We start from the raw sequence: 50,422 nt of genomic DNA on the forward strand, positions 1-50,422 counted from the left end.
CATGAACATCCAATCCTGCGCAGCGAGGATAGATGACATCCATGATGAAAATCCTCCTTTTCGATGATCGAGTGCGCAAACAGCGAATCCACGGGAGAAATGCGGCAGTTTTCCGTTCGTCGTCACCTTTCCTCCGCATCGGGAAAGGGCGGACAATGGGTGGTGCACCCAGTGGATTCGAACGCTTTTCTGTACAGGGTCCAAGCCACCATTAAGTATAACGTCCTATTGAGCTGTTTGCGCCTACTCTTCATTATGGGAAGAAAAGGGGGATTTTCATGCCCGGGTGGAGAGCAAAAATTGCTCATGGAACTTTTCTATGCTTGATGAAGAACTATGGAAAACGGAGAAAAAACGAGGAAGGGATGCCGAGATGGAAAAGGCGCGAAAACATTATTTGGACCCTCCGAAAGTGTTAGTGGCTGGATTTGCCGCGATTATTTTCGTCGGCGCAGCGCTGTTAATGCTTCCGATCGCGACAAACGACGGAAAAGGTCTTCCTTTTTTAGACGCGCTGTTTACGGCAACGTCAGCAACATGCGTAACGGGGCTCGTGGTTGTTGATACGGGAACGACGTTTACGCTGTTTGGACAGCTTGTCATTTTGACGCTTATTCAAGTTGGCGGACTTGGATTTATGACGTTTGCGACGCTTTTTGCGTTCCTGCTTGGAAAACGGATTTCCTTGAAAGAACGGTTATTGCTTCAAGAAGCGATGAATAATTTGTCGATAGAGGGAATTGTCCGTTTAGTAAAGCGAGTATTAATTTTTACTGTCGTGATTGAACTGATCGGCGGTTTATTATTAGCGATTCGTTTCTCGTTTGACATGCCGTTGTTAAAGGCGTTTTATTTTGGCATGTTTCATGCGATCTCCAATTTTAATAACGCAGGCTTTGATTTGATGGGAGATTTTCGCAGCCTAACAGGATATGTGGAAGATCCAGTAGTCACGCTTGTCGTATGCGCTCTTATTATTTTAGGCGGCATTGGTTTTATCGTCATGAATGAGGTGTATGAATATCGGCAGACGCGCCGCTTTTCTTTGCATACGAAAGTGGCTGTAGCAACAAGCGGTCTATTGTTATCGTTCAGCACGTTGCTTATTTTTTTGCTAGAACTTCACAACCCGAAGACGCTTGAACCATTGTCGCCGCTTGGCAAGTTTTTGGCATCTTTTTATCAGGCGGTCACACCGAGAACGGCTGGATCGAACACGTTGAATATTCCTGATTTGACGCAGCCGACATTGTTTTTGATTATATTTCTCATGTTTGTTGGCGCCTCCCCCGGTTCGACTGGCGGCGGCATCAAGACGACCACTTTTGCGACATTATTGGGAGCGGTTTGGTCGCAAATAAGGGGAAAAGAGGATGTCGTCTTTTTTAAAAAACGGATTATGTATGATACAATTTATAAATCGTTGACCGTAACGATTAGCGGATTGTTCATCGTCATATTTGTGACGATGTTGCTCACAATTACGGAACAGGGAAAAGATTTTTTAATGATTTTGTTTGAAGCGACATCGGCATTTGCCACGGTAGGATTATCGATGGGGTTGACGCCGGAGTTGTCTCCGCTTGGAAAAGTGATCATTATATGCACGATGTTTGCTGGAAGAGTCGGTCCATTAACGATCGCTTACGCTGTAACATTGCATCGCAAGCCGGATCCGTTCCGTTATCCGGAAGGGAAAATTATGATTGGCTAAACGGAAAGCGGAAAATAAGCAAAAACGTGAGAAAAAAAGAAAAAGAAAGAATAAAAAGCAGTAAAATAAGCAAAATTCCCTTGAATCCCTTCTTATTGCTCCTTTACAGGGAAGAAAAAGAAGAGTAACATAGCAGCTATGGTTGAACAATCATATAGAAAAATCGCTGAATCCTTAATGGAGCGGGGGAACCAATGTTCGTAACGTACACGTACGTTACTTGGGGTGAATCCGATGAGGAAGGGCTATCTCTCCATGCCCTAACCCGACAGCTAACCTCGCAAGCGTTTTGGGGGGATGTAAAGTAAAGGAAAACGTTTGTCTAATGTAGCCGTTGAGTACATCCTCAACGGTTTTTTCTTTTTGTAATGATCATGGATGAACAAGGAAAACTAATTAGTGATGACATAAGAGGGGGTAGAGCGGATGGCTTCTTTGAAGCGCTTGCTCATTGGTTCGCCAATGGAAACAAAACGGCTAAAACACGAAAAGCTGCCAAAATGGAAGGCATTAGCCGTGTTTTCATCCGATGCGCTTTCATCGGTTGCGTACGCGACGGAAGAGATTTTATTAGTATTAATGTTGTTAGGAACGAGCGTGTTTTTTTATTCACTGCCGATTGCGGTTGCCATTTTAGTGTTGTTGCTGCTTGTTACGTTGTCTTATCGGCAAATTATTTACGCTTTTCCGTCTGGCGGCGGGGCGTATGTGGTCGCGAGAGAGCATTTGAACCCGACAGTTAGCCTTGTTGCCGGCGCGGCATTAATGATTGACTACGTTCTTACCGTGGCGGTCAGCATTAGCTCTGGCGTAGCGGCATTGACCTCCGCTTTTCCGGGATTGCTGCCGTGGAAGGTAGAAATCGCGGTTGCGCTTGTATTGCTACTCATGATTTTAAACTTGCGTGGAATTACCGAATCGGCAACGGTGTTTGCCTATCCAACGTACTTGTTTATTATTTCGGTATTGACGCTGATTGTGGTGGGCGGTTGGCAGTTATGGCATGAAGGATGGCATGGATTTAATTACAGAGAACATGCTTCTGCGGCACATTTTTTTGCCTCAGGGTATAGCATGTTTATTTTATTGAGGGCGTTTGCGTCCGGATGTTCGGCGATGACAGGAGTGGAAGCGATTAGCAACGGAGTTCCGGCATTCAAGCCGGACAGTTCGAAAAACGCGGCGATTACGATGGGATGGATGTCTCTTTTATTAGGCACGATGTTTTTAGGAATTACCGTTTTGGCAGCGGGATTCGGCGTGACGCCATTGGAGCATAAGACGGTCATTTCGCAAATTGGCCATCATGTGTTCGGAAATAGCATCTTCTTTTACCTGTTCCAAATGATTACGATGTTCATTTTAGTATTGGCCGCAAATACGAGTTTTGCCGGGTTTCCGCAGCTCGTTTCCATTATCGCCAATGACCGATTTTTGCCAAGAAGCTTATCGGCGCGCGGCGACCGTCTTGTATTTTCCAACGGGATCATTCTTTTAAGCATATTGGCGATCGTGCTGATCGTCGCATTTCATGGTGAAACGCATTCCCTTATCCCGCTGTATGCGGTAGGCGTGTTTCTTTCGTTTACGATCGGGCAAAGCGGATTGTTAAAGAAAATATGGAAAGAGAAAGAAAAGCGAAATATAACGACGTTAGTGACCGTCATGGCGGGAACGATTGTGACGGGGCTAGTCACGATGATTACGGTCGTTGCAAAATTTACGCAAGGCGCATGGCTAGTCATTGTTGCCATTCCATTGTTAGTATGGATGTTTTACCGCATTCACGATCATTATGAAAAATTAGGGGAGCAGCTGAAACTGGACGAGCAGGAGTGGACGCGGCGTAAAAAAATGTTAAAGCCGAAAGTGATTATTCCGATTTCCGGGGTAAGTAAAGTAGTCGCGCAATCGGTGCAGTACGCGCGCAGTATTTCTAACGATATTACGGCAATCTCTGTCATTTTCTACGAGGAGGAGGAACAAAAGTTAAGGGAAAAATGGGAAAAATTTTATCCTGATATTCCATTGCATGTGATTTATTCTCCTTATCGCACCATTCTTTCGCCAATATTAGACTATATTAACGAGATGGAAAAACAAGCAAACGGTTCGCCGATTACAATCTTAATGCCGCAGTTCATCGTAAAAAAATGGTGGCATGCGCTCTTGCATAACCAAACGGCGATTATTTTGCGCTTTTTCTTGATTATGAAAAAGGATATTGTTATCGCGACGTTACCGTATCATTTGAAAGAATAATGTGTCGATGAAAGGGGAAATATTTCCCCGGAAATCGATGCATGTCGAATGGAAAGAGCGGCTTCCATCCCCGAAACGATTTTGCTTTTTTCTTGGCATCGCAGAAATCTTTTTTTAGAATATCTTTAAAGGTACTGTTAAAGTCCAGTATAATGAATCTTTTTTGTTGGTTGGTTCGTAACCTATTGTTGAAATAAACATTATTGTCTAAGGAGAGATCGGTGCGATGTTGAAAAAGCTTTTGTCCAAGCTTGGGGTCGGAGCTGCGAAAGTGGACCTTGTGCTTCATCATCCTCACGTACGCCTTGGAGAGAAATTGGAAGGCGAGTTTTTCATTGAAGGAGGAACGGTGGAACAGCACATTCGCAAATTAGAGGTGGAATTGCAGCTCATCGTGCACGCGGATGGCAAAGCATATCGGCGAACGGCTGCCGTCATTCCGGTTTCTTCTTCATTTACGATTCAGCCGGGAGAAAGAAAAGCATTGCCGTTTTCGTATGTGCTTCCGCTCCATTTACCAATTACTCGTCCTCACGTACGTTACGCATTTGTCACACGTTTAGATATTGCGGACGGAGTCGATGCTTTTGACCAAGACGCGATCGATATTCTTCCTCCGCTGTCGCTGGAAAAACTGTTTCACGCACTAGAAAATATTGGATTTCGCGAAAAACCTTCTTCAGGGAAAATAACTCCATATGGCCAAGAATTTGCGTTTTTCCCGACGGGAGCATGGATGGGAATGATTGAAGAAGTAGAATTTTCTGCGTTAATTGAAGAAAATGGAGTTCGGTTGTATCTCGAAGTGGATGTACGAAGCGGTTTTGGCGGCTTCCATGAAACTGAACGGAAGCGGGAAATATTCTTGAGCAATGAGGAAATAGATGATGTCGAAGAAACGGCGGGGAAATTGCGCACGGTGATAGAAGAAATGATCCAACAGCCTCACTCTTACATTGGTACATCGTATGTTCCATTTTCTTCTTATCCTCCGCAGCACGTATCCCATCATCATGGCGGACACGGCATGATGGGAGCAATCGGAGGGTTTGCGGCAGGAATGCTTGCAGGCATGGCGGCGGAGGAATTGCTCGAGGATGTCGTTGAGGACGCATTGGATCATGACATGGAAGATGTGATGGACGATATAGGCGATTGGTTCGATGGCGGGGATGATGATATTTTATAAACAGGTTGTTTGGCCACATACGAAATATCTATTAGGTTTCCTCTTATTGTTCGATGAGTATATATGGTACACAGAAGGGTGTCCCCTAACTTTTGGGACACCCTCTTTTTTGTTAACTATTTTACCTTAAAACATTTACTTTAAGTCGCAATTTCTATCTAAATGATTAGAAATAGAAGAAAGTTTTTATTTTTACGGATGCGGTTTGCCGCCTTTTTGATAGAATAAAAGCATAGAAAAAAAGGAGTGATATAGAATGAAACGAGAAAGAAGCGCCCTGTGTTCTTGTGGAAGCGGGAAAAAATATAAAGATTGCTGTGGAAAAGATAACATTGTTTCGCTTCAGGCGGTGATGGACGAACAATTAACAGAATGTATGCATGATCTATTATGGTATGCGACTGGGGAATACGCAAATGAATTGTTGAATGCAGTCGGCGACCCAAAACAGTGGGAGAGACATGGGGAAATTGGTGAGGCGATTAACTTTTTTATGATAAATTGGGCGATTTTCTGCGTTCCGGTGACGCCGAAAGGGGAAACGATTATAGAACGATATGTGAAGCGAAGAAGCTCATTGTGGCGGCCTTCCGTTCGTTCCATTCTTTCGTCGTGGATCGGCGCGGTTCCGTCTTTTGATATAGTGGCAGAGGTTCAAGAAGAGCGGAAATTCATCGTTCAAGATGTGTTGACATCGGAAAGGCGAGCCGTGCGCATTTTTGACAGTGAACCGTCGCCGCATGTGAAAAAAGGCGATGTACTGATGGGAATTATCGTGCCGGCAGGGGAAGCATACACGTACTTTACGACGTTTTTTTCGTTTCCTAATATAAGCGCCCGTGAAATTGTCGATTCGCTAAAGGAAGTGTGGAAAGAGCACGGGATGACGGATGCGCGGGAGTTTTTGCGGACGTCCTTTCCAAGCGCATGGATGGCGGTAGTTCGGTCAATCATATCGTTCGTCGATCCGTTCGAATGGGAACACCCAAATTACGCAGCGGTCGTTCAAGAATTGGAAAAGAAAATGCCGCACGGCGCGGAATTGGATATCGCGAAAATGATTTGGCGCGAATATTGTGACACGCATCAGCCTGTTATTCGCAGTGTTCCTTTGCACGCGGCTGCTTTGCATTATATCGTTTGCCGGGTTTTGCGCGGGGAGGTGGTGACGCAAACGAATTTGGCGCGTCTTTACGGCGTTTCGGCAAGCAGCATTTCCAAAAAAGTGAACGATATGATGGATCATATAATGCATCATTTCCTTATAGAAATGGAAAATGGGAAAGATTTTGATGAAAAATGGGATGATGATTTCGATGGGAAATGACATGTGGCGTTTTCGGATGAAGATGAGTTGGATCCTGTGAGCGAACTAGTAGAGGCGATGTTCGATAAACTTGTAAAAACTAGGTATATATTTGGAAAAGAACGGAATCAACAAGAGTTAGATCATCTCGTCGATGAAGTGGTGCGTGAGTTTTTTGAAGTCGAGGAAAACAAAACATACGATCGTCAAGAAATCGCGCCATCGCTGAAAAAATTATTGCTGATTTGCTCGATTGAATATTTTCATATGCCGTCGCTGCGCTGGCAGCAAAAAAGTTTTGCGGCCTTGAAAAAGGAGGGACGAGCGATTCGCATACGGCTAGGAATATTAGGGGCAGACGACTCGTTAGCCATTATTCAAAATGTTGTAAATGAATATAAAGAGTTGCATTGCATGCCTATTGTATATTGGGACGAAGAGGAAATCATCGATTTAATTCATCCGTATATGCATCAAGTGGATATGTGGCTTTTTTCAGGACAAGTTCCTTATTCCATAGTGAAAGAATGGGGAGAAATCGATTGTCCAATGTTTTATGTTCCACACACGGGAGCAAGTTTGTACCGGACGATGTTGCATATTTATTATAAGCAGCAAATTCCTATTGAGCAATTAAGTTTTGATACGTATCATCCGTCGGAAATCGAGCGGCTGCTGGATGAGGTGGGGATTTGCGAACAAGTTCCGTATGTGAAACATTACCAAGGCGGAATTTCCGCGACAGCGCTTGCACAGTATCATTATGAGTTATGGAAGCAAGGATTAACGAAAGCGGCGGTGACATGTTTGCGGACGGCGCATCTTGAATTAGAGAAACTCGGCGTCCCGGTGTATCGGGTGCTGCCTGCCCGTTCTGCGGTGGAGTCGATTGTTCAAATGATTATTCGCACGGGTGAAATGCTGCGTTTTCAAGACGCGCAAATCGCCGTCCAGATGATTGAAGTTGATTCATTATTTGCGATATCAAATGAAACGTTTTCGACAGATGAAATATATAAAATGGAAATGAAGGTAACGGAAAAGTTGCTGAAATACGCAAAAAAAATACAAGGGTCATTGAAAATCGCTGGTCCCGGTCGGTATGTTATTTTTACGACAAGAGGAGCATTAAAGGACATTACCGATCATTATAAAATAATTCCGACGATCAAAGAATTGGAAGATATGGATCGCGAAATTGTCGCATGTGGAATTGGGATGGGAAGAACGGCTTATGAGGCCGAAATCTACGCTGGAAAAGCGTTTCTTCATGCGAAGAAATACGGAAGAGGAACGTGGATGGTCGTATTTGATGATGATACGATTGTCGGACCATTAGGCCGTTCAGAACAAATACGTTATTCGTTTGATTGTGCGGAATTGCAAGCGATCAGCCAAAAGACGAATTTGAGCGTCGCGACGTTAAGCAAAATAAGCGCCATATTGCGAAAGCTTGGAAAAAACGAGATTAATGCTTATGAACTAGCAACGTATATGCAAATTTTGCCGAGAAGCGCAAGGCGAATCCTTCATGAATTGGAAACAAAGGGATTAGCGGAGGTAGTCGGTGAAACGAATTCATATCCGCGTGGCCGTCCAAGAAAAGTATATCGCATTTTTTTATGATGAAGATAGCGGGCAAACACCATTGTCCGCTATATTTTTTGTATTTTTTTATAAATACAATTATTTAAAAAATTAAATAATTATATTATAATTAAGGTCATAACCGAAATTCATCCGTAAATCATATGAGGAAAGGAGGAACGAAATGATTAATGAAGATCGGCTTTGGAACCGCTTGTTAGAATTAGGAAACATCGGGAAGCAGCCTTCCGGAGGGATTACCCGCTTATCGTTTACAAAGGAAGAACGCGCTGCAAAGGAAAAAGTCGCTTCTTACATGAAAGAAGCAGGGCTTGCTGTATATGAAGATGCCGTCGGCAATTTAATTGGACGCAAAGAAGGAAAAGAAAAAGACGCACCTGTCGTGCTCGTCGGGTCGCACATTGACTCGGTTTACAACGGGGGAATGTTTGACGGCCCGCTCGGGGTACTTGCCGCTGTGGAAGTATTGCAGACAATGAATGAACTTGGGGTGGAAACAACGCACCCGATTGAAGTCGTTGCCTTTACCGATGAAGAAGGAGCGCGCTTTAGTTACGGGATGCTCGGCAGCCGCGGGATGGCGGGAACATTGTCGGAGGAAGAACTTGTTCATCAAGACAAACACGGAGTTTCGATTGCGGACGCGATGAAAGAAGCGGGGCTTAACCCTAGCGAAATCGCCAAGGCGGCGCGGCGCAAAGGATCGGTGAAAGCATATGTCGAGTTGCATATTGAACAAGGTCGCGTGCTCGAAGAAGCGAATCTTCCCGTCGGAATTGTCACAGGGATCGCCGGGCTCGTATGGGCGAAATTTACGATCGAAGGAAAAGCGGAACACGCCGGGGCGACGCCAATGCCAATTCGCCGCGATCCGCTTGTTGCCGCGGCGCAGATCATTCAAGTGATCGAGCAAGAAGCGAAAAAAACGGGAACGACCGTTGGCACTGTTGGACAAATGCAGGTGTTTCCAGGAGGAATTAACGTCATTCCGGAGCGGGTCGAGTTTTCCTTAGATTTGCGGGATTTGGACGCGGCGGTGCGCGATAACGTATTGCAGTCGATTATCGAACGAGCGCAACAAATTGGCAACGAGCGAAACGTGAAAGTTACTGTCGAGCTATTGCAGGAGATGCCTCCAGTATTATGCTCTGAACTTGTGCAAAACGCGGCCAAAGAGGCATGCCAGAAGCTTGGGTTTGATGTTTTCACACTTCCGAGCGGCGCTTCCCATGACGGAGTGCAGCTTGCCGGGCTTTGCCCGATTGGGATGATTTTTGTTCGCTCGAAAGATGGAGTCAGCCATAGCCCAGAGGAATGGAGTTCGAAGGAGGACTGCGCGGCCGGAGCGAATGTTTTGTATCATACGGTGCTATGTTTGGCGACGAAAGAATAAACGACAAAAAGGGGGAAGAACGCATGACAAACGAAGAAATTAAACGGCTTGTCAATGAAGTGAAAGAGGAAGTGATTGCATGGCGCCGCCATTTGCATGCGAATCCAGAGTTATCCTTTCAAGAAGAAAAAACGGCGCAGTTTGTTTATGATACGTTGCAATCGTTTGGGAACCTGGAACTTTCGCGGCCGACTAAAACAAGCGTGATGGCGCGGCTGATCGGGAATCAGCCGGGGAGAGTGGTGGCGATTCGCGCCGATATGGACGCGCTTCCGATTCAAGAGGAAAACACGTTTGCATTTGCTTCGAAAAATCCGGGCGTAATGCATGCGTGCGGGCATGACGGGCATACGGCGATGCTTTTAGGAACGGCGAAAATTCTTTCTAAATTGCGCGATCAAATCAAAGGGGAAGTCCGTTTTCTTTTCCAGCACGCCGAAGAATTGTTCCCAGGCGGAGCGGAAGAAATGGTGCAAGCCGGCGTGATGGATGGCGTCGATGTCGTCATTGGCACTCATCTTTGGTCACCGTTGGAAGTTGGCAAGATTGGGATTGTGTACGGCCCGATGATGGCAGCCCCAGACCGCTTTTTCATTCGGATTCATGGAAAAGGCGGGCATGCCGCTTTGCCGCATCAAACGATTGATGCGATTGCGATCGGCGCCCAAGTGGTAACTAATTTGCAGTATATCGTATCACGCAACACGGACCCTCTTGAGCCGCTCGTTGTTTCGGTGACGCAATTCGTTGCGGGGACGACGCATAACATTATCCCCGGAAGCGTGGAAATTCAAGGAACAGTGCGCAGTTTTGATGAAACATTAAGGAAAAACGTGCCGAAATTAATGGAACGGATTGTTAAAGGCATTACCGAAGCGCACGGTGCGACGTATGAATTTGCATTTGAATACGGTTATCGACCGGTCATTAACAATGACGAGGTTACTCGCGTGATTGAGGAAACGGTGCGCGAAGTGTTTGGCAAAGAAGCGGTTGATCATATGAAGCCAAATATGGGTGGTGAAGATTTTTCCGCTTTCATGCAAAAAGCGCCGGGAAGCTTCTTTTATGTTGGCGCTGGCAATAAAGAAAAAGGCATCATCTATCCGCATCACCATCCGCGTTTTACGATCGATGAAGACGCATTGGAAATCGGCGTGCGCCTGTTTGTCCATGCGGCATTAAAATTATTGGCGGGAGCGTCATAACAGCTTCCGCTTCCTAATTATTCTACGGGGAGGAAACAAAGATGAAAGGAATTCGCTGGCTGATGGTGCTGCCGTTTCTTGGCATACTCGGCGGCATCCCGTTTGCCAATAAAGTGACTCCATATGTGCTTGGCATGCCGTTTATTCTCTTTTGGCTTGTTGCTTGGGTGATCATTACTTCCATCATCATGGCGGTTGTCTACCGCTTTGATCCGGACGTGCGGGAGGAGGAGCGTACATGAATGCGGCGCTGGTGATTATTTTCGCTTTCCTTTTGCTTTCCCTCTACTTAGGGGTGCAAGCGCGCAAAGGAAAAGATATGAACTTGGAACAGTGGACGGTCGGCGGACGCGGGTTTGGCACGATCTTTGTCTTTCTTCTTATGGCCGGCGAAATTTATACGACATTTACCTTTTTGGGAGGAAGCGGCTGGGCCTACGGTAAAGGCGGGCCGACGTTTTACATCATAGCGTACGGCTGCTTGGCATATGTACTATCATATTGGATGCTTCCGAAAGTATGGAAATATGCGAAGGAACATGAACTGATGTCCCAGTCCGATTTTTTTGTCAGCAAATACAACAGCCCGCTGTTAGGTGTGCTCGTTTCTTTAGTTGGTGTAGTTGCGTTGATTCCGTATTTGGTGCTGCAGCTAAAAGGATTAGGAATTATCGTTTCCCAAGCTTCGTATGGCACGATTTCGCCAGCAGCGGCGATTTGGATCGGCGTTCTTGCCGTTACAGTGTATGTGACGATTTCGGGAATTCATGGCTCGGCATGGACGGCGGTTGTCAAAGATGCGATGATTCTTGTTGTCGCTGTATTTCTAGGCATTTATCTTCCATTCCATTATTACGGCGGGATTCAGCCGATGTTTGAAGCGATTGAAAAAGCCAAACCAGGCTTTCTCGCCTTGCCGGACAAAGGCATGAGCGTGTCTTGGTTTATTTCGACCGTACTGTTGACAGTGCTTGGCTTTTATATGTGGCCGCATACGTTCGGTTCGATTTATTCGGCGAAAAGCGCCAATGTTTTTCGGAAAAATGCGATAATTTTACCAATTTATCAATTGGTGCTGCTGTTTGTCTTTTTGCTTCAAACAGGAGAAAGAAGAAAAGGAGACATGAGCCGAAACATTCATGTCTCCTTTTTAAGTTTTTCTATTATTTGTGGATATATCTTCTTGCGCCGGCGAACTCTTCGCCATAGCCTGGGGCGCGGTAATCATCAATGCGTACGGTTGTACTCGAGTTTGGCGAGTGGATCATTTTGCCGTTGCCGATATACATGCCGACGTGGTGGACTCTTCCTTTTCCGTTATTATACGCAAAGAAAAGAAGATCGCCCAGTTGCAACTCGCTTTCTGGGACAGGTGTACCGAATTGGGCCTGTACGGACGAATCGCGGGGAATGGTGATACCGTGCGCTTTATAAATCGTATGGGTAAACCCGGAGCAGTCAAATCCAAACCCAGATGTTCCTGCCCATAAATAAGGTAAGCCTAAAAACTGTTTTGCAGTCTTTACTAAATCTTCTCCAGTTGGTGCCGGAATGTCTGCTTCCGTCCGGAAAATTTGGACATCCTCTTTTTTCAGCCATTTGGCGCCATCGCTCGGCGTCATTACTTTGACTGCGTTTTTGGTTGAGTGAATCACAGGAAGGCGAGTGTTAAAGCTGATTTCCATAAATTTATGGCTTCCTTTCGGGTCTTTGTAAAGCCATGCAGTTGGTGAAGTGACTTGGGCAAATGGGTTCGATTGAAATTGTGCAAATGCGTTTCCTTTAGTCAGTTGGCGAATCGGCATCCAGCCGGGATATCCAAGCGGATGGCGAGGAGTCGGCTGGCCATGTACGACGACTTTCGCCCAATCTCCCCGTTTTTCTAGTATCGTGACTTTCATGCCGTATAACGCTTGTGTTTCGAGATTTCCTACTAACCATAGTTTTTCTTCGTACGCCATGCTTTTTGTCCACTCCCACATATCAACCGGGTTGGATAGCGATGGGCTGTCAATGTCTCTTGCAATGTTCGGCTTTGTCCAAAGCGTTGCGACAGAGACGTCAACATAAGCCGTTTCATCATTGCTCGTTTTGGCATTTACAGGTGAAAGAAAGAAGAACATCATACAGAAGCAAAGGAATGCGGTGAAGCACCTTTTCCATTTTTTCATGGCTAATCTCCTTTCTTAGTCATATAAGGAACATAACCAATCCCCGGCAAGTCAGGAACGTTAATTTCGCTTCCTTGAAAGAACGAATGGCTACTGTCATCGTCTATCCATAAAGGCGCGTCTAAATCGATTTTTGTAATGTTCGGATGGGCGATTGCTAAGTGGGCTGCTGCTAATACAGAAAGAGTTGGTTCCATCATGCTTCCGATCATGCATTCGATGCCGGCCGCCTCCGCTAGACTAGCAATCTTGTATGCTTCCTGTAATCCACCTGTTTTCATCAGCTTAATATTGATCAAATCGACCGCGTGATGACGGATCAGTTCTAGTGCATCTCGAGCCGAGAATACACTTTCGTCCGCCATAATTGGTATGTTGACTCGTTCCCGGATAAACTGGAGGCCTTTTATGTCATGTTTAGAAACGGGCTGTTCAATAAATTCAATTGGAAGATGAAGTTGCTCTAGCGAATGAATGATTTTTACCGCATCTTTCGCCGTCCAGCCTTGATTAGCATCAATGCGAAGCGAAACGTTTGGCCCTACTTCTTCATAAATTCGTTCGATTCGTTCGATATCTTTTTTGGCTTCTTTTCCTACTTTGATTTTTAAAATCGAAAAACCTTTCTCTGTGACTTTTTTTGCGTCATTGACCATTTCTTCTACATTATTTACGCTAATGGTCATATCGTTGACATGATGGTTCGTCTTTCCTCCGAATAATTGATAAAGCGGAATGTTTAGCAGTTTGCAAAGCGCATCGTACATGGCCATTTCTAATGCCGCTTTTGCGCTAGTATTTCCGACGCAGCTTGTTTGAACATCTTTATTGTTTTTTGCGATTTCTTCAATTTCTCTGCCGATGATTTTAGGGATGAGTATATTTTCTAAAATACCTACAATTCCTTGTTTTGTTTCTCCTGTAATGGCTTCGGTTGGAACGGCGGCCCCATACCCTTTAGTTCCGTTGTCCAGCGTAATTTTTACGACGATGCTTTCCATTTGTGTAGCTGTCCGCAATGCTGTTTTAAAAGGTTTTATCAATGGGGTAGATTGCACGGCGATGGTTGCGTCTTTTATTTTCATGAATAAACATCCTTTCCGTTACAGTGATGATAAAATATGAGCGGTGAGCAGTCCGTAATAGGTTCCAAGGAGATTACCTAGCAAAGCTGTCAATATGCCGACAGGAATGAGTGACTGATGATATGCGCCCGCAAGAATTGGAGTCGAAGCCACTCCGCCGATATTTGCTAAAGAGGTTACCCCCATTGTAAATAGATCAAGTTTGCATACTTTTGCGATCATTAGCATTAATAATGCGTGAATCAAAAGGATAAGGAATCCCGAGACGATATAAATTGGAGCTTGGAACAATTGAGAAAAGTCTGCTTTCGATGCGATTAACGCGATGATCACATAAAGCATGACTTTCGATACGTCGTTGGAGCCAGGAATTTTCGCTGTCCTTGTCATCGCCAATAGTAAACCGATGACAGATGCGAATACAATCGTCCACGTCGATCCATTAAATACGGCTCCCACCTCAGGCAAAGCGTTTCCGATTTTCGTGCAAATCGTCGATAAAAGAATGCTGAATCCAAGCAAGACGATTAGTTCGGTAAATCCCATTTTTCCTTGATGATTTTCGGTTGTTGTTGCCACTTCGTCTGCAGCAACCGGGACTTCTATTGCTTTTGCTTTTGTCCAGCGATTGAATCGGTCAGCAAACGGCACAAGCCAAAACATAAACATAACCCAAATAGAATAGTTGACGGTGTCCATGATCAAAGCGTAGCCGAAAATGTTTTCCGGAACATCTAAAATTTTTTGTAGAATAACCATATTTGCCGACCCACCTGTCCAGCTGGAACTGAGCGCAGCAAAAGCCTTCCACGTATCTTTAGCGTAGAATTCTTTAAGTAACAGATACGTGACGGTAAACCCGATAATAATGGTGAAAGATGCGGCAAAAAAAGTGAGAAGAATTTTTGGCCCCATTTTGATGATCTTTCGCAAATCGCAATGCAGAAGCATGAGAATGAGCATAGCAGGAAGCAATACATTTCTAACGGTATTGTACGTATTGTCGATTGAATCCGTTTTCCCGAAAACTCCAAATGTTTGCATCAGTGCGCCGCCGACATAAATAAAAATAATGCCAGGGACGACTTTAAAAAGCTTGGATTTAGACTTTTGCTCCGCAAAAGCAATGAGCGCAACGTAAGCCAGCAAAATACTTAAATAAACAACACCGTCTTGAATCATTGTTTCTCCTCCTTATCTAATAGGAAATGTAAAAAATATAAAAAACCCAGCAAATAGAGAGAAACAATCGCTCTATTCGCTGGGTTTCATCTGCGTGATGATGGTACAGATGAAGCAGCTGACGAAACGATATTTTGATATTTTAAGCTGGCGTTTTTAAAAGCGACGATTAGCGCTTTTTGCGAAGAGCCAAAATAACGAGTTTGAATTTCTTTTGTTACCGCGTCAATATCTAATATTGATCGACCGACAAGTAAACTTTTGATAAACGACTTTGTCAGTTCAATTGTCGCTGAACAATCTGCATCAACGATCATACCGTTTTCTTTATTGACCACTAATCCGATGAAAAATGCTTTATATTGCTGGGTAATAGGATTGTTGGAAGGCGCTTTCGCGTCTCCGATGATATATACAGTATTATTCTCAAACATGCCAATCCTCCAACCAAATACAGCTATTGCGAGGGGCATTTATGATGGATTCATAAATGTTGCTCGCAATATGTATTTGCCTTTAAATTAATTTTACAAAAAAGTTAGAAAATAGTCAACATTTTCGGAATTTTTTTCTTTTTCTATAAAGGTGATATGGTTATAACGGATGAGGATGTATGATACATAATTTTGATTTTTTATTATAGGAAAATATATCGCTTTATGGTATTTTTTACATAAAAACAAGAAAGCAGGACGCAAAAATAAAAAACGACTGCTTGCAGGAAAATTTTTAGGTGCATGAAATTGATCTATCAGAGGAGGGATAGCCAATGACGAAAAAACCAGTCATCACCGTGATCGGCAGCATCAACATGGATTTAGTGACAATCGCTTCCCGCTTTCCATCACAAGGAGAGACGATTTTAGGAGAGGCGTTTCATCTCGTTCCTGGCGGGAAAGGAGCTAACCAAGCGGTGGCGGCCGCGCGACTTGGCGCGGAAGTGCATATAATTGGGGCGGTTGGAACGGATGCGTTTGGAACAGAGCTTCTTCGCTCATTGGAGCGGGAAGGTGTTCATATCGATAATGTGAAACAGGTTACACATAGAGGTACTGGCATCGCTTCGATTACGATTTCGGAACAAGATAACAGAATTATCGTTGTGCCGGGAGCGAATCATGCGCTTCGCCCAGATGATGTGGAGCAATGCGAAAAAATCATCGCCAGCAGCAACGTATGTGTACTTCAACTGGAAATTCCGCTTTCCGTCGTTGAACGGGCGGTATTTTTAGCGAAAAAGCATGGCGTGCGCGTCATTTTAAATCCGGCGCCAGCGCATCCGTTGCCACAAAAACTCATCGAGCAGGTCGATTTTCTTACACCAAACGAACATGAGCGGGAGATTCTTTTTCAACAAGTGGATGCGAACGCGTTTGCCGATAAAGTGATCGTGACAGAGGGAGCACGCGGCGTGACGATTCGGAAAGGTGGAAAACAGATGCTTATACCTAGCTTTCGCGTTCCGGTCGTGGATACGACAGGAGCGGGAGATACATTCAACGGTGCGTTGGCGGTCGCGTTAAGCAAAGGAATGAGTTTGGAAGATGCATGTCGCTTTGCCAACGCCGCGGCCGCGCTGTCGGTGACGAAGCTAGGCGCGCAAGGTGGAATGCCGACGGAAGGAGAGGTAGAACGGTTTTTAAAAGAAAATGAAAAATAATTCGTGTACAATATTAAATATGTGGTAGTTTCATAAATAAAAAAGTTAGGTGACAATAGATGAAGCAAAACTTCCAACGCTGGTGTCTCGTCGTTTTATGGTGTCTCGTCATTTATTGCTTTAGTGAATTTTCCCTGTTTACCGGTGAAAATACAAAGCGCGTATTAGAAGCAGTGCTGGCGTATTTGCCGTTTGGCCGTGGCGGGGATGGCACGTCGTCTCCGTTGAATTTTATCGTTCGGAAGCTCGCGCATTTGACGGAGTTTGGCATTTTAGCCGTGCTTGTCTGGCGGGCGCTTGAACCGATGCGTCTGGCGTATGTTGGCGCATGGATTTTTGCGACGGTGTACGCGATGACAGATGAATGGCATCAATCGTTTGAGCCGGGGCGCACCGCTACGCCAAAAGATGTGGTGATCGATTCATGCGGAGCGCTCTTGGCCTTAATTGGCGTTTTTCTCTATATGCGCTGGAAGAAAAAGAATCATAATCCGGCAAAACAGGGCGTATTGTAATAGAAAACAATTGTTGGCTGTTTTTCGATTAGGAAAGAAGTAAAAATAACAAGTTTTCTAGAAAAGGTAGGAGTCGCTGGTCATTTCTTTATTGCTGGCATGTTTGTCGGATTGCTGGTTATGCTTATCATTATGAGCATGATGTTTCGTCGCCAAACAACAAACAAGCAGATAAACGCAGCATTGGAACGAGAGAAAAAGATAGGGCTTCCTGTGCGTTTCGCCGGAAGCCTTTAGCTTTTATTGATCGGCAGGAAAAATGATCCCTGTTTGTTTGCGCGCCTGCTCGATCAGTTCGATCGTTGCCAACGAATGCTCATGCGAATTGACTTCGGATTCGCGTTTTCCATTTTTGATCAGCTCGATAAACTCTTTCACTTCGTAATACATCGGATGCTGTTCTTGCGGGACGGTAATATCTTCTGTGCGCCCATCGCGGTAGCGAATTTCCACTTTTGCTGGCGTATGAATCGCGTCGATGAGAATGCTTCCGTCTTCTCCTTGAATTTCCGCAGGCAGATAGGAGTTTGTAATTTTCGAATACATGACGATGGCGTCCATATTCTCATAAGTAAAGATAATCGTCCCTTCGCCGTCCACGCCCGATTCGAGCTTCAAGCTGCTTGCTTGCAGGATGTTTGGTTTTCCAAATAAGACGACCATCGGATAAATGCAATAGACGCCGATATCCATTAGCGCGCCGTTGGAAAAAGCAGGGTTGAACGCGTTTAACACCGTTCCTTGTTTATACGCGTCGTAGCGTGATGAATATTGGCAGTAGCTGGCGAAATAGCGGCGTATTTTCCCGATTTTATGCAAATGTTCGCGAACCGCTTGAAAGTTTGGAAGCAGTGTCGTTTTCATCGCTTCCATTAACACGACGCCATTGCGGCGGGCCGCATCGATCATCGCTTTTACTTCTTTTGTATTCGACGCCATCGGCTTTTCGCATAGGACATGTTTGCCGTGGTTCATAAGCAAAATCGCCTGTTCGGCGTGCAGCGAATTGGGGCTTGCGATATAGACGGCATCGATGTCATTGCTTTTCGCCAGTTCCTCAAGGTTTGTAAACGTCCATTTTGCCCCTGTTTTTGCCGCAAACTGTTTCGCTTTTTCGTCTGTCCGCGAATATACGGCGGCCAGCGCGAAGTCTTCCACCTTTTTTGCCGCTTCGATAAACGCTTCCGTAATCCAGTTTGTGCCGATGGTGGCAAATCGAATCATCGCTGTCCCTCCCCGTTGATCGTAACTATACTATTTTATCGTTCGCACAGTTCAATCGGCAACCATTAGAGGCGCGGAAGAATCCGTAGCAAAGACGATCCAAATTAGCTGTTTTTCGCTTTTGTTTCGAGTAGCCGATTATTTTTTTGAAATAAAATAGATAGCAATGGCAGTACATTTTTCTATAAAAGACGGCTTTAGATGAATATTGACATGGAATAAAATGTATATTATGATAAAAATAATTAATAAAAAATTCTGAATATTAATATATTTCGTTGAGAAGGCAATGGCGGATCAGAAAGTTAAACATATTTTTTGTAATCGTTTATTAGAATTGTTCTTCGTTAAACAACGTCTCCACAAAATCACATCTAGATGACCGCCCTCCATTTTTAGGTCTGCAACAAGTTTGTCCCACATATATTCACTTCTAGAACGATACTACACTATTTTTTCACAAAATGGAAACGGAAAAGGGGATTATTACATATGCGTTACGAATTTAAATTGCCGGACATCGGCGAAGGATTGCACGAAGCGGAGATCGTTCGTTGGTTTATTCAAGAAGGTGATGAAGTCGCCGCAGATCAGCCGATCGCGGAAATTCAAACAGATAAGGCGATGGTGGAAATGACAACGCCAGTAGCGGGCAAAGTAGTCGCGCTTGCCGGACCGGAGGGGACGACGGTAAAAGTTGGCGAACCGCTTATTATTGTTGACCAGCAACAAAGCGCCGGATATGAAAACGCTTCCGAAAAATCGAAAACGGGGCAACCAAAAAAACGAGTGATTGCCGCGCCGTCGGTACGGAAGCGGGCGAGGGAAATGGGCGTTCCGATTGAAGAAGTGGAAGGAACGGGAGAAGGCGGAAGGGTGACGTTTGCTGATTTAGAGCGGTACGCAAAAGAGCGCGAGTCTGCATCGAAGGAAGCAGCCCCAGCGTTAGAAGCAGCCGAGTCGAAAACGGATCGCCGGCACGAAACAGCCGCAAATGAAGAACGCATTCCGATTCGCGGGCTGCGGAAAAAGATCGCGGAAAAAATGGTGAAGTCGGCATACACTGCTCCGCATGTGACAGGAATGGATGAAATCGATGTGACGAAACTGGTGGAGATTCGCACAAGTCTTGCCAAACAACTGGAAGCGGAAGCGATCAAGCTGACATATTTGCCGTTTGTCATTAAAGCGGTGACGCGCGCGTTAAAGGAGCATCCGATATTTAACGCAACGATCGATGAAGAAACAAGCGAAATCGTACTAAAGAAAGAATGCCATATCGGCATTGCCACGGCGACGAAAGAAGGGCTTGTCGTGCCGGTCATTAAGCACGCCGATCGAAAATCGGTTCGCGAGCTTGCCGTTGAGATTGCTGAGCTTTCGGAAAAAGCGCATCGCCATACACTGCGCATCGACGAACTGCAGGGAAGCACGTTTACGATCACGAATACAGGCGCAAACGGCGGCTGGTTTGCGACGCCGATCATTAACTATCCGGAGGTGGCGATTTTAGGCGTTCATGCGATTAAGCGAAAACCGGTGGTAATTGGCGAAGAAATTGTCGTTCGCGACATGATGGGGATGTCGCTCACGTTTGACCATCGCGTCATCGACGGAGAACCAGCCGGGCGGTTTATGCGGATGGTTGCGCGCATTTTGGAGCATCCAGAACAGCTGTTATTAGATGTTCGTTAAACGGAGGGGAAAAACGATGTTTGATCAAAGCCAATTGCAATTTGAGATGATACAGCTGCTTGATGAAAATGGGAATGGCGATGAAAAAGAATTGGCGTCTTTTTCCGATGAGTTTCTTGTTACGCTGTACCGTTGGATGCGCAAAGCGAGAGTCATCGATGAGCGCTTGTTAAAAATGCAGCGGCAAGGGCGGATTGGCACATACGCGCCGTTTAGCGGACAGGAAGCGGCGCAAATCGGCAGCGTGCTAGCCCTAGAAAAAGATGATTGGATTTTTCCAACGTACCGGGAAATCGCTGCCTGTTTGGCGCACGGGCTGCCGCTTGCGCAAATTTTCCGTTACGTGAGAGGTCATTTGTCTGGCGGAAGAACTCCGGAACATTTAAATATTTTTCCGATTCAAATCATTATCGGCGCACAGACGCTTCACGCGACGGGCTGCGCTTGGGCGACGAAGCTAAAAGGGGAAACGCAAGTATCGGTCTGCTATTTCGGCGACGGAGCGACATCGCAAGGCGATTTCCATGAAGCGTTGAACTTTGCGTCCGTTTACCAAGTTCCGGTCATCTTTTTCTGCCAAAACAACCAATACGCCATTAGCGTTCCTGTGCATAGGCAAACGGCAAGCCGGACGATCGCGCAAAAAGCGGTTGCATACGGAATGAAAGGCGTGCTTGTCGATGGCAACGACGCGCTTGCCGTGTACAAAACGATGAAGAAGGCGGTCGATGCGGCGCGAAACGGCGAAGGACCGATTCTGATTGAGGCGTTGACATACCGATTGGGGCCGCATACGACATCGGACGACCCGACAAAATATCGAAACGCGGAAGAAGCGGAGCAGTGGAGAAGCAAAAAAGATCCGCTCCGTCGCTTGCGGGTGCTGCTCGAGCGGCGCGGGATTTGGACGGAAGAAAAAGAGGAGGCATGGGTCGCGCAAGTGAACGACGAAGTGACGGCGGCGTATGAAGAAGCGGCGGCGGACGAAACCGGCTCGATTGTCGATGCATTTAACTATGTGTACGGAAAGCCGAGCAAACTCTTGCAGGAGCAGCAAGAAGATGCGCGGCGAAAACGAAAGCAAGAGGTGAAATAACGTGGCGGAAAAGACGATGATTCAGGCGATTAATGAAGCGATGCGGCAAGAAATGGAGCGCGATGAGCGCGTGATCGTTTTAGGGGAGGATGTCGGAAAAAATGGCGGCGTCTTCCGTGCGACAGATGGCTTGCTCGAACAGTTTGGCGACTGTCGCGTGTTTGATACGCCGCTTGCCGAATCAGGTATCATCGGCACATCGATTGGCTTGGCGGTGAACGGATTCCGTCCGATCGCGGAAATCCAGTTTCTCGGTTTTGTCTATCAGGCGATGGATCAGCTTGCGGCACAGGCGGCGCGCCTTCGTTTTCGCTCGGCGGGGCGTTTTACATGCCCGATTGTCGTGCGCAGTCCATACGGCGGAGGGGTGCGCACACCGGAACTTCATTCCGATGCGCTTGAGGCGCTGTTTGCGCATTCGCCGGGGTTGAAAATTGTTATGCCATCCAATGCCTTTGATGCGAAAGGGTTGCTTATTACGGCCATTCGCGATGAAGATCCCGTTTTATTTTTAGAGCCGATGAAATTATACCGCGCTTTGCGCATGGAAGTGCCGAATGAGCCATACGAAATTCCTCTTGGGAAAGCGCGCATCGTTAAAGAGGGGGAAGACGTGACGATTATTTCGTGGGGAGCGACGGTTCCGCTTGTCGCGAAACTGGCGGAAGAGATGACAACGCAAGGAATCGATGCGGAAGTGATCGATCTTCGCAGCTTACAGCCGTTGGATATCGATGCGATCGTGCGGTCAGTGGAAAAAACGGGACGGGTGATGATTGTTCATGAAGCGGTCAAAACGAACGGGTTCGGCGCGGAAATTGCCGCGCTGATTAGCGAACGGGCGCTGTTCTCGCTATCGGCGCCGATCGTGCGCGTTACCGGTTATGATACACCGTATCCGGTTCCGTCGGTCGAAGATGAGTGGCTGCCGAACGCCGCCCGCATCGTCGAAGGGGTACAAACGCTTATGCGCTACTAACAAAAAAGGGGGATCGCGATGGGACTTTATGAAGATCTATTGGAACGGATTGGCGACCGCGAACGGGTGACGGTGAACGAAACAGTTCTCGAACAGCATAGCAAAGGAATTGCTTATCATGCGCCGAGAAAGCCGGATGTCGTCGTGTTTCCGAAAACGGCGGCGGAAGTGAGCGATGTGTTGTCTTATGCGAATGAACGGCGCATCCCGGTCACCCCGTTTGGAGCGGGAAGCAGCTTAGAAGGGCATATTATTCCCGTTCAAGGCGGCATCACGCTCAACCTTACGATGATGAACAATATTATTGATATTCGCCCTGATGATTTTTTGGCGATCGTCGAGCCGGGAGTAACGCGAATGCAGCTGAATCAAGCGTTGAAAAAATACGGTCTGTTTTTCCCAGTTGACCCGGGAGCGGACGCGACGATCGGCGGGATGGCGGCGACGAACGCGAGCGGCACAAACAGTGTCAAATATGGCGTGATGCGCGATCAAGTGCTTGGGCTTGAAGTCGTGCTCGCCGATGGGAAAATTGTTCATACCGGCGGAATGGCGGCAAAATCGTCAGCTGGTTATGATTTAACGGGGCTGTTTGTCGGCTCGGAAGGAACGCTGGGCGTGTTTACGCGCATCATTGTTCGTCTTCATGGTATTCCGGAAGCGACGAATGCAATCAAGGCAAGCTTTCCTACGTTAGCGGCGGCGGCTGAGGCGGCAGCGGCGATTTTGAAGGCGGGTGTGTCTCCGGGAAAAATCGAACTTGTCGATGAGCAAACGATCCAAGCGGTTAATCAATACAAGCAGACGAATTATCCAGCGGCGCCGACGTTGTTTATCGAATTAAGCGGCAGCGCGGCGAGCGTAAAAGACGGAACGGAACTTGTCAAAGAATTATGCGCCGCGGAAAACGCCGTGTTATTTGAAACGGAAGACGATTCTGGCGAGCGCGCTAAGTTGTGGGAGGCGCGCCATCATGCGGCGTTTGCCATTCAGGCGGCTTATCCGGGGAAAACGATGTTGTCCACCGATGTATGTGTGCCGCTTTCCAAGCTGCCGGAAGCAATTGCCGAAACGCGGAAGCTTGTCGAGGAATACGGAATAACGGCGGCGATTTTCGGCCATGTCGGCGATGGCAATTACCATACCGTTCTTGCTTTTGCTCCGTCTGACGCTGAGGAAGTGAAACGCGTTGAAGAAATGAATGCCCGCATCGTCCGCTACGCGTTATCCCATGGCGGTACGTGCACGGGCGAGCACGGCATCGGCATCGGCAAGCGCCATTTCTTATACGAGGAGCATCGCGATTCCGTTCCGCTCATGCAAGGGATTAAGCGGCTGTTTGACCCGAACGGCATTATGAATCCGGGAAAAATTTTCTTATGATGTTACTTCCCCGCTGATTGATATCCAGTGGGGAATTTTTTTTGGGCTATTCAAGTAACGTCTTGTTACGCGTAGGAAACAAATTTTTTTCGGTTTGTGCGAATTACGGAATTTTGGCAACATATTTACTTTTTATGGGGAAACCCGTTTATTTAGTAAGTAGGGAACGATAAAGAAAAAGGAGGAACAAGAGATGGAACATAAACAATTACGCCCATTTCCGGATCATTTTTTATGGGGTTCTGCTTCCGCAGCGTATCAAGTCGAAGGCGCATGGAATGAAGATGGAAAAGGCCTATCGGTTTGGGACGTTTTTGCCAAACAGCCAGGCAGAACGTTTAAAGGAACGAACGGCGATGTCGCGGTCGATCATTATCACCGCTATAAAGAAGATGTGGCGTTAATGGCGGAGATGGGGCTGAAAGCATACCGCTTCTCCATCGCGTGGAGCCGTGTATTCCCAAACGGAAAAGGAGAAGTGAATGAAAAAGGGCTGCAATTTTACGACAATCTTATCAATGAGCTGTTAAAGCACAATATTGAACCGATTATCACCCTCTATCATTGGGACGTTCCGCAGGCGTTAATGGACGAATATGGCGCATGGGAGTCGCGGCAGATCATCGATGATTTCCACGATTATGCGGTGACGCTGTTTCAGCGTTTTGGCGACCGCGTCAAATATTGGGTGACGCTCAACGAACAAAATATTTTCATTACATTCGGATATCGGTTAGGGCTGCATCCGCCGGGAGTCAAAGATGTCAAACGCATGTATGAGGCGAACCATATTGCCAACTTGGCGAATGCGAAAGTGATTCAAGCGTTCCGCCATTATGTGCCGGACGGCAAAATTGGCCCGAGCTTCGCCTACTCGCCGATGTATCCATACGATTGCCGCCCGGAAAATATGTTGGCGTGGGAAAATGCCGAAGAATTTCAAAACCATTGGTGGATGGACATATACGCCTGGGGCACGTATCCGCAAGTTGCTTGGAACTATCTCGAACGGCAAGGATGGGCGCCGACGATCCAGCCCGGCGATATGGAGTTATTGAAAGCAGGGAAACCGGATTTTATGGGCGTCAACTACTATCGATCGCAAACGGTCCAATACAATCCGCTTGATGGAGTCGGCGAAGGGGTGATAAACACGACCGGAAAAAAAGGAACGTCGACGGAAAGCGGAATTCCTGGGCTATTTAAAATCGTTCGCAACCCGTATTTAGAAGCGACGAATTGGGATTGGGAAATTGATCCGGTCGGGCTTCACATCGGATTGCGCCGCATCGCCAACCGCTACGGGCTACCTGTTTTCATTACTGAAAACGGCCTCGGCGAATTTGACAAGCTGGAAGATGGCGATATTGTCAATGACGACTACCGCATTGACTATCTCCGCCGCCATATTCAAGAAATCCAGCGCGCGATCACCGACGGCGTCGATGTCATTGGCTACTGCACGTGGTCGTTTACTGACCTTCTCAGCTGGCTGAACGGCTATCAAAAGCGGTACGGGTTTGTGTATGTCAACCGTGATGACGAATCGGAAAAAGACTTGCGCCGCATTAAAAAGAAAAGCTTTTATTGGTATAAACAAGTGATTGCTTCGAACGGCAAAGAGCTTTGAGCGTTTACCGGCTGTTTTCCGCATTACATAAGCGGCCCGTTCAGCATCCGGTACATCTCTTTTGCCAAGCTTTCCAGCAAGTAAATGACCGGAATTTGCGTCGTGACATTCGTTTGTTCAACAAACTCGGTATTGACGTAATACGTTAAGTTGTAATCCGAGATTTTTGCCAAGGAACAATGTTTGCGGTTGGTGATGCTGATGATGGTGCTCCCTTTTTCTTTTAAGCGGTGGACCTGCGATAGCGTATAGGACGTTTCGCCTGATACGGATAAAGCGATCGCCACGCAGTTGTTGAAATAATGGCCGTAAATCGGGAAAAACGGATCTTTAATGTAAACGGAAAACTTTTTCAGTGCGGAAAAATAGCGGGAACCGTATTCCGCCAAAATGCCAGAGCTGCCGGAACCGACGAAAATGACGTTGTCGGCGCGGGCGATCACGGCCGCCGCTTCGCGGATCGTCTGCTGGTAATCGGTTTTTAAAGTCCGCTCAAAAAATTCGGCGAGCGTATCTTGGGCGTTGGTGATGAAGGACCGCTCGTTTTGCTGCAAATATAGTTTCAGTTTCGTTTTAAACTCGGAAAAGCCGTCGCAGCCCACCTTTTTGCAAAAGCGCAAAATTGTCGGCGGCGAAACGTGCACCGCTTCCGCAAGTTCGCGGATGCGCATATACACTACTTCATTGGCGTGTTTCGTGACATAGTTATAAATGATATAGTCCAATTCGGAAAAACGGGCGATTTGTTCGGGTGTAAACATAATAACACCTCGGTTTGATTGCTTTCAGCAGATTATTTTTTATTCATTATAGCATGCCGAGCGGGTGCAAGCTCATCCAGCAAATCAAATCGTTCGGACTCGCTGCAGCCGAAGCGGCGGTAACCGTCGATTATCAAACGGCCCTTGTCGCGATGGCTATTCATCCGTTTGTTCCGTCGGATACAGCCGCCAAACAAATTTTCGATGAAATGCTGGAGGCCCATCAAGAGGATTTGCCGCAATTTTTCCAAAAACAAGCGGCAGTGTTAATAACAAGACTTTATTAGAATCTGGCTCAAAAGTCATAAAATATGGCCTTTCGAGCCAGATTTTTTTGTTCTCTTTTCCGCTTTTGCATGGAAAAAGGGATTAGACCGATGGCGCAAAAAGCATGTACAATAACATTAGATCATCATGTCTGACCAAAAAAGGAGGTCGCCTATGCGGCAATGGTGGAAGTGGAGCATTTATGCCGGCAGCATCGCGGCGTTTATTGGAAGCGCTTCCTTCACAATTTATTGCGCGTGGAAAGTGTATGCCTATCATCAGCCCGGTAAAGAGGCGGCAGAGGAAGCGGAAAATAACGCATATCATTTTGTCCTCGTTCCCGAGGAGCTGGATAACGATTATTGGCGGCTCGTGGAACAAGGGGCGAAAGCGGCCGCAAAGGAAACGAGGGTAAGCCTTGAATATGTCGGGCCGCGGCAGGCCAACATGGATGAACATATTCGTATTCTTGAAAAAGCGGCCGCTTCCAAAGTGGACGGGATTATGACACAAGGATTGACGGAAAAAGAATTTACTCCGGTTATTAATCATATAGTGGAAAAAAATATTCCAGTGGTGACGATCGACACCGATGCACCGACAAGCAAACGCACAGCCTATATAGGGACCGATAACTATTACGCCGGTTTTATCGCCGGACGGGCGTTAGCTGAAGATATGCGCGGGAAGGCGAATGTAGCGATTATTACAGGAAGCCTCACCGCCTCCCACCAACAGCTGCGCGTGCAAGGTTTTAAAGATGCGGTGAAGAAGGAAAAAGGAATTCGCATCGTCGCCATTGAAGAGTCGCATATAACGCGCGTGCAGGCAGCGGAAAAAGCGTACAGCATTTTAAAGAAACATCCTGAAGTGAACGCGTTTTATGGCACAAGCGCGCTGGATGCCATAGGAATAGCAAAGGTAATTGAACAGTTTCATCGGGAAAAGGAAACGTATATTATCGGATTTGACACACTGCCAGAAACGATTCATTATTTACGAAAAGGAACGATTCATGCAACGGTGGTGCAAGAACCTTATGAGATGGGATACCGTGCCGTGAAAATGATGGTAGATATTTTAAATGGCAAGAATGTTCCGTCTGTTACAAACACGGAAACAAAAGTCATCCGCAAACAAGATTTGCCGCTGCGCCCGGCTCGCAACTACGAGGTGGAACATGATTAAAATCCGCACGAAAGTATTGTTCTATTTTAGCATTTTCATTGTGCTGCTAAACGGCACGGTCTTCTTTTTCTACCAAAGCAGCGAGGATATTGTGACTGACTATGACTACAGCATGCGCCGGCTGCTTTTGTTTAATGAAATTTCGCAGCGGACAAACCGGCTGGTAGAACAGTTGAACGCTTATTTAACGGAAAAAGATGAACGCTATTTTTGGGAGTATGAGCGCCAATACCGATGGCTGCAGCAACACCGCCAACAGGTAGGCGAAACACTTTCCAACCGGAACAATCGGCTTTTAGTCCAAAACTATGAACATATGATTGAAAGCTTGCTAGAGGAAGGAGCGTTGACGGTTTACCACTTTCAGGCAGGCAATATTAGCTTGTATTCTTCCCATCTTCATGAAGCAATGGAGATCGCTTCGTTTATTCAAGAGACGACCCTTTCATTAATTAATAATGAATTAACAACCTATCAACATTTTTATGATGAAGTGGAAGAGCGAAATCGTTATTTCCGCTACATGGGGATCGGATTGTTTGTGACGACGTTTTTGCTTGGCATTCTTTTAGCAGTATGGTTTTCCGGCGGCATTACAAAGCCGATCTCGCGCCTTTCGCAGGCCGCGCGGGAAATTGCTAGCGGGAAGTTGGATGGCCCCGATGTCATCAGCACAACTAATGATGAATTAAAGCTGCTGACCGATACGTTTAACGATATGCGCCGCAACTTGAAGCGGCTGATTGAGGAAATGAAACAAAAATCAGAGCTGGACCGGCTTGTTAAAGAGTTGGAACTGAAAAGTTTGCAAAGCCAAATGAACCCGCACTTTTTGTTTAACACGTTAAATGTTGTTTCAAAAATGGCGTATTTGGAAGATGCAAACCAAACATCACGTCTTATTGAAGCAATTGCTACGATCTTGCGGTATAATTTGGGAGATTTGCAGCGTACGGTAACGTTGGCAGATGAAGTTCATATTGCGAAAGAATATTTTTTTATTCAGCAGACACGCTTTTTTGATCGCATTAAATTTTCAATGGATGTCGATGAGCAATGTTTATCGTTATCCATTCCGCCACTAACTTTGCAACCGCTTATTGAAAATGCCTTCATTCATGGAATCGAATCTTATGAAAAAGGAGCGGAGATTTTATTAAAAGTGGAAAAAAGAAAAGAACGCATCATTATCGAAGTGAGTGACAATGGAGTCGGGATGAGCGAAGAAACGAAAGAAAAACTAATGGCGTTTGTAAGAGGGGAAGAAGACGCTTTTGTTTCGAATGAAAAAAAGCACGGCCATTCCACCAGCATTGGTATACGCAATGTCATTCGCCGGCTCCAGCTTTTTTATAGGATGCAAGATGTGATGGAGATCGAGTCAGCGGTTGGAGAAGGAACAACGGTTCGCCTGCTTTTGCCGATGACAAAAGGGGGTGGAAATGAATGAAAATCGCCATTGTGGATGATGAGGCATTGGAGAGGAAGGCATTGCGAAAAATGATTTGTGATCATCTTTCGAATATGGAAGTAATCGCTGAAGCTGCCAATGGACGTGAAGCGGTGGAAATCGCCAACAAATATAAGCCAGATGTTATGCTAATCGATATTAAAATGCCTGGAATCGACGGGCTAGAGGCGATTGAACTTATTCGCCGAAAGCACTCGGACATGAAGTTTATTATTGTATCCGCGTTTGATACGTTTGACTATGCGAAACAAGCAATGAGGCAAGGAGTAAAGGAGTATTTATTAAAACCGAGCCGAAGGGAAGAAGTGATTGGCGCACTAAGGCGTGTGCATGACGAATTAATGGAGGAACGAAAGAAAGAAGCAGAAAATAAAGAACTGCAACAACGAGTGCACCAATTGCAAAAACTTGTAGAAAAAGAATGGCTGTCGGTGCTGATGCTGGAAGAAGTTTCATCAGAGGAATGGAAACAATGGGAGGCGATGCTTCCTTTTTCCATTGAGTCGGGAATGTTTATGATCATTCAATTTCCGAGCGGCGGAAAAAAAGCGGTTTGGAAACAGTGGGCAGAACAGGCGCTTTTGGAAAAAGTGGCGACCCATTATGTAATGGGAAAAATCATCGATGGACAAATGCCAATTTTGTTTTTTGCTGATGTTCCCGGACAAACGTGGAAGCCGATGATGCAAATGCTTGCACATGAACTTGTCCAGCAGTTTGCAAAGCAATATAACCAGACGATTTATATTGGTCTCGGGTCCCCGTCTTCTCAGCTAGAGGGATTGCGCCGTTCCTATTATGAAGCGCTTGCTGCTGTACAATATTATGTGTCGCAAAAAAAGGCAAAAAGCGGTTTTCTGCCAAAGAAAGCGGTATTTGCATCAAAGACGATGGATCAAACGGAGAGAGAAAAACAATTGTTTGATGTCGTGCGTCAAGGTGATTTCGAACAAGCATTAACACAATGTCTATCTTATATCGAAGAGATCGCTGTTCATCATTCGTTTCATGCAGTGAAACAGAAGATGGAAGAAACATTTATTTTGCTTGGACGCATGTTAACCGATTTTGGCATTTCGCATGAGCGGACAACCACGTTTCATTCGTGCAGTTCCTTGGAAGAATTGAAAAGAATAGCAACAGAGCAGCTTCAGCACATAGTACATCATATACAAGCATGGCAGCATCAGCAAGCAAATGGAAAATTAGGAAAAGCGAAAGAATATATTGATCAGCATTATCATCATCCGCTTACACTTGAGGAGGTAGCGGAATATGTTGGCATCAGTCCGTATTACTTTAGTAAACTATTTAAAGATCGTTTTGGAAGAACGTTTATTGATTATGTGACCGATGTGCGCATCACCCGCGCGAAAAAGGAAATGGCAGATCCAAATAAAAGTTTAAAAGAAATTTGCTTCCTTGTCGGCTATAATGATCCAAACTATTTTAGCCGCGTTTTTAAAAAGCATACCGGGATATCTCCTACCGAGTATCGGAAAAAGCTCCATTTCACCACATGATGGTGATCTGGAGTTTTTTACATGTGCAAAAAAGTGAAGAACATCGCAAAAAAGTGCAGAGATTTGTTGTCTGAAACGGTGAAAAAACGTGTTACATTCATTGTTGAAAGGGTTTTCAAATATATAAAAAGGGGAGGATAGCGTGAAGAAAAAACGATTATGGTTGTCCTTCGCATTAATGTTCAGCTTAGCGTTAGCTGGTTGTAATTCCAATTCTGCATCCAACAATAGCAATAAAGAAGATCAAGGCGGAAGCAAAGGACACGAAAAGCTTGAAATATTTAGCTGGTGGACTGGAGCCGGGGAAGAAGATGGATTGAAAGCATTAATTAAGTTGTTTCAAGAAAAATATCCAGATATACCAGTAGAAAATGCAGCCGTAGCAGGCGGTGCCGGAACGAATGCGAAAGCGGTGTTGGCGAGCCGCATGCAAGGAAACGACCCTCCTGCGACGTTCCAAGTGCACGGCGGCGCGGAGTTGAATGAAGGATGGGTAGCTGCTGGTAAAATGGAGCCGTTAAACGATTTGTATGAAAAAGAAGGTTGGATGGATAAGTTTCCAAAATCGCTTATCGACATGGTCAGTAAAGATGGAAAGATTTATTCCGTTCCTGTAAATATTCATCGTAGCAACGTGCTTTGGTATAACAAAAAAATCTTTGCGGAAAATGGTCTCGAGCCGCCAAAAACGTTCGATGAGTTTTTCCAAGTTGCCGAAAAGCTGAAAGCGAAAGGCATTACTCCGCTTGCGTTAGGGGATAAAGAACCTTGGACAGCGACACATTTGTTTGAAAACGTGCTATTGGGTACATTAGGTGCGGAAGATTACAAGAAACTTTGGACAGGGGAACTGTCGTTTGACGATCCGAAAGTAAAAGAAGCGGTGAACACGTTTAAGAAAATGTTGGATTATATAAACGAAGATCATAGTTCGCGCAACTGGCAAGATGCCGCTCAGTTAGTAGGAAAAGGAGAAGCGGCAATGTATGTGATGGGGGATTGGGTCAAAGGCTATTTTGTGAACGATTTGAAATTAAAAGTCAATGAGGACTTTGGGTATGTTCCTGCGCCGAATACAGAAGGAAAATTTATGGTGATCACAGATACGTTTGGCTTGCCAAAAGGTGTAAAAAATCCAGAAGATGTGAAGAAATTTTTATCCGTACTTGGTTCTGTAGAGGGGCAAGATACGTTTAACCCTCTCAAAGGTTCGATTCCGGCTCGTATTGACGCGGATCTATCGAAATATGATGAATATGGAAAACAAACGATTCAGGACTTTAAATCGGCAGAACTTACTCCAAGCTTAGCACATGGATCCGCAGCGTCGGAAGGTTTTGTGACAAAAGTAAACCAAGCGGTTAATATTTTCGTGACGCAGAAAGATACGAAAACGTTTATTAATACACTTGTATCAGCTGCGTCAGAATTAAAGAAATAAATAAAACAGGAAAAGGGGGACGGGAACCATTCTCTTCCCCTTTTCTTGTTACAACAGGAGGGATGGAATATGAAAACGGTAGTATCGGAAAGAGATGTTACAGTTGTGCCAGCGGTGCGAAAAAAACGGAAATGGACGGCGGATCATTGGCTTGCGGCCGCGTTTCTCACGCCGTCGGTTGTGCTTATTTTCATTTTCGTGTATGGATTTATTGGATGGACGGGATATGTTTCTCTCAGCAACTGGAATTCGCTTGTCCCGGATTTATCGTTTGCGGGATGGAAAAACTACATCTATTTATTTCATGATTTTCGCTTTCAAGCTGATTTACGCAACACGGTTGTCTTTACGGTCTTGTTCATCGGTGTCGTGGTTGTGCTTGGGCAATTTTTAGCGATTTTGCTGGATCAAAAGCTGCGCGGAGAATCGATTTTCCGAAACATTTTCTTTTTCCCAATGGCGTTATCGTTTGTTGTGACAGGGGTCATTTGGCAATGGTTATTAAATCCGTCCACAGGTGTCAACTTGTTTTTAAAAAAGTTCGGCTTGGATTCAAAGTGGTATACAGATACAACGATTTTAGGAGGCTTCCACATAGGAAAAATTGAGGGCGGAGTGCCGGTGGCGATGATTGCGGTGGTGATTGCCGCCGTATGGCAAATGACAGGATTTGCGGTAGCGATGTATTTGGCGGGATTGAGAGCGATTCCGGAAGAGGTGCGAGAGGCAGCGCGCATGGATGGCGCGACGGAATTCCAAATTTACCGCAAAATTATCATCCCGATGCTGCGGCCGATTACAGTTAGTGTGATTATCATTATGGCCCATATTTCACTGAAAATTTTTGACCTTATTTATGCCATGACCGGCCCTGGAGCAAACTTTGTAACCGATGTGCCGGGAGTATATATGTTTGAAACGACATTCCGCGGCAACTATTACGCAAACGGGGCGGCGATCGCGATGATCATGCTGCTTTCTGTCGCCATTTTTATCGTTCCGTACCTGATTTCAAGCAGAAAGGGTGAATCATGATGAAACGACGGGCATGGTCGCGGGCGATTTTGTATATCGTTTGTATCATGATGTGTTTATTTTTCTTAATGCCGGTATATGTGATGCTCGTGACAAGCGTCAAACCGCTGGATGAAGTGACGCTTTCGGATATGTGGAAGCTTCCAACCACCTTTGATTGGAGCAGCTATCAGACAGCGTTTGCGAAATTGGCGCCGAACTTTTTGAACTCTATTTATCTCGTTGTTCCTGCAACGTTACTCTCGGCGCTGTTAGGAGCATTGAATGGCTACGTATTATCGAAATGGAAATTCAAAGGTGCTGATACAATTTTTACTCTGATTTTGTTTGGTATGTTTATCCCTTATCAAAGTATTTTAATTCCGCTTATTCAGTTTTTGCGGGAAATTGGTTTGTACAATACGATTCCGGGATTGATTTTTGTCCATGTAGTATATGGAATTCCGATCACGACATTGATGTTTCGCAATTTTTACGCGGCGATTCCAGATGAAATGATTGAATCGGCGAAAATCGATGGCGCCGGGTTTTTGCGGATTTTCCGCTATATTATGCTCCCGCTGTCGATTACCGGGTTTGTCGTTGTAGCGATTTGGCAGTTTACAAATATATGGAATGAATTTTTATTTGCAGTAACGATTACGACTTCCGCCCAGCAACCAATTATGGTCGCTCTGCAAAACTTGTCTGGCAGCCAAATCGTACAATGGAACGTGCAAATGGCGGGAGCGCTGCTTGCTGCTTTGCCAACATTGCTTGTATACATTTTTCTAGGCAAGTATTTTGTTCGCGGTTTATTGGCTGGCTCGGTGAAGGGGTAAATAATGTATTGCTGCCAGAATGTTTGTATGAGGGGGATCTGTTCTTTTTTAGAGAAATACCCGATGTTCTGTTTCAAAATTATCGGCCTAAGCCTTTTTTAGAAACTGATGGGGTACCGACTATTCGATAATGCCAAAACATCCTTCAGCAAGAACTTCCATGTTGCTGTCCGTTTGTCGTCGATCTCCAATACTGCAAAAATCTCTGGGGATCGACGACAATTCCTTTTCTGCCTCTATCCTTACAGCCATCACCAATCCGCGCTATTGACGCAATTTTCAAAATCGCTTATACTGGACTTGCCATGTTTTGAAAAGTATTAATATATCAACGTCTTTTTGGGTTTGTATCTTACCTATAAGGACTTGAAACATGATAAAAGCGCGGGCGTATAGACAGAAAGAGCGCGCGTTTGTATCTTACCTATAAGGACTTGAAACAACTGCTCAAACAAAACAAGGACTTTGCAGGGGCATGTTTGTATCTTACCTATAAGGACTTGAAACTCCGTTTCGGAAGTTACATCGGAGGTTATTCAAAAGTTTGTATCTTACCTATAAGGACTTGAAACTTGATTGCCATCTATTATCATCCTCCTTGTTTGCTCAAAAGTTTGTATCTTACCTATAAGGACTTGAAACTCCAAGCTGTTGTCGATGCGGTACACGATACGGATTGTTTGTATCTTACCTATAAGGACTTGAAACTTCCGAAGCTTTCGATTAAGCTCCATAAATTCGAAGTTTGTATCTTACCTATAAGGACTTGAAACTTGAACATGTCGTAAATAAGCCCTTCTGCAAGCACCCGTTTGTATCTTACCTATAAGGACTTGAAACAGTAAAATCGGCGTCAAAACACGCATTCCTAAATGGCAACGTTTGTATCTTACCTATAAGGACTTGAAACCCGGCCGAATGGACGCGGAGCCGATCGGAGAAACGAGGGTTTGTATCTTACCTATAAGGACTTGAAACACACAAACGCCGCCGCCGCTAGACGGAAGCGACGCAGCAGCGTTTGTATCTTACCTATAAGGACTTGAAACGAAGCAGCGGAGCGAGAACGGCAAATGATGGACCGAGTTTGTATCTTACCTATAAGGACTTGAAACTGAGAATGGCTTAGTCCGCGTCCGCCAAGCTCTCACTTAGTTTGTATCTTACCTATAAGGACTTGAAACTTTAGTTCTTTATTATTTAGTAGTTGCGGATTTTCCATGTTTGTATCTTACCTATAAGGACTTGAAACTTGACCCATATAACAAAAGGAGATACCCAAACGCTCATAGTTTGTATCTTACCTATAAGGACTTGAAACAAGAGCATGGCAGGAAAAGCGATGAGCGGCGTTAGAGTTTGTATCTTACCTATAAGGACTTGAAACTACAACAAATAATCAAAAAGGAACAGTTGCTATTGAAGTTTGTATCTTACCTATAAGGACTTGAAACTTCCGAATGTACGGAAAAAGGTGGCGATGGTAGCGGTTTGTATCTTACCTATAAGGACTTGAAATTTTGATTATGTTACTGGCTTTTTAGCAAGTGCTGTGGGTTTGTATCTTACCTATAAGGAATTGAAACTCATGTCGGATTTGAATTTCTACCACTTGCCCTTTGTTTGTATCTTACCTATAAGGAACCGAAACACTGCCGATGAAAGCGTCTATACTTGGGAAAGTATCGTTTGTACCTTGTCTGTAAGGAATTGGGATTTTGTCAATCTCCATCCTTTCTTTTTTTGCGTGTTTTTATCGTGCCGATTGAAAAACGGATCAATATAAAAACCCGCTGATTTTCAATGGTTTTTACCCGCTTGTCCGCCAATTTTGTGATACAATGAAGGCGGAAATCATAGAGACGAAAGCGGGGAGAAATTCGTGTATCTTGGGGCGATTGAAGCAGGTGGTACGAAATTTGTATGCGCTGTTGGGGATCGCGATGGAAAAATAAAAGAGAGAGTGACGTTCCCAACGACAGAACCGGAAGAAACGATGCGCCATGTCGTCGATTTTTTTAGGCAGTATGAATTAGAAGCGATTGGCATCGGTTCGTTCGGTCCGATTGATTTGCGTCCTGACAGCGCGACGTATGGCTATATTACGAGCACGCCGAAACAAAAATGGGCGAATTTTAACTTTGTCGGCGAAATGAAACGGCATTTTCGTGTGCCGATTGGCTTTGACACGGATGTGAATGCGGCTGCGCTCGGCGAACGGCGCTGGGGTGCCGCGAAAGGGTTGAAAAGCTGCATTTATATTACGGTCGGGACGGGAATCGGCGTCGGGGCAATCGTTGAAGGAAAATTGTTGCATGGCCTCATGCATCCGGAAATGGGGCATATTCTTATCCGCCGTCATCCGGAAGATACGTTTGCCGGTGTCTGCCCATATCATGGAGATTGTTTGGAAGGGATGGCATCCGGTCCAGCGATTGAAAAACGCTGGGGGAAAAAGGGGGCGGATCTGGCTGATCGCGCGGAAGTGTGGGAGTTGGAAGCATTTTATTTGGCGCAGGCAATTGCTAATTATATCTTTATTTTATCGCCGGAAAAAGTTATTATCGGCGGTGGCGTCATGAAGCAAGAACAGCTGTTGCCAAGCATCCGCCGCAACGTTCAGAAGCTGTTGAACGGGTACATTCAGCACGAAGCGATGTTGCGCGATATTGACCGATATATTGTGCTTCCGGGCCTTGGCGATAATGCAGGCGTTTGCGGAGCGCTTGCCCTCGCTGAACAGGCGCTAGTGCAATGATTTACGGCCGCTTGTCTATCACAGGCGGTCTTTTTTATAAAAGAAAAAAGTAGGGCAATAGCCGCCTACCTCTTTTCATTAATGATGGTATAAATGTCTTTCCAGTGCTTCCGCTTCATCGCAGTCAGTTAGTATGCTTAAAGCCCAATGGTATGGGGAGTCATGGAATCCTGATGGATCTTGCATTAACGATTTCTTTACGTCTGATTGTTCGACTAAATGGATGGCTTCCGTTTCACTTTTTCCAAATTCCACAATTAATTCGCGAATGATATGCTGAATCATCACATCAATCTCTTTTTGAAGTTTTGCGCTATTGGCTATAGGCATGTGATCACCTCCAGAATCGTTAGATATTGCACAGCTCTGTAAGTCAAGACTGCTAATTGATTTTTATTTTCATATGCGTGTATATCATGATAATCCGCGGATTGCAAGCCGCCGTCCGCTACCGGTCCGTAAATCCAATCATAGTCATATTGCGGAAAAGGGAAATTGCTCTGCCTCTTCGTCCATACAAACTGTTTCCAAGCGTCGTTATCATGGCTGAAAATTTTATGTCTCAATTTTACCCAATTTTCTGTATCGTTAATCGCAAACTTGAGGACAGTCGGTTTAAAGGTTTTTCTCATTCCAAGAAAATCGCGAATTGCAATCCCATGTAACTCAAGCATTGGCTGAATAGGAATAGGCCTTTCCGTTCTGTGTTTTGCCCATTCTTTGGCTTGGGGAAAATTTGTCGTTAAATAAAAACCAGTTCCAAAATCTGCGCTGCCTTTGCGTCTAGGAAATATCCTTATACCGTGTTTGATAATGATATCGGCGTATAAACTGATCGTGCCGTGGTATAAGGGTAAATTAGAGTCGTAAGCGATATACACAACACAATAACCCCTTATTACAAAATTATAACATGGAATTATCGGGATCGAGAAATGTTTTTTGCTTTCGCCAAGCATGCTTGGCCCGATGATTTACTCAACGTTTGTGTACAACAGGAAATCTTTTTTATTTTTTGACTAATTGGTCATCATTTGTATATAACTATGTTATAAAATAAGTTGATAAATATATACCGATGTTTTATAATGTCTTTGACCATTTAGTCATATTATCGTTAGGGGCGAGTCCAATGAAAAAAGAAACAAATTACGAGCGAATTGTCCAATGGTTGCAACGGCGCGGCGTGCGCGCGGAAATTGCGAAACCGCGCATATCGTTGCCGTCGTATCGGCAATGCATTGAACCGGCTGTTTCGAAAAGCACTTCCTTATAGTTAATAGGAGATGACGACAATGACGGCAGACCGGAAAGTGCGCTTCATCGAGCTTGCGATGAAGCTGTTTGCGGAAAAAGGATACTATTCGACATCGATTCAAGATATTGTCGATGCGTGGGGAATTTCGAAAGGGGCGTTTTATCATCATTTTTCGTCAAAAGAAGACTTAATGCTTGCCATCATTCAGCACCATTTTGAAAAAATGATGGAGAGCATCACCGCCATTTCGCAGAATAGCGGTTCGGAAAAAGAGCGATTTATTCAGCAAATCGCCGCGCATTTTGCGAATATGCACGCGCATAAAGAATTTTTGCAAATGATGATGACGGAACAAATGCCAAAAATTAGCACTGATATTCATCATTATTTGTTGAAGCAGCAAGCTCGCATTTTTTCTTGGTATTGCGAGCGCCTCATCGAAGTATACGGAACAGAGGTAGAGCCGTATGTGTTTGATGTGGCGGCGATGCTAAGCGGCATGATTCGGCAATATATGTTTCATTTTTTTTGGCGGCCGAGCAAGCTTCATGCCGAAGAGTTGGCGCGTTTTCTCGTACGGCGCCTTGACGCGATCGTTGCGAGCTTTTCCCATGGCGAGGCGCCGATTTTAAACAAAGATATGTTAAAGCCGTTGATCGAAATGGAAGAAAAAGAGCGGCGCATATTGCAGGAAAAGATTAGTGACCATATTTCCCAGATGCAAAAAAAGATTTTATCGCTTTCGCTTGATCAAAAAATACAGCACGAACTTCATGCCGCCCTCGATACGCTGGAAGCGGAGTTAGTGAACAAAGAGTCGGCACCGCGAGAATACGTCGTGCAAGGGATTTTATTATATATCGAAAGCCAGCATATTCCGACGTTAATAGACGATTTAGCGGCATTAGCGGAGACTGTGCGGAAATATATGACAACGAATAGATGGGAGAGACGAAAGTGGAAAAAGTAAAGGAGTTAGAAATGCAACCAGGCACCATTCGACATCGAAAAATATTAATTATTGGCTTAATGATTGCCATGCTTTTTGGAGCGTTGGACGGAACGATCGTTGGAACGGCGATGCCGCGCATCGTTGGGGAGCTGCGCGGGTTGAGTTTGATGACATGGCTGACGACCGCTTATATGCTCACTTCAACGACGGTAGTGCCGATTGCCGGGAAGCTTGCGGATTTGTTAGGAAGGCGAGTCGTTTATGTGGCGGGGCTCGTCATTTTTATGGTTGGTTCCGCTCTTTGCGGCATGGCCGATAATATGACAGGGCTCATCATTTACCGCGGGATGCAAGGGATCGGCGGCGGGATCATGATGCCGATGGCAATGATTGTCATCGGAGACGTGTTTACCGGCAAAGAGCGCGCGAAATGGCAAGGAATTTTTGGTGCGTTATACGGTCTTGCCTCTGTATTAGGCCCGCAAATCGGCGGCTTTATCGTCGATCATTTGAATTGGCGTTGGGTATTTTACATTAACCTTCCTGTCGGGATTTTGGCAATGATTTTTATTGCGATGGGATTGAGCAAATATAAAGCCGAAGGACCGGTGAAGTTTGATCTTGCCGGCATGTTTACGATGACTGTCGGCGTTGTCAGCTTGCTTTTAGCGTTAACGTTTGGCGGGGATAAGTACGAATGGACGTCATGGCAAATCATCTCCTTGTTTGCGGTGGCGCTTGTTTTTTTAACGCTGTTTGTATTTGTAGAGATGAAAGCGGAAGAACCGATTTTGCCAATGCATTTATTTAAGCATCGCACTTTTACCGTGCTAAATGGAATTGGCTTTTTAATGAGCGTCGGCATGTTTGGTGCGATTATGTTTGTTCCGTTTTTTATGCAAGGAGTTGTCGGGGTAAGCGCGACCCAGTCCGGCACGATTATGACGCCGATGATGATTACGATGATTATCGGAAGCGTCATTGGCGGCCGCATCGTTTATAAAATTGGCGTAAAATCACAGATATTCATTGGTATGATCGTTATGGCGGCAGGGTTTGGTTTATTAAGCACGATGGATGTGGATACGTCCAAATTCACCGCCACGTTGTACATGATTGTCCTAGGGCTTGGAATCGGATTAGTGATGCCAATTTTAACGCTCGCTTTGCAAGAGAGTTTTCCAAAGTCTGAACTTGGCGTCGTCACTTCTTCGAGCCAGTTTTTCCGTTCGATCGGCGGGACGTTCGGGATGACGATTTTAGGAGCGGTGATGAACCATCGGTCAAGCCAGCTGCTTGACGATCGCCTTATGCCGATGCTTCAGTCGCTTCCGGCACAAGCAAAAGGAATGGTCGACAAGTTTTCACATATGATTCATGATGATCCGCAAGGGCTTTATTCGCTTTTGCTTAGCCCAGAAGCGCTCGCGAAAATTCCGCCGCAAATGCGGGAGGCATTTGTGCCGATTTTAAAACAGTCGCTCGTCGATTCGCTTCATTCCGTATTCCTGTTTGGGCTTATTTTTGTCATCGGTGGAACGTTGCTCGTATTTGGGCTGAAGAAAATTAAGCTGTCTGACAAACAACAGCCATTGCAAGAAATGGACAAAAGCGAAGAACTGCCGCAGAGCTAAGACTCCGCGGCTTTTTTTATAAGTGAGGCTGTCAGCGGATTTTCGAAAAGCTGAAAGGAAGGAAACGCCGCTTTTGCGATTGGCTGGCTCACTTTTTTTGCATATTTCCTTTCAATGTAACGGAAACAGTCAGCTAATCAAATACTTTCGAACGGGTGAGAAAGCGGACGCCTTCCGGGCCTTCTAAGGAAAACATGCCGCCGCGTCCGGGGACGACGTCGATAATTAGCTGCGTATGCTTCCAATATTCATATTGCGCTTTGGAAATGTAAAACGGGCAGCCGCCGATTTCGCCAAGCAGCACGTCGGAATCGCCGATGATTAGATCGCCTTGCGGGTAGCACATCGGTGAGCTGCCATCGCAGCACCCGCCCGATTGATGAAACATGAGCGGCCCGTATTTTACCTTTAGCTTTTCAATCAGTTCCAAAGCGGCTTCTGTCGCGATCACTTTCGGCTGATCACTCATCGTAAATCCCTCCTAAAAATGGATGGGCAGGAAAGGCAGCGTGAAACACACGCTGCCTGAAAATTAGAAGAGCCCGAGTTTTTTCGGAGAATAGCTGACGAGCAAGTTTTTCGTCTGTTGATAATGCTCAAGCATCATTTTATGCGTTTCACGGCCGAATCCGGATAACTTATAGCCTCCGAATGCCGCGTGCGCAGGGTACATGTGGTAGCAGTTCGTCCAGACGCGTCCCGCCTGAATGCCGCGCCCGACGCGATAAGCGGTATTAATGTCGCGCGTCCAGACGCCAGCGCCTAAGCCGTACAATGTTTCGTTGGCGATCTCCAACGCTTCGTCGATGTCTTTAAAGGTCGTGACGGAGACGACCGGACCGAAAATTTCTTCTTGGAAAATCCGCATTTTATTATGGCCTTTAAAGACGGTCGGTTTTACGTAATATCCGTCTTTTAAGTCTCCTTCCAGAATATTCCGTTCTCCGCCGATGAGCAATTCGGCCCCTTCTTGCTTGCCGATGTCAATGTACGATAATATTTTTTCCAATTGTTCCGAAGATGCTTGAGCGCCGATCATCGTTTCCGTGTCAAGCGGATTGCCTTGTTTGATTTGTTTCACGCGCTCTAGCGCACGCTCCATAAATTTTTCGTAAATCGATTCTTGAATGAGGGCGCGGGAAGGGCATGTGCATACTTCGCCTTGGTTTAACGCGAACAACGTAAAGCCTTCGAGCGCTTTATCAAAAAATTCGTCATCTTTTGCCGCTACGTCTTCGAAGAAAATATTTGGCGATTTTCCACCGAGTTCCAATGTTACTGGGATAATGTTTTGCGATGCGTATTGCATAATTAAACGCCCTGTTGTCGTTTCGCCGGTGAAGGCAATTTTAGCGATGCGGCTGCTTGAAGCGAGCGGTTTTCCGGCTTCCAAACCGAATCCGTTGACGATGTTGACGACACCTGGAGGGAGCAAATCTTCAATGAGTTCCATCAGCACGAGGATTGTAGTCGGCGTTTGTTCTGCAGGTTTTAGGACAACGCAGTTTCCCGCGGCCAATGCCGGAGCGAGCTTCCAAGCCGCCATTAAAAGCGGGAAGTTCCATGGGATGATTTGCCCGACAACCCCAAGCGGCTCTTTAAAGTGATAGGCGACTGTATCGTGGTCGATTTCCGCTAGCGTGCCTTCTTCGGCGCGGATGCAGCTGGCGAAATAGCGGAAATGATCGATGGCAAGCGGGATGTCTGCATTCAACGTTTCGCGAATCGGCTTGCCGTTTTCCCACGTTTCCGCGACGGCGAGCATTTCCAAATTTTCTTCCATGCGGTCGGCGATTTTGTTAAGGATTCGTGCGCGTTCAGCAGGGGAAGTGCGGCCCCACGCGTCTTTCGCGGCATGGGCGGCGTCTAACGCTAACTCGATGTCCGCTGCTTTGGAACGCGGCACTTCACAATAAGGTTTTCCAGTGACCGGAGAAATGTTTTCAAAATACTCGCCATCGACCGGCGGGACCCATTTGCCACCAATGAAATTTTCATAACGTTTTTTGAAAGTGATGAGCGAACCAGGCTGTCCAGGTTGAGCGTAAATCATCCAAATTCCCCCTCTGCATTTTTGGATACGCTTACAAAAAGCGTATATGCATCAATGGAGTGAAAATTTCCTCCCAATCATTAAATTATCATTATATGGGAATTTTGTCAAAGAAAATTTAGAATTATTTAAAAATATATAAAAATGAAAATTGCGAATCTAGTAATGCAGTTCAAGCCCTTCTAGCAACCGGCTCGCATATACGCTGCTTAAATGATGGAACGCTTCGAGCACATCGCTTGGATCCGCGGCAAAAAATTGCTTCGCGGCGTTTTGGTTGTCTTCATGAATGAATTGAAAGAGAAAATCTGTTTTCATGCGATTGACGATTAAAAGCGCGCAATACGAACGTTCAAGCTGTTTTTTGCGTTCCGTTTCATCATGAATTTGTTCGAAATGCGCTTTATAGCGAGAAATCAGTTCGGATATATGTTCGCGAATTCGCGCTTGCGCTTCGTTCATCATTTCTTCGACCGCTGCGGAAGAAAGAAAGGATCGTTCTTGCAGCATCGTTCCGAACACTTGTTGTAAGGAATACGACGATTCTGTCGCAAACGCCACGTTGGCGATTAATCCGTGCATATATTCTTCCTCATCCGCTGATTCGATTCGCAATTTCATAATCATTTCAAGCACGTCGGAGTGAATTTTTTCTTTCGTCCAATGTGCGGTTAATTCATGAAAAAGTGCGGACAATGCACGGGCAACTTCTTCTTTTGTCATTTTCATCATCGACAGTTCCTTTCTCGATCATTGTTGTAATTTAAGAATGCCACGTCCGTTGATGATCCGTCAACGCTCGTTTCTGTTTCCGAGTTGTCCAATCGCGTTTCTTTCAGTTAAGATGGAACTAAAGAAAAGGGAAGGAGAAAAGCGATGAAGCCGCTGCGGTTGCGAGGCCACCATTTATTATGTGTCCATGGATTTCGCGGGATGGGATACAGCCCGTCGTTTGTCGAAAAAATGCGGGAAGTAGTGGCGAAAATTCGCGATGAAGAGCAAGATTTTCCGATTCAAGTCGTTGCCGCGCTCGACGATGCGTGCATGGCGTGTCCGCATTATGGGGAAACGGCGTGCCAAGCTGCCCCGGATTCGAACGACCATGTCCTCTCGATGGATCAAAAAGTGATCCGTCATTTAGGAATTGAAGAAGGCGGAGTTTATTTAAAATCGGAATTGGTACGGCGAACGGCGCAAAAGGTGCGCCCGGACGATTTAGACTACTTGTGTGCCAACTGTTCGTGGCTTCCGTACGGCGTATGTAAAGAAGGGATTGCGAATGTGCGAAACGGCAACGTCGCGCAAAAAGCGAAAGATGATAGCCGTCGTTGACGTTGGAAAGTTCGCGCAATTGGCGCCGTAGTGAGGTCAAGTCCTGAATTATTGTGTAAAGTTTTGCGCTCGGCCCAGCGAATGTAGGTTTTAGGAAAATCAAGCATTTTTTGTTTTTCTTTTTTCATAAATTACCATATTTCATTCCGCAGCGATATCGTTGTCAGAATTCCGCAAAAATAATGGCGCCATCCATGAAAAAGTGTGGTATGATAAACAAATATAAGAGATTTTTCAGAGAGAAAGGGTTATGGAACATGAAAGTAGCAAAATTTGGCGGAAGCTCAGTCGCAAGCGCCACGCAGTTTCGTAAAGTGGCTGATATCGTCAGCTCTGATGTGGAGCGCCGCATTATTGTCGTGTCAGCGCCCGGAAAGCGATTTAAAGATGATATAAAAATAACCGATATTCTTATTCAGTTGGCGCAAGCCGTTATAGACGGAAAAGTGTATGATGAAATTGTTCAGACGGTAATAACGCGATACGCGGAAATCGCCAAAGAACTCGAATTGCCAGCAGACGGGTTTTTGGCAGAGTTGGAACACGATTTGCGCTGGAAAATAAACGAATATCGAGATCATCCTAGCCGCTTGCTGGATGCGATCAAAGCGAGCGGGGAAGATCATAATGCTAGATTGATGGCGCTCTATTTGCAGGAGATAGGGTTGGAAGCAAGCTACGTCAACCCGCGGGAAGCGGGAATTGTCGTCACGGATGAACCGGGGAATGCACAAATTTTGCCGGAATCGTATGAAAAGCTGTATCATTTGCGGGAGCGGCGCGGCGTGTTAGTGATTCCAGGATTTTTTGGCTATTCGCAGGAAGGAAATATTGTCACATTCCCGCGCGGCGGTTCGGATATCACCGGATCGATTGTGGCAGCCGGGGTGAAAGCGGACGTATATGAAAACTTTACGGACGTCGACTCGATTTATTGCGTCAATCCTTCCATTGTCGAAAATCCGCGCCAGTTAAAAGAAATTACATACCGAGAAATGCGCGAACTTTCGTATTCCGGGTTTTCTGTGTTTCATGACGAAGCGCTGGAGCCGGTTTATAAAGCGGGCATTCCCGTTTGTGTGAAAAATACGAATAATCCTGCTGCTCCGGGCACTTGGATTGTCGCAAAACGCAACCATCTCGACGCGCCGATTGCCGGCATTGCCAGCGATACGGGATTTTGTAGCATCAACATCAGCAAATATTTAATGAACAGGGAAATCGGATTTGGTCGCAAACTGCTGCAAATTTTAGAGGATGAAGGAATTTCTTATGAACATATTCCTTCGGGAATTGACAACATGTCCGTGATTTTACGGGCAAGTCAATTAGAAGGTGGAAAAGAGCAGCGCATTTTAGACCGCATTCAAATGGAGTTGGAAGTCGACGAAGTTCATGTTGAGCATGGGCTTGCGCTGATCATGGTCGTCGGCGAAGGGATGGAGCGCACCGTCGGGATGGCGGCAAAGGCGACTACGGCGCTTGCGAAGGCAAACATTAACCTCGAAATGATCAACCAAGGTTCATCGGAAGTAAGCATGATGTTCGGCGTAAAAGAAGAAGTCGTAGTCGATGCGGTGCGCGCGCTCTATCAAGCATATTTTCAAGAGGCAGTCGTAGGCAATGAAGTTTAAGAAATACATAGGAGGCGGAACGAACAGCGGTCCATCGCTTTCGTGTCCGCCTCTTTTTATATGTTTTTTCATGTAAAGTTCCATTGTTTGCATCCGGTGAACTTGAGACAGCGGAAAACAGCATCGTTTTTGCCGTTTTTTACACAATTTTCAAAACTGCACTGTTTTCATACATAAGACATAGACGTTCGGAAAATACTACCAATGTATATCATTTTAGGAGGTGGGAAACGGCATGAAACGATTTTGCTTCGCCATCATCGCATGTTTCTTTTTTGCCATCGCCTGCGGCGTCGCGCCTGCATTTGCGCAAATCGAAAAGCGGGAGCTCGAGCAGTACATCGGCAGCATTGGCTGGACGATGGATGATTTACTAAACTATTTGGACGATTATCATATGACGGTTGCGGATTTTCAGACGATGGATGAACTAAAGCAATGGCTTGGCACACCGATTGCAGAAACAAATTTCCAGCAGTTACTCAAGCGCTATCAATTGACACAAGAAGAGTTGGAAGCGCTGCTTGGCCAGTTTGGCGAAACGGTGCAAGATTATACGTTCATTGAGGACTTGGATGCGGCTGTCGCTTTTTATTTGCGCCATAACGAACAGATGCAGCAAATTAATGATATGCTTGGAGCGATTGGCTTTACGGAAAAGGAAGCGAATCGTTTATTTGAACACGTCGCCTCGCTTCATCGGCAAAATTTGCCGCAGCAGCTGGAAGCGTTAGGCGCGCGCATGAAACCGTTTCTGCAAGTCGAAAACGCGGCGCTACTAACGAAGCAGCAACAACGGCAATTGCTTTCCATTTGGGAAGAGACGCTGTCTGCGCTAGAAATAAAACCGAAATTTTATTTGCAGGAAAACGGAAAAAAACAGGAAGTATCTTATCGACGCCTTTTGTCGCTAGATGCGCTTGGCGGAAGCGACTTGTTGATTGAACTGTACAATCAAAAAGGGGAATTGCTTTCCGACGTGCGATTATCAGAGGAGATGCTGACTTCGGGATACGTGTTTCGGGCTGGTGAAACATTTATCAATGCCAGCATGTTAGCAAGCGAAATGGAAGAAAAAATGCGCGGCGACAAAATGCCGGATACCGCTTCTCCGTACCTTGCCAATACGCTGCTCGGTTTTCTGCTTGCGTTGTTCGGCGCTTACGTGTTTTGGCGGGCAAAAAGAAAAGCGGCGGAGTGAGAACATGAGCGGGAACTGGAAAACCTATAAAACGTGGGGCGCCGTTTTTTGCATGACGGCAGGATTGATGACGGCGGTTTGGAACGGATATTCGTACTGGCTCGGCTACAATGCTGTAAAACCGTGGAAAGAGGAAAGAAAAACGCCGATTGCTCCGCGGACGGCTAGTTCGCAAGCGGCAGATATGGCTGCCAAGCCAAAAATTGGTGAGCAAATCGGAATATTATTGATTCCAAAGCTCGGCATTTCCATACCAATTTATCACGGCACGGAAAAGCGGCAATTGCGAAAAGGAATCGGCCACTACCCGAAAAGCGCTTTGCCCGGGGAACCGAACAACATGGTGCTGTCCGGTCATCGCGATACCGTATTTTGGCAATTGGGGCAAATCGGCGTTGGCGATAAATTGATCGTCGAAACAGCGATAAAGCAGTTTATCTATCGCGTGAAAAAAGTGCGCATCGTCGATGAAAACGACCGCACTGTCCTCGTGGAAAAGCCGCGTCCGACATTAACGGTGACGACATGTTATCCGTTCCGCTTTATTGGCAACGCGAAGCAGCGCTATGTTCTTGTTGCACAGCTTGTTTCTATCATAAAGAAAACGGGCTAGACGCATCGTTCTAGCCCTTTATAGTTGAATTCGCGTTTTTTTCTTCATTATTTTTGAAGCCGCGACGCTCGTTCAATTGTTGTCTAAATTCCTTCAATAACGCTTCTCCTTGCAACCCTTTTTCGACAAGGCTGGCGAGCACCACTTCCGCTAAGTCCGTTTTATTTCGAATTAACAAGCCATCCATCAGCACGCTAATATGGTCGTTCATTCTTGTGATGGAACGAACGGTCGCGATCATGTTGGCGGGATCGTTGCTTCGGTTGGTAATCGTTACTTGAAGACGGAATTCATCGTTTCTTTTTTGCAGCTCGGAAAAGATCGGCTCGTATTGTTTATCTAAATACGTCTCGATCAGCCAGTGGTTTTGTCCGTCTTCTTTATTAATAATAAGTCCGTCAATGAACGGAATTTCTTGCCGATGCAAATCGTCGTGAACGACGGAGAGCCCCACAAGCTTGAAGGTTTTCATTCCATCACCTCGTCAACATTGTCTTATGAAAATTATAGCACATTCTAATGACCGAGGGGAAATGGATAACGTGTCCGTTATCAAATAAGGAGATTGCATACCGTATCGATGTTGTAAACTGTCGTTTATTTTTGATTGAGGATATATAAAAATTGAATTTTCCTGTCGATTTTGTGCCGTTGATGCCGCATGTTGACGATATTGGTGAAAAAAACGGCACGCAAAAATTAAAAAATGGCGATTTTACGAGGAAAATAGAAGTCCATTATGATGAAGATGCACGGAAACGGAAGGAGGGATTGTGGCAAAACATGATCAACCAAGTCGTGCTCGTCGGCCGGCTGACAAAAGATCCGGAACTGCGATATACCGCCGATGGAGCAGCGGTCGCTAACATCACATTAGCGGTGACAAGAAATTTTCGCAACGCGGAAGGGGGAATTGACACCGATTTTGTTCAATGCACACTCTGGAGAAAAGTGGCGGAGAATACGGCGAATTATTGCCGAAAAGGTTCGATTATTGGCGTTATGGGACGAATTCAAACGAGAAATTATGAAAGGAAAGACGGACAGCGGGTGTTTGTGACAGAAGTGGTGGCCGAATCCGTGCGATTTATGGGCGGCAAAACGTATGAATGGATCGAACATTCATAGTTTTCCTCTATTATTCCTCATTTTTTTCCTCCCAACATTTTTCCCCGAAAGAAAGAGAGCGTGTTTCCTCGCAACATCCCCCAACTATCGCGCTAGCAAGAAACGTTAGCGCTTTTTTTCTGCAGACATGGCGATGTTTTCGCGAAAGCAAAAGCCGCGCAAAGCGGGAAAGCAGGCGAATCGGGAAAAGGGACGGTTATTTCATCGCATCGGAAAATTCCTTCACCAGCGTAACAATGATTGATTCCAAATGTTTTCGTTTTTTTGCTGGCAGTTGTGTCAACGAATAAATCGTTTCTTCCATATTCGGGTTTTGTTTGAAATAGTCGATGATGTCGAGCATTTTCTCATCAATGTGATCCGTTTGATACAAGAGGTTCATTTCCCGCAGCAGCTCTTCTTTCGTCGTATGCTTCCCGATTAAAAAATCGACGCTCACTTCGTAGAGATTGCTCAATTTTTCCAACGATTGCACGTCCGGGAGCAATTCTCCGTTTTCCCATTTGCTGATTTGCGAGCGCGATATATTGAGATGCTGCGCCAACTGTTCTTGCGTCCAGTTATGCTGCTTGCGCAAATATTTTAGTTTTTCTCCCAATTTCATCATTGTCTTCACCACAGCTCCAATAAATCAATTAATAACTTAAAGATAGAAGAGTGTGGAGAAGACTTTTGTTCTATTTATGAACATTTTTCAATTTGTTCATAAAAGGATCAAAACTTTTTCTTTTGTCAATGTTCGACTCCTTTTATATCATGCTACAATAAGCAAAAAATGGATAAATATTTACTATAATTAGGAAAAAGAGGGATGATGGTGAATATTTATCTCGCGGATTTAATTGTGAGTGAACGAAAAGGATTAAAGCGAAATAAGAGGACATATAGAGTATTTGTAAAAGAAACGCGAAATCCGTTTTCAATCAGATTGAAAACGATTGCACCGACAAATTTTACCGATTCATTGCGGTTTTTAAAAAGCGAGGAGAAACATAGTCATTCTTTAGGGGAAGAAATATGGTTCCGCACGATTACGTGCGATAGCGACGCCCAGCTATATTTTGTATTTAAGTCTATCAATCAAGTATATATGTTTATCGTAAAGCTCGACTTGCAAAAGCGAAAATTTGAAATTTCCCTCTATGAGTGGAACAAGCTTCAGCAAAAATATCTCCGCCTTCGTACAAACGAGCTGCTGACAATCGAAAAACAGCTTATTTATTACATTTTGCAGTCGTTTTATATTTTTGAAAACAAGCGGATCTCGTACTTGTTTATGTGTCCGGCAAGAAAAAATTATAAAAGGTTGTGATCACTACATTATTCCCTCGAATGTGTTCCTCTTTTTCCATTTTCCTGTTGTTGCTTGCGTATGTTCTTCGATCGAGCAGGGCGCGCCGCCTAGATGTGTAAGTCGAGACTTGCCGACTGCGCCACAATATTGCATGCGGCGCGCCGGAACTAATTCTCCCGATGTTCGATCGCAGTAAGTGAAGTTCCAGAAATGGTGTAAAAGTAAATGGTATAATCCAAGTTCATTGAACTGTGATGGAAGTTTTACATAATAATTAGGAAGTGATCGGCAGCGAGCGTCGCTGCTTTTTTGGGACTATTTTTACATAACAAAAAATAATACAAAATACTCTTTTTGCGGGAAAGCAAGTTTCAGTATACTAAAATAAAATAAAAAGAATACCCGTGGTGCTAGTTGAGCGTCAGCGCTCAACCAGCCCTAGTGTGACCAAGGAATAAGCCAACAAGATGCCATCGAGTGCCACTTCAAACCCGGCAATGGAATTCGCTCGAATGTCGGTGATCCGGTATTGGTCTACGAGAATCGAAAACACCGTCTCGATGACTTTGCGTTTTTTCCTGATCCATTCTTCCCATGCCTTGGATGGGCCGTGCTTTTGATTGTGTCGAGACGGTGTCCAGAACGCGGCTTGGTGTTCTTCGTACAGCTTTTCTCGAAGAGCGTGGCTGATGTACCCTTTGTCCCCAAAGTTGTAGGGATGAGGGATTTGAGTCATCACCGTTTCAGCGGCTTTGACG

The 50,422-nt window shown here is 45.4% G+C and carries 45 protein-coding genes, 2 pseudogenes, 1 CRISPR repeat array and 1 riboswitch; of the genes and pseudogenes, 33 read left to right on the forward strand and 14 right to left on the reverse strand.

Translation table 11 applies throughout. The features are described from left to right. Positions 1 to 373: 373 nt before the first annotated feature. From BM278_RS11425 to BM278_RS11465, 9 genes and pseudogenes are all read left to right on the forward strand, one after another. Entirely contained in the window at positions 374 to 1,714 is a 1,341-nt protein-coding gene (locus BM278_RS11425; RefSeq protein ID WP_090949898.1) for a TrkH family potassium uptake protein, read from the forward strand. A gap of 154 nt (positions 1,715 to 1,868) precedes the next feature. Beyond that, a riboswitch (cyclic di-AMP (ydaO/yuaA leader) is annotated at positions 1,869 to 2,016 on the forward strand. Between the two features lie 124 nt (positions 2,017 to 2,140). Continuing rightward, positions 2,141 to 3,976: an APC family permease gene (locus BM278_RS11430; protein ID WP_090949828.1), complete on the forward strand. Its 1,836-nt coding sequence runs from the start codon at positions 2,141 to 2,143 to the stop codon at positions 3,974 to 3,976. A gap of 226 nt (positions 3,977 to 4,202) precedes the next feature. Continuing rightward, positions 4,203 to 5,165: a sporulation protein gene (locus BM278_RS11435; RefSeq protein ID WP_090949830.1), complete on the forward strand. Its 963-nt coding sequence runs from the start codon at positions 4,203 to 4,205 to the stop codon at positions 5,163 to 5,165. 256 nt (positions 5,166 to 5,421) lie between these two features. Beyond that, complete coding sequence (locus BM278_RS11440) at positions 5,422 to 6,492, forward strand: SEC-C domain-containing protein (protein WP_090949831.1); 1,071 nt, start codon at positions 5,422 to 5,424, stop codon at positions 6,490 to 6,492. A gap of 246 nt (positions 6,493 to 6,738) precedes the next feature. Next, a complete protein-coding gene (locus BM278_RS11445; RefSeq protein ID WP_244151151.1) occupies positions 6,739 to 8,097 on the forward strand; it encodes an ArsR family transcriptional regulator in 1,359 nt (452 codons plus the stop codon). Positions 8,098 to 8,242: 145 nt separating this feature from the next. Then, positions 8,243 to 9,472: a Zn-dependent hydrolase gene (locus BM278_RS11450; protein ID WP_090949833.1), complete on the forward strand. Its 1,230-nt coding sequence runs from the start codon at positions 8,243 to 8,245 to the stop codon at positions 9,470 to 9,472. Between the two features lie 23 nt (positions 9,473 to 9,495). Beyond that, positions 9,496 to 10,680, forward strand: coding sequence for a M20 family metallopeptidase (locus tag BM278_RS11455; RefSeq protein WP_090949834.1), 1,185 nt, complete (start codon positions 9,496 to 9,498; stop codon positions 10,678 to 10,680). Between the two features lie 41 nt (positions 10,681 to 10,721). After that, positions 10,722 to 10,922, forward strand: a complete 201-nt coding sequence (locus tag BM278_RS11460) for a DUF3311 domain-containing protein (RefSeq protein WP_090949836.1) — start codon at positions 10,722 to 10,724, stop codon at positions 10,920 to 10,922. Then, positions 10,919 to 11,776, forward strand: a pseudogene (locus tag BM278_RS11465) (sodium:solute symporter family protein); the annotation flags it as partial. The gene BM278_RS11460 and the pseudogene BM278_RS11465, both read left to right, overlap by 4 nt. Before the next feature lie 67 nt (positions 11,777 to 11,843). Here the strand turns inward: BM278_RS11465 and BM278_RS11470 are convergent. The 4 genes from BM278_RS11470 to BM278_RS11485 all read right to left on the reverse strand — a co-directional run bounded on the left by BM278_RS11470 (position 11,844) and on the right by BM278_RS11485 (position 15,552). Then, positions 11,844 to 12,851 (reverse strand): C40 family peptidase, encoded by a 1,008-nt coding sequence (locus BM278_RS11470; protein ID WP_090949838.1) that lies wholly within the window; start codon positions 12,849 to 12,851, stop codon positions 11,844 to 11,846. Between the two features lie 2 nt (positions 12,852 to 12,853). Beyond that, complete coding sequence (locus BM278_RS11475; RefSeq protein ID WP_090949840.1) at positions 12,854 to 13,936, reverse strand: dipeptide epimerase; 1,083 nt, start codon at positions 13,934 to 13,936, stop codon at positions 12,854 to 12,856. An 18-nt stretch (positions 13,937 to 13,954) separates the two neighbouring features. Next, complete coding sequence (locus BM278_RS11480) at positions 13,955 to 15,118, reverse strand: DUF819 family protein (RefSeq protein WP_090949842.1); 1,164 nt, start codon at positions 15,116 to 15,118, stop codon at positions 13,955 to 13,957. 86 nt (positions 15,119 to 15,204) lie between these two features. Continuing rightward, positions 15,205 to 15,552, reverse strand: coding sequence for a DUF3870 domain-containing protein (locus tag BM278_RS11485; protein ID WP_090949844.1), 348 nt, complete (start codon positions 15,550 to 15,552; stop codon positions 15,205 to 15,207). Between the two features lie 335 nt (positions 15,553 to 15,887). Here BM278_RS11485 and rbsK point away from each other — a divergent pair, with 335 nt between their 5' ends. Both rbsK and BM278_RS11495 read left to right on the forward strand, forming a co-directional pair. Continuing rightward, on the forward strand, positions 15,888 to 16,778 hold the full coding sequence (rbsK, locus tag BM278_RS11490; protein ID WP_090949846.1) for a ribokinase: 891 nt from the start codon (positions 15,888 to 15,890) through the stop codon (positions 16,776 to 16,778). Between the two features lie 59 nt (positions 16,779 to 16,837). Beyond that, positions 16,838 to 17,293, forward strand: coding sequence for a VanZ family protein (locus tag BM278_RS11495; RefSeq protein ID WP_090949848.1), 456 nt, complete (start codon positions 16,838 to 16,840; stop codon positions 17,291 to 17,293). Between the two features lie 240 nt (positions 17,294 to 17,533). On the opposite strand, the gene BM278_RS11500 is transcribed toward BM278_RS11495, so the two are convergent. Continuing rightward, the gene (locus BM278_RS11500) at positions 17,534 to 18,517 is read right to left on the reverse strand and encodes a Gfo/Idh/MocA family protein (RefSeq protein WP_090949849.1); all 984 of its coding nucleotides are present in this window, start codon (positions 18,515 to 18,517) and stop codon (positions 17,534 to 17,536) included. Positions 18,518 to 19,009: 492 nt separating this feature from the next. Between BM278_RS11500 and BM278_RS11505 the strand changes: the two genes are divergently transcribed. From BM278_RS11505 to BM278_RS11525, 5 genes are all read left to right on the forward strand, one after another. Continuing rightward, positions 19,010 to 20,212 (forward strand): dihydrolipoamide acetyltransferase family protein, encoded by a 1,203-nt coding sequence (locus BM278_RS11505; RefSeq protein WP_090949851.1) that lies wholly within the window; start codon positions 19,010 to 19,012, stop codon positions 20,210 to 20,212. Between the two features lie 16 nt (positions 20,213 to 20,228). Next, entirely contained in the window at positions 20,229 to 21,308 is a 1,080-nt protein-coding gene (gene pdhA, locus BM278_RS11510; RefSeq protein WP_090949852.1) for a pyruvate dehydrogenase (acetyl-transferring) E1 component subunit alpha, read from the forward strand. Between the two features lies 1 nt (position 21,309). Beyond that, positions 21,310 to 22,287 carry an alpha-ketoacid dehydrogenase subunit beta gene (locus tag BM278_RS11515; RefSeq protein WP_090949854.1) on the forward strand — a complete coding sequence of 326 codons (978 nt, stop codon included), beginning with the start codon at positions 21,310 to 21,312 and terminating at the stop codon, positions 22,285 to 22,287. An 18-nt stretch (positions 22,288 to 22,305) separates the two neighbouring features. Further along, on the forward strand, positions 22,306 to 23,670 hold the full coding sequence (locus tag BM278_RS11520) for an FAD-binding oxidoreductase (protein WP_090949856.1): 1,365 nt from the start codon (positions 22,306 to 22,308) through the stop codon (positions 23,668 to 23,670). A gap of 193 nt (positions 23,671 to 23,863) precedes the next feature. Next, positions 23,864 to 25,300 carry a glycoside hydrolase family 1 protein gene (locus tag BM278_RS11525; RefSeq protein WP_090949858.1) on the forward strand — a complete coding sequence of 479 codons (1,437 nt, stop codon included), beginning with the start codon at positions 23,864 to 23,866 and terminating at the stop codon, positions 25,298 to 25,300. A gap of 23 nt (positions 25,301 to 25,323) precedes the next feature. Here the strand turns inward: BM278_RS11525 and BM278_RS11530 are convergent, their stop codons facing one another. Then, a complete protein-coding gene (locus BM278_RS11530) occupies positions 25,324 to 26,061 on the reverse strand; it encodes a MurR/RpiR family transcriptional regulator (RefSeq protein WP_090949860.1) in 738 nt (245 codons plus the stop codon). A gap of 71 nt (positions 26,062 to 26,132) precedes the next feature. Between BM278_RS11530 and BM278_RS11535 the strand changes: the two are divergent. From BM278_RS11535 to BM278_RS11570, 8 genes and pseudogenes are all read left to right on the forward strand, one after another. Then, positions 26,133 to 26,348, forward strand: a pseudogene (locus BM278_RS11535) (6-phospho-beta-glucosidase); the annotation flags it as partial. Positions 26,349 to 26,502: 154 nt separating this feature from the next. Beyond that, positions 26,503 to 27,516, forward strand: a complete 1,014-nt coding sequence (locus tag BM278_RS11540) for a sugar-binding protein (protein ID WP_090949862.1) — start codon at positions 26,503 to 26,505, stop codon at positions 27,514 to 27,516. Next, the gene (locus tag BM278_RS11545; RefSeq protein ID WP_090949864.1) at positions 27,509 to 28,966 is read left to right on the forward strand and encodes a sensor histidine kinase; all 1,458 of its coding nucleotides are present in this window, start codon (positions 27,509 to 27,511) and stop codon (positions 28,964 to 28,966) included. The genes BM278_RS11540 and BM278_RS11545 overlap by 8 nt, the downstream gene beginning before the upstream one ends. After that, the gene (locus BM278_RS11550; protein WP_090949866.1) at positions 28,963 to 30,510 is read left to right on the forward strand and encodes a response regulator transcription factor; all 1,548 of its coding nucleotides are present in this window, start codon (positions 28,963 to 28,965) and stop codon (positions 30,508 to 30,510) included. Before BM278_RS11545 ends, BM278_RS11550 begins: the two co-directional genes overlap by 4 nt. 178 nt (positions 30,511 to 30,688) lie before the next feature. Continuing rightward, complete coding sequence (locus BM278_RS11555) at positions 30,689 to 31,951, forward strand: ABC transporter substrate-binding protein (protein WP_208601801.1); 1,263 nt, start codon at positions 30,689 to 30,691, stop codon at positions 31,949 to 31,951. A gap of 69 nt (positions 31,952 to 32,020) precedes the next feature. Further along, positions 32,021 to 32,986: a carbohydrate ABC transporter permease gene (locus tag BM278_RS11560; protein ID WP_090949869.1), complete on the forward strand. Its 966-nt coding sequence runs from the start codon at positions 32,021 to 32,023 to the stop codon at positions 32,984 to 32,986. Continuing rightward, the gene (locus BM278_RS11565) at positions 32,986 to 33,807 is read left to right on the forward strand and encodes a carbohydrate ABC transporter permease (protein WP_090949871.1); all 822 of its coding nucleotides are present in this window, start codon (positions 32,986 to 32,988) and stop codon (positions 33,805 to 33,807) included. Before BM278_RS11560 ends, BM278_RS11565 begins: the two co-directional genes overlap by 1 nt. A gap of 343 nt (positions 33,808 to 34,150) precedes the next feature. Continuing rightward, a CRISPR array of direct repeats spans positions 34,151 to 35,458; the repeat unit is 30 nt; unit sequence GTTTGTATCTTACCTATAAGGACTTGAAAC. A gap of 231 nt (positions 35,459 to 35,689) precedes the next feature. Beyond that, a complete protein-coding gene (locus BM278_RS11570) occupies positions 35,690 to 36,565 on the forward strand; it encodes an ROK family protein (RefSeq protein ID WP_090949872.1) in 876 nt (291 codons plus the stop codon). Between the two features lie 78 nt (positions 36,566 to 36,643). On the opposite strand, the gene BM278_RS11575 is transcribed toward BM278_RS11570, so the two are convergent. Beyond that, positions 36,644 to 36,895 (reverse strand): hypothetical protein, encoded by a 252-nt coding sequence (locus tag BM278_RS11575; RefSeq protein WP_090949874.1) that lies wholly within the window; start codon positions 36,893 to 36,895, stop codon positions 36,644 to 36,646. Then, positions 36,886 to 37,446: a DUF3990 domain-containing protein gene (locus BM278_RS11580; protein WP_167359631.1), complete on the reverse strand. Its 561-nt coding sequence runs from the start codon at positions 37,444 to 37,446 to the stop codon at positions 36,886 to 36,888. The genes BM278_RS11575 and BM278_RS11580 overlap by 10 nt, the downstream gene beginning before the upstream one ends. Positions 37,447 to 37,697: 251 nt before the next feature. On the opposite strand from BM278_RS11580, the gene BM278_RS18800 reads away from it, so the two are divergent. From BM278_RS18800 to BM278_RS11590, 3 genes are read left to right on the forward strand one after another with little or no spacing between them, the layout of a single operon-like run. Then, the gene (locus BM278_RS18800; RefSeq protein ID WP_167359632.1) at positions 37,698 to 37,841 is read left to right on the forward strand and encodes a hypothetical protein; all 144 of its coding nucleotides are present in this window, start codon (positions 37,698 to 37,700) and stop codon (positions 37,839 to 37,841) included. Between the two features lie 19 nt (positions 37,842 to 37,860). Beyond that, positions 37,861 to 38,793 (forward strand): TetR/AcrR family transcriptional regulator, encoded by a 933-nt coding sequence (locus BM278_RS11585; RefSeq protein WP_090949878.1) that lies wholly within the window; start codon positions 37,861 to 37,863, stop codon positions 38,791 to 38,793. An 11-nt stretch (positions 38,794 to 38,804) separates the two neighbouring features. Continuing rightward, complete coding sequence (locus tag BM278_RS11590; RefSeq protein ID WP_090949902.1) at positions 38,805 to 40,409, forward strand: MDR family MFS transporter; 1,605 nt, start codon at positions 38,805 to 38,807, stop codon at positions 40,407 to 40,409. Positions 40,410 to 40,542: 133 nt separating this feature from the next. Here BM278_RS11590 and BM278_RS11595 read toward each other — a convergent pair whose 3' ends face one another. The 3 genes from BM278_RS11595 to BM278_RS11605 all read right to left on the reverse strand — a co-directional run bounded on the left by BM278_RS11595 (position 40,543) and on the right by BM278_RS11605 (position 43,191). Next, on the reverse strand, positions 40,543 to 40,878 hold the full coding sequence (locus BM278_RS11595) for a DUF779 domain-containing protein (RefSeq protein WP_090949879.1): 336 nt from the start codon (positions 40,876 to 40,878) through the stop codon (positions 40,543 to 40,545). Positions 40,879 to 40,941: 63 nt separating this feature from the next. Further along, entirely contained in the window at positions 40,942 to 42,462 is a 1,521-nt protein-coding gene (adh, locus tag BM278_RS11600; protein WP_090949881.1) for an aldehyde dehydrogenase, read from the reverse strand. A 159-nt stretch (positions 42,463 to 42,621) separates the two neighbouring features. Next, on the reverse strand, positions 42,622 to 43,191 hold the full coding sequence (locus tag BM278_RS11605; protein WP_090949884.1) for a hypothetical protein: 570 nt from the start codon (positions 43,189 to 43,191) through the stop codon (positions 42,622 to 42,624). 147 nt (positions 43,192 to 43,338) lie between these two features. Here BM278_RS11605 and BM278_RS11610 point away from each other — a divergent pair, with 147 nt between their 5' ends. The 4 genes from BM278_RS11610 (at position 43,339) to BM278_RS11625 (ending at position 47,242) form a co-directional block, all read left to right on the forward strand. Then, on the forward strand, positions 43,339 to 43,794 hold the full coding sequence (locus tag BM278_RS11610; protein WP_090949886.1) for a DUF1284 domain-containing protein: 456 nt from the start codon (positions 43,339 to 43,341) through the stop codon (positions 43,792 to 43,794). Between the two features lie 257 nt (positions 43,795 to 44,051). Then, positions 44,052 to 45,428: an aspartate kinase gene (locus BM278_RS11615; protein ID WP_090949888.1), complete on the forward strand. Its 1,377-nt coding sequence runs from the start codon at positions 44,052 to 44,054 to the stop codon at positions 45,426 to 45,428. A 235-nt stretch (positions 45,429 to 45,663) separates the two neighbouring features. Beyond that, complete coding sequence (locus BM278_RS11620; protein ID WP_090949889.1) at positions 45,664 to 46,629, forward strand: processed acidic surface protein; 966 nt, start codon at positions 45,664 to 45,666, stop codon at positions 46,627 to 46,629. Positions 46,630 to 46,633: 4 nt separating this feature from the next. Next, entirely contained in the window at positions 46,634 to 47,242 is a 609-nt protein-coding gene (locus BM278_RS11625) for a class D sortase (protein WP_090949892.1), read from the forward strand. Positions 47,243 to 47,252: 10 nt separating this feature from the next. Here BM278_RS11625 and BM278_RS11630 read toward each other — a convergent pair whose 3' ends face one another. Further along, a complete protein-coding gene (locus tag BM278_RS11630) occupies positions 47,253 to 47,714 on the reverse strand; it encodes a YwpF-like family protein (RefSeq protein ID WP_090949894.1) in 462 nt (153 codons plus the stop codon). A 311-nt stretch (positions 47,715 to 48,025) separates the two neighbouring features. Here BM278_RS11630 and ssb point away from each other — a divergent pair, with 311 nt between their 5' ends. Further along, entirely contained in the window at positions 48,026 to 48,370 is a 345-nt protein-coding gene (gene ssb / locus BM278_RS11635; RefSeq protein ID WP_090949903.1) for a single-stranded DNA-binding protein, read from the forward strand. 196 nt (positions 48,371 to 48,566) lie between these two features. Here the strand turns inward: ssb and BM278_RS11640 are convergent, their stop codons facing one another. After that, on the reverse strand, positions 48,567 to 48,977 hold the full coding sequence (locus tag BM278_RS11640) for a helix-turn-helix domain-containing protein (protein ID WP_208601800.1): 411 nt from the start codon (positions 48,975 to 48,977) through the stop codon (positions 48,567 to 48,569). A 204-nt stretch (positions 48,978 to 49,181) separates the two neighbouring features. Between BM278_RS11640 and BM278_RS11645 the strand changes: the two genes are divergently transcribed. After that, entirely contained in the window at positions 49,182 to 49,682 is a 501-nt protein-coding gene (locus BM278_RS11645) for a hypothetical protein (protein WP_090949897.1), read from the forward strand. 403 nt (positions 49,683 to 50,085) lie between these two features. Here the strand turns inward: BM278_RS11645 and BM278_RS11650 are convergent. Next, positions 50,086 to 50,422 (reverse strand): transposase (locus BM278_RS11650; RefSeq protein ID WP_143093441.1); only part of this gene is annotated, 337 nt, incomplete at its 5' end.

Origin of the sequence: Parageobacillus thermantarcticus, assembly GCF_900111865.1 — a bacterium.
Taxonomy (GTDB): Bacteria; Bacillota; Bacilli; order Bacillales; family Anoxybacillaceae; genus Parageobacillus; species Parageobacillus thermantarcticus.

Coding starts and splice junctions, on each gene's coding strand:
- BM278_RS11425 (WP_090949898.1), top strand. CDS start 374: ATGGAAAAGGCGCGAAAACATTATTTGGACCCTCCGAAAGTGTTAGTG.
- BM278_RS11430 (WP_090949828.1), top strand. CDS start 2,141: ATGGCTTCTTTGAAGCGCTTGCTCATTGGTTCGCCAATGGAAACAAAA.
- BM278_RS11435 (WP_090949830.1), top strand. CDS start 4,203: ATGTTGAAAAAGCTTTTGTCCAAGCTTGGGGTCGGAGCTGCGAAAGTG.
- BM278_RS11440 (WP_090949831.1), top strand. CDS start 5,422: ATGAAACGAGAAAGAAGCGCCCTGTGTTCTTGTGGAAGCGGGAAAAAA.
- BM278_RS11445 (WP_244151151.1), top strand. CDS start 6,739: ATGCCGTCGCTGCGCTGGCAGCAAAAAAGTTTTGCGGCCTTGAAAAAG.
- BM278_RS11450 (WP_090949833.1), top strand. CDS start 8,243: ATGATTAATGAAGATCGGCTTTGGAACCGCTTGTTAGAATTAGGAAAC.
- BM278_RS11455 (WP_090949834.1), top strand. CDS start 9,496: ATGACAAACGAAGAAATTAAACGGCTTGTCAATGAAGTGAAAGAGGAA.
- BM278_RS11460 (WP_090949836.1), top strand. CDS start 10,722: ATGAAAGGAATTCGCTGGCTGATGGTGCTGCCGTTTCTTGGCATACTC.
- BM278_RS11470 (WP_090949838.1), bottom strand. CDS start 12,851: ATGAAAAAATGGAAAAGGTGCTTCACCGCATTCCTTTGCTTCTGTATG.
- BM278_RS11475 (WP_090949840.1), bottom strand. CDS start 13,936: ATGAAAATAAAAGACGCAACCATCGCCGTGCAATCTACCCCATTGATA.
- BM278_RS11480 (WP_090949842.1), bottom strand. CDS start 15,118: ATGATTCAAGACGGTGTTGTTTATTTAAGTATTTTGCTGGCTTACGTT.
- BM278_RS11485 (WP_090949844.1), bottom strand. CDS start 15,552: ATGTTTGAGAATAATACTGTATATATCATCGGAGACGCGAAAGCGCCT.
- rbsK (WP_090949846.1), top strand. CDS start 15,888: ATGACGAAAAAACCAGTCATCACCGTGATCGGCAGCATCAACATGGAT.
- BM278_RS11495 (WP_090949848.1), top strand. CDS start 16,838: ATGAAGCAAAACTTCCAACGCTGGTGTCTCGTCGTTTTATGGTGTCTC.
- BM278_RS11500 (WP_090949849.1), bottom strand. CDS start 18,517: ATGATTCGATTTGCCACCATCGGCACAAACTGGATTACGGAAGCGTTT.
- BM278_RS11505 (WP_090949851.1), top strand. CDS start 19,010: ATGCGTTACGAATTTAAATTGCCGGACATCGGCGAAGGATTGCACGAA.
- pdhA (WP_090949852.1), top strand. CDS start 20,229: ATGTTTGATCAAAGCCAATTGCAATTTGAGATGATACAGCTGCTTGAT.
- BM278_RS11520 (WP_090949856.1), top strand. CDS start 22,306: ATGGGACTTTATGAAGATCTATTGGAACGGATTGGCGACCGCGAACGG.
- BM278_RS11525 (WP_090949858.1), top strand. CDS start 23,864: ATGGAACATAAACAATTACGCCCATTTCCGGATCATTTTTTATGGGGT.
- BM278_RS11530 (WP_090949860.1), bottom strand. CDS start 26,061: ATGTTTACACCCGAACAAATCGCCCGTTTTTCCGAATTGGACTATATC.
- BM278_RS11540 (WP_090949862.1), top strand. CDS start 26,503: ATGCGGCAATGGTGGAAGTGGAGCATTTATGCCGGCAGCATCGCGGCG.
- BM278_RS11545 (WP_090949864.1), top strand. CDS start 27,509: ATGATTAAAATCCGCACGAAAGTATTGTTCTATTTTAGCATTTTCATT.
- BM278_RS11550 (WP_090949866.1), top strand. CDS start 28,963: ATGAAAATCGCCATTGTGGATGATGAGGCATTGGAGAGGAAGGCATTG.
- BM278_RS11555 (WP_208601801.1), top strand. CDS start 30,689: ATGTTCAGCTTAGCGTTAGCTGGTTGTAATTCCAATTCTGCATCCAAC.
- BM278_RS11560 (WP_090949869.1), top strand. CDS start 32,021: ATGAAAACGGTAGTATCGGAAAGAGATGTTACAGTTGTGCCAGCGGTG.
- BM278_RS11565 (WP_090949871.1), top strand. CDS start 32,986: ATGAAACGACGGGCATGGTCGCGGGCGATTTTGTATATCGTTTGTATC.
- BM278_RS11575 (WP_090949874.1), bottom strand. CDS start 36,895: ATGCCTATAGCCAATAGCGCAAAACTTCAAAAAGAGATTGATGTGATG.
- BM278_RS18800 (WP_167359632.1), top strand. CDS start 37,698: ATGAAAAAAGAAACAAATTACGAGCGAATTGTCCAATGGTTGCAACGG.
- BM278_RS11585 (WP_090949878.1), top strand. CDS start 37,861: ATGACGGCAGACCGGAAAGTGCGCTTCATCGAGCTTGCGATGAAGCTG.
- BM278_RS11590 (WP_090949902.1), top strand. CDS start 38,805: ATGCAACCAGGCACCATTCGACATCGAAAAATATTAATTATTGGCTTA.
- BM278_RS11595 (WP_090949879.1), bottom strand. CDS start 40,878: ATGAGTGATCAGCCGAAAGTGATCGCGACAGAAGCCGCTTTGGAACTG.
- adh (WP_090949881.1), bottom strand. CDS start 42,462: ATGATTTACGCTCAACCTGGACAGCCTGGTTCGCTCATCACTTTCAAA.
- BM278_RS11605 (WP_090949884.1), bottom strand. CDS start 43,191: ATGAAAATGACAAAAGAAGAAGTTGCCCGTGCATTGTCCGCACTTTTT.
- BM278_RS11610 (WP_090949886.1), top strand. CDS start 43,339: ATGAAGCCGCTGCGGTTGCGAGGCCACCATTTATTATGTGTCCATGGA.
- BM278_RS11615 (WP_090949888.1), top strand. CDS start 44,052: ATGAAAGTAGCAAAATTTGGCGGAAGCTCAGTCGCAAGCGCCACGCAG.
- BM278_RS11620 (WP_090949889.1), top strand. CDS start 45,664: ATGAAACGATTTTGCTTCGCCATCATCGCATGTTTCTTTTTTGCCATC.
- BM278_RS11625 (WP_090949892.1), top strand. CDS start 46,634: ATGAGCGGGAACTGGAAAACCTATAAAACGTGGGGCGCCGTTTTTTGC.
- BM278_RS11630 (WP_090949894.1), bottom strand. CDS start 47,714: ATGAAAACCTTCAAGCTTGTGGGGCTCTCCGTCGTTCACGACGATTTG.
- ssb (WP_090949903.1), top strand. CDS start 48,026: ATGATCAACCAAGTCGTGCTCGTCGGCCGGCTGACAAAAGATCCGGAA.
- BM278_RS11640 (WP_208601800.1), bottom strand. CDS start 48,977: ATGATGAAATTGGGAGAAAAACTAAAATATTTGCGCAAGCAGCATAAC.
- BM278_RS11645 (WP_090949897.1), top strand. CDS start 49,182: ATGATGGTGAATATTTATCTCGCGGATTTAATTGTGAGTGAACGAAAA.